This window comes from Streptomyces sp. NPDC086080, assembly GCF_044540255.1.
Lineage (GTDB): Bacteria > Actinomycetota > Actinomycetes > Streptomycetales > Streptomycetaceae > Streptomyces.
Map to the genome: position 1 here is coordinate 1 of NZ_JBITRU010000041.1, position 57,364 is coordinate 57,364.

48 protein-coding genes, 1 tRNA gene and 1 pseudogene are annotated in these 57,364 nt (G+C 70.7%); 26 read left to right on the forward strand and 24 right to left on the reverse strand.

Going from position 1 to position 57,364, the window contains the following annotated elements; translation table 11 throughout:
* Positions 1-614 precede the first annotated feature (614 nt).
* Entirely contained in the window at positions 615-2,360 is a 1,746-nt protein-coding gene (locus ACIF9R_RS33130; protein ID WP_399986114.1) for a dolichyl-phosphate-mannose--protein mannosyltransferase, read from the reverse strand.
* 85 nt (positions 2,361-2,445) lie between these two features.
* Here ACIF9R_RS33130 and rsmI point away from each other — a divergent pair, with 85 nt between their 5' ends.
* From rsmI to ACIF9R_RS33150, 4 genes are all read left to right on the forward strand, one after another.
* Complete coding sequence (gene rsmI / locus ACIF9R_RS33135; protein WP_399986115.1) at positions 2,446-3,342, forward strand: 16S rRNA (cytidine(1402)-2'-O)-methyltransferase; 897 nt, start codon at positions 2,446-2,448, stop codon at positions 3,340-3,342.
* Between the two features lie 390 nt (positions 3,343-3,732).
* Positions 3,733-4,614 (forward strand): TatD family hydrolase, encoded by an 882-nt coding sequence (locus ACIF9R_RS33140; RefSeq protein WP_399986116.1) that lies wholly within the window; start codon positions 3,733-3,735, stop codon positions 4,612-4,614.
* A 101-nt stretch (positions 4,615-4,715) separates the two neighbouring features.
* On the forward strand, positions 4,716-5,636 hold the full coding sequence (rsmA, locus tag ACIF9R_RS33145; protein WP_399986117.1) for a 16S rRNA (adenine(1518)-N(6)/adenine(1519)-N(6))-dimethyltransferase RsmA: 921 nt from the start codon (positions 4,716-4,718) through the stop codon (positions 5,634-5,636).
* Positions 5,633-6,535: a 4-(cytidine 5'-diphospho)-2-C-methyl-D-erythritol kinase gene (locus tag ACIF9R_RS33150; protein ID WP_399986118.1), complete on the forward strand. Its 903-nt coding sequence runs from the start codon at positions 5,633-5,635 to the stop codon at positions 6,533-6,535. The genes rsmA and ACIF9R_RS33150 overlap by 4 nt, the downstream gene beginning before the upstream one ends.
* A gap of 5 nt (positions 6,536-6,540) precedes the next feature.
* Here the strand turns inward: ACIF9R_RS33150 and ACIF9R_RS33155 are convergent, their stop codons facing one another.
* Positions 6,541-7,140: a Uma2 family endonuclease gene (locus ACIF9R_RS33155; protein WP_399986155.1), complete on the reverse strand. Its 600-nt coding sequence runs from the start codon at positions 7,138-7,140 to the stop codon at positions 6,541-6,543.
* Positions 7,141-7,296: 156 nt separating this feature from the next.
* Between ACIF9R_RS33155 and ACIF9R_RS33160 the strand changes: the two genes are divergently transcribed.
* The 4 genes from ACIF9R_RS33160 (at position 7,297) to ACIF9R_RS33175 (ending at position 14,053) form a co-directional block, all read left to right on the forward strand.
* The gene (locus ACIF9R_RS33160; protein WP_399986119.1) at positions 7,297-9,132 is read left to right on the forward strand and encodes an ABC-F family ATP-binding cassette domain-containing protein; all 1,836 of its coding nucleotides are present in this window, start codon (positions 7,297-7,299) and stop codon (positions 9,130-9,132) included.
* Positions 9,133-9,369: 237 nt separating this feature from the next.
* The gene (locus tag ACIF9R_RS33165) at positions 9,370-11,193 is read left to right on the forward strand and encodes a PQQ-binding-like beta-propeller repeat protein (protein WP_399986120.1); all 1,824 of its coding nucleotides are present in this window, start codon (positions 9,370-9,372) and stop codon (positions 11,191-11,193) included.
* A gap of 73 nt (positions 11,194-11,266) precedes the next feature.
* Positions 11,267-13,156: a PQQ-binding-like beta-propeller repeat protein gene (locus ACIF9R_RS33170; RefSeq protein ID WP_399986121.1), complete on the forward strand. Its 1,890-nt coding sequence runs from the start codon at positions 11,267-11,269 to the stop codon at positions 13,154-13,156.
* 222 nt (positions 13,157-13,378) lie between these two features.
* The gene (locus ACIF9R_RS33175) at positions 13,379-14,053 is read left to right on the forward strand and encodes a LuxR C-terminal-related transcriptional regulator (protein WP_399986122.1); all 675 of its coding nucleotides are present in this window, start codon (positions 13,379-13,381) and stop codon (positions 14,051-14,053) included.
* 88 nt (positions 14,054-14,141) lie between these two features.
* Here ACIF9R_RS33175 and ACIF9R_RS33180 read toward each other — a convergent pair whose 3' ends face one another.
* From ACIF9R_RS33180 to ACIF9R_RS33195, 4 genes and pseudogenes are all read right to left on the reverse strand, one after another.
* Positions 14,142-14,465, reverse strand: coding sequence for a hypothetical protein (locus ACIF9R_RS33180; protein ID WP_399986123.1), 324 nt, complete (start codon positions 14,463-14,465; stop codon positions 14,142-14,144).
* A gap of 78 nt (positions 14,466-14,543) precedes the next feature.
* Complete coding sequence (locus ACIF9R_RS33185; RefSeq protein WP_399986156.1) at positions 14,544-15,749, reverse strand: RNA-guided endonuclease InsQ/TnpB family protein; 1,206 nt, start codon at positions 15,747-15,749, stop codon at positions 14,544-14,546.
* Positions 15,712-15,963, reverse strand: a complete 252-nt coding sequence (locus tag ACIF9R_RS33190; RefSeq protein ID WP_399986124.1) for a helix-turn-helix domain-containing protein — start codon at positions 15,961-15,963, stop codon at positions 15,712-15,714. The genes ACIF9R_RS33185 and ACIF9R_RS33190 overlap by 38 nt, the downstream gene beginning before the upstream one ends.
* Before the next feature lie 48 nt (positions 15,964-16,011).
* Positions 16,012-16,228: pseudogene (locus tag ACIF9R_RS33195) on the reverse strand (Na+/galactose cotransporter); the annotation flags it as partial.
* A 272-nt stretch (positions 16,229-16,500) separates the two neighbouring features.
* Between ACIF9R_RS33195 and galT the strand changes: the two are divergent.
* From galT to galK, 3 genes are read left to right on the forward strand one after another with little or no spacing between them, the layout of a single operon-like run.
* On the forward strand, positions 16,501-17,562 hold the full coding sequence (gene galT, locus ACIF9R_RS33200; protein ID WP_399986125.1) for a galactose-1-phosphate uridylyltransferase: 1,062 nt from the start codon (positions 16,501-16,503) through the stop codon (positions 17,560-17,562).
* A complete protein-coding gene (gene galE, locus ACIF9R_RS33205) occupies positions 17,559-18,521 on the forward strand; it encodes a UDP-glucose 4-epimerase GalE (RefSeq protein WP_399986126.1) in 963 nt (320 codons plus the stop codon). The genes galT and galE overlap by 4 nt, the downstream gene beginning before the upstream one ends.
* Positions 18,522-18,549: 28 nt before the next feature.
* Entirely contained in the window at positions 18,550-19,722 is a 1,173-nt protein-coding gene (galK, locus tag ACIF9R_RS33210; RefSeq protein ID WP_399986127.1) for a galactokinase, read from the forward strand.
* Positions 19,723-19,861: 139 nt separating this feature from the next.
* Here galK and ACIF9R_RS33215 read toward each other — a convergent pair whose 3' ends face one another.
* A complete protein-coding gene (locus ACIF9R_RS33215; protein WP_399986128.1) occupies positions 19,862-20,338 on the reverse strand; it encodes a GNAT family N-acetyltransferase in 477 nt (158 codons plus the stop codon).
* A gap of 290 nt (positions 20,339-20,628) precedes the next feature.
* Here ACIF9R_RS33215 and ACIF9R_RS33220 point away from each other — a divergent pair, with 290 nt between their 5' ends.
* The gene (locus ACIF9R_RS33220; RefSeq protein ID WP_399986129.1) at positions 20,629-21,396 is read left to right on the forward strand and encodes a LuxR C-terminal-related transcriptional regulator; all 768 of its coding nucleotides are present in this window, start codon (positions 20,629-20,631) and stop codon (positions 21,394-21,396) included.
* Here the strand turns inward: ACIF9R_RS33220 and ACIF9R_RS33225 are convergent.
* On the reverse strand, positions 21,355-21,852 hold the full coding sequence (locus ACIF9R_RS33225) for a MarR family winged helix-turn-helix transcriptional regulator (protein ID WP_399986130.1): 498 nt from the start codon (positions 21,850-21,852) through the stop codon (positions 21,355-21,357). The genes ACIF9R_RS33220 and ACIF9R_RS33225 overlap by 42 nt on opposite strands.
* 117 nt (positions 21,853-21,969) lie before the next feature.
* Here ACIF9R_RS33225 and ACIF9R_RS33230 point away from each other — a divergent pair, with 117 nt between their 5' ends.
* Positions 21,970-22,773, forward strand: a complete 804-nt coding sequence (locus ACIF9R_RS33230) for a trans-aconitate 2-methyltransferase (RefSeq protein ID WP_399986131.1) — start codon at positions 21,970-21,972, stop codon at positions 22,771-22,773.
* Positions 22,774-22,982: 209 nt separating this feature from the next.
* On the opposite strand, the gene ACIF9R_RS33235 is transcribed toward ACIF9R_RS33230, so the two are convergent.
* Genes ACIF9R_RS33235 through ACIF9R_RS33245 form a run of 3 tightly spaced genes read right to left on the reverse strand, consistent with a single transcriptional unit; the run spans position 22,983 to position 24,957 of the window.
* On the reverse strand, positions 22,983-23,234 hold the full coding sequence (locus tag ACIF9R_RS33235) for a type II toxin-antitoxin system prevent-host-death family antitoxin (RefSeq protein WP_399986132.1): 252 nt from the start codon (positions 23,232-23,234) through the stop codon (positions 22,983-22,985).
* Positions 23,235-23,266: 32 nt separating this feature from the next.
* Entirely contained in the window at positions 23,267-23,944 is a 678-nt protein-coding gene (locus tag ACIF9R_RS33240) for a TetR family transcriptional regulator (RefSeq protein WP_399986133.1), read from the reverse strand.
* Complete coding sequence (locus ACIF9R_RS33245) at positions 23,941-24,957, reverse strand: acyl-CoA desaturase (protein ID WP_399986134.1); 1,017 nt, start codon at positions 24,955-24,957, stop codon at positions 23,941-23,943. Before ACIF9R_RS33245 ends, ACIF9R_RS33240 begins: the two co-directional genes overlap by 4 nt.
* A 291-nt stretch (positions 24,958-25,248) precedes the next feature.
* Between ACIF9R_RS33245 and ppc the strand changes: the two genes are divergently transcribed.
* Positions 25,249-27,981, forward strand: a complete 2,733-nt coding sequence (gene ppc / locus ACIF9R_RS33250; RefSeq protein ID WP_399986135.1) for a phosphoenolpyruvate carboxylase — start codon at positions 25,249-25,251, stop codon at positions 27,979-27,981.
* A 73-nt stretch (positions 27,982-28,054) separates the two neighbouring features.
* Here the strand turns inward: ppc and ACIF9R_RS33255 are convergent, their stop codons facing one another.
* The 8 genes from ACIF9R_RS33255 to ACIF9R_RS33290 all read right to left on the reverse strand — a co-directional run bounded on the left by ACIF9R_RS33255 (position 28,055) and on the right by ACIF9R_RS33290 (position 34,594).
* Positions 28,055-28,741: an LPXTG cell wall anchor domain-containing protein gene (locus tag ACIF9R_RS33255; RefSeq protein WP_399986157.1), complete on the reverse strand. Its 687-nt coding sequence runs from the start codon at positions 28,739-28,741 to the stop codon at positions 28,055-28,057.
* Between the two features lie 147 nt (positions 28,742-28,888).
* Positions 28,889-29,374 carry a hypothetical protein gene (locus tag ACIF9R_RS33260; RefSeq protein ID WP_399986136.1) on the reverse strand — a complete coding sequence of 162 codons (486 nt, stop codon included), beginning with the start codon at positions 29,372-29,374 and terminating at the stop codon, positions 28,889-28,891.
* Positions 29,375-29,461: 87 nt separating this feature from the next.
* Positions 29,462-30,073 carry an aminoacyl-tRNA hydrolase gene (gene pth, locus ACIF9R_RS33265; RefSeq protein WP_399986137.1) on the reverse strand — a complete coding sequence of 204 codons (612 nt, stop codon included), beginning with the start codon at positions 30,071-30,073 and terminating at the stop codon, positions 29,462-29,464.
* Positions 30,074-30,195: 122 nt separating this feature from the next.
* A complete protein-coding gene (locus ACIF9R_RS33270; protein ID WP_399986138.1) occupies positions 30,196-30,783 on the reverse strand; it encodes a 50S ribosomal protein L25/general stress protein Ctc in 588 nt (195 codons plus the stop codon).
* A 205-nt stretch (positions 30,784-30,988) separates the two neighbouring features.
* Positions 30,989-31,969 (reverse strand): ribose-phosphate diphosphokinase, encoded by a 981-nt coding sequence (locus ACIF9R_RS33275; protein WP_399986139.1) that lies wholly within the window; start codon positions 31,967-31,969, stop codon positions 30,989-30,991.
* Between the two features lie 88 nt (positions 31,970-32,057).
* Positions 32,058-33,503, reverse strand: coding sequence for a bifunctional UDP-N-acetylglucosamine diphosphorylase/glucosamine-1-phosphate N-acetyltransferase GlmU (glmU, locus tag ACIF9R_RS33280; protein WP_399986140.1), 1,446 nt, complete (start codon positions 33,501-33,503; stop codon positions 32,058-32,060).
* A 125-nt stretch (positions 33,504-33,628) separates the two neighbouring features.
* Positions 33,629-33,703: transfer RNA gene (locus tag ACIF9R_RS33285), tRNA-Gln, on the reverse strand.
* Between the two features lie 24 nt (positions 33,704-33,727).
* Positions 33,728-34,594, reverse strand: coding sequence for a hypothetical protein (locus ACIF9R_RS33290; protein ID WP_399986141.1), 867 nt, complete (start codon positions 34,592-34,594; stop codon positions 33,728-33,730).
* Positions 34,595-34,755: 161 nt separating this feature from the next.
* Between ACIF9R_RS33290 and ACIF9R_RS33295 the strand changes: the two genes are divergently transcribed.
* Positions 34,756-36,084 (forward strand): sensor histidine kinase, encoded by a 1,329-nt coding sequence (locus tag ACIF9R_RS33295; RefSeq protein WP_399986142.1) that lies wholly within the window; start codon positions 34,756-34,758, stop codon positions 36,082-36,084.
* Between the two features lie 15 nt (positions 36,085-36,099).
* Here ACIF9R_RS33295 and ACIF9R_RS33300 read toward each other — a convergent pair whose 3' ends face one another.
* Both ACIF9R_RS33300 and ACIF9R_RS33305 read right to left on the reverse strand, forming a co-directional pair.
* A complete protein-coding gene (locus ACIF9R_RS33300) occupies positions 36,100-36,594 on the reverse strand; it encodes an SUKH-3 domain-containing protein (RefSeq protein ID WP_399986143.1) in 495 nt (164 codons plus the stop codon).
* 35 nt (positions 36,595-36,629) lie between these two features.
* Positions 36,630-37,160, reverse strand: a complete 531-nt coding sequence (locus ACIF9R_RS33305; RefSeq protein ID WP_399986144.1) for a YwqJ-related putative deaminase — start codon at positions 37,158-37,160, stop codon at positions 36,630-36,632.
* Positions 37,161-37,511: 351 nt separating this feature from the next.
* Between ACIF9R_RS33305 and ACIF9R_RS33310 the strand changes: the two genes are divergently transcribed.
* From ACIF9R_RS33310 to mfd, 6 genes are all read left to right on the forward strand, one after another.
* Positions 37,512-38,528, forward strand: coding sequence for an SMI1/KNR4 family protein (locus ACIF9R_RS33310; protein WP_399986145.1), 1,017 nt, complete (start codon positions 37,512-37,514; stop codon positions 38,526-38,528).
* Between the two features lie 9 nt (positions 38,529-38,537).
* Positions 38,538-41,246, forward strand: coding sequence for an SUKH-4 family immunity protein (locus ACIF9R_RS33315; protein WP_399986146.1), 2,709 nt, complete (start codon positions 38,538-38,540; stop codon positions 41,244-41,246).
* Between the two features lie 262 nt (positions 41,247-41,508).
* Positions 41,509-42,393, forward strand: coding sequence for a cellulose-binding protein (locus tag ACIF9R_RS33320; protein ID WP_399986147.1), 885 nt, complete (start codon positions 41,509-41,511; stop codon positions 42,391-42,393).
* A gap of 489 nt (positions 42,394-42,882) precedes the next feature.
* Entirely contained in the window at positions 42,883-43,701 is an 819-nt protein-coding gene (locus ACIF9R_RS33325; protein ID WP_399986148.1) for an ABC transporter ATP-binding protein, read from the forward strand.
* Positions 43,698-46,277, forward strand: a complete 2,580-nt coding sequence (locus tag ACIF9R_RS33330; RefSeq protein ID WP_399986149.1) for an ABC transporter permease — start codon at positions 43,698-43,700, stop codon at positions 46,275-46,277. Before ACIF9R_RS33325 ends, ACIF9R_RS33330 begins: the two co-directional genes overlap by 4 nt.
* A 515-nt stretch (positions 46,278-46,792) precedes the next feature.
* Positions 46,793-50,326, forward strand: a complete 3,534-nt coding sequence (gene mfd / locus ACIF9R_RS33335) for a transcription-repair coupling factor (protein WP_399986150.1) — start codon at positions 46,793-46,795, stop codon at positions 50,324-50,326.
* Positions 50,327-50,415: 89 nt separating this feature from the next.
* On the opposite strand, the gene ACIF9R_RS33340 is transcribed toward mfd, so the two are convergent.
* Positions 50,416-50,601 (reverse strand): antitoxin, encoded by a 186-nt coding sequence (locus ACIF9R_RS33340; protein ID WP_399986151.1) that lies wholly within the window; start codon positions 50,599-50,601, stop codon positions 50,416-50,418.
* A 173-nt stretch (positions 50,602-50,774) separates the two neighbouring features.
* On the opposite strand from ACIF9R_RS33340, the gene ACIF9R_RS33345 reads away from it, so the two are divergent.
* The 4 genes from ACIF9R_RS33345 to ACIF9R_RS33360 all read left to right on the forward strand — a co-directional run bounded on the left by ACIF9R_RS33345 (position 50,775) and on the right by ACIF9R_RS33360 (position 55,167).
* Positions 50,775-51,545: an HNH endonuclease family protein gene (locus ACIF9R_RS33345; protein WP_399986158.1), complete on the forward strand. Its 771-nt coding sequence runs from the start codon at positions 50,775-50,777 to the stop codon at positions 51,543-51,545.
* 195 nt (positions 51,546-51,740) lie between these two features.
* Complete coding sequence (locus ACIF9R_RS33350) at positions 51,741-52,382, forward strand: hypothetical protein (protein ID WP_399986152.1); 642 nt, start codon at positions 51,741-51,743, stop codon at positions 52,380-52,382.
* Between the two features lie 38 nt (positions 52,383-52,420).
* Positions 52,421-53,917 carry a protein kinase gene (locus ACIF9R_RS33355; RefSeq protein ID WP_399986159.1) on the forward strand — a complete coding sequence of 499 codons (1,497 nt, stop codon included), beginning with the start codon at positions 52,421-52,423 and terminating at the stop codon, positions 53,915-53,917.
* 743 nt (positions 53,918-54,660) lie between these two features.
* Positions 54,661-55,167, forward strand: a complete 507-nt coding sequence (locus ACIF9R_RS33360) for a hypothetical protein (RefSeq protein WP_399986153.1) — start codon at positions 54,661-54,663, stop codon at positions 55,165-55,167.
* 247 nt (positions 55,168-55,414) lie between these two features.
* Here ACIF9R_RS33360 and ACIF9R_RS33365 read toward each other — a convergent pair whose 3' ends face one another.
* A complete protein-coding gene (locus ACIF9R_RS33365) occupies positions 55,415-55,639 on the reverse strand; it encodes a DUF397 domain-containing protein (protein ID WP_399986160.1) in 225 nt (74 codons plus the stop codon).
* Between the two features lie 8 nt (positions 55,640-55,647).
* On the reverse strand, positions 55,648-56,466 hold the full coding sequence (locus ACIF9R_RS33370) for a helix-turn-helix domain-containing protein (protein ID WP_399986161.1): 819 nt from the start codon (positions 56,464-56,466) through the stop codon (positions 55,648-55,650).
* Between the two features lie 268 nt (positions 56,467-56,734).
* On the opposite strand from ACIF9R_RS33370, the gene ACIF9R_RS33375 reads away from it, so the two are divergent.
* Positions 56,735-57,154 carry an ATP-binding protein gene (locus tag ACIF9R_RS33375; protein ID WP_399986154.1) on the forward strand — a complete coding sequence of 140 codons (420 nt, stop codon included), beginning with the start codon at positions 56,735-56,737 and terminating at the stop codon, positions 57,152-57,154.
* Positions 57,155-57,364 lie beyond the last annotated feature (210 nt).

The window sequence follows — 57,364 nt, forward strand, 5'->3', positions numbered from 1 at the left end:
ACTGGCGCCGCCGCCACCAGGCACGATCACGCACCAGTCACTACCAGCGACAAGCCGCATCCCAGACATGAAGATCACGATCTACAGCTGGAGTACTAGCCGACCCCTACGACAGCAAGGGCGCCATCTCCCGAGGCGTGAGGAGGCTTCAAGCGTCCCGGCTGGTGAGTGTCTAACTGCGTGACAACACCGACGAACGATGGCGGACGAGCACGGACGTCTACGGAACATCAGCGCAGGTGACAGTCAAGCCGACCCGAGGCAGCACCCCCATCCCAGTCGCTCCGGGACAAAGAGGTCGTGCCAGACGCGTGCCAGATCGTACGGGGAACCCGGGGGAACAGCGGGGAACGAACAGACCTGCCAGCGGGCGTTTACACCCTTGCGCCGCAGGTCAGCCCCAGTAGCGATCCCTAGATCACCTCAGCTTCCTGAGCTGAGGGCTCAGGCGTTGTCAGCACGTGCCGACCGTCTCGTGGCTTGCTCTGGTTGTTGCGAGGCCAGCGGCGGGCCGTCTCCGGGCCGTCCGAGGGCGGCCCACGACAACCGCTGACGACCGACAACGACCACGAGGGCGCGGCAGGCTGCCGCGCCCTCGTGGGGTGTCTGCCCAGCTAGACCCAGGTGTCCAGCCACATCCGTGCCCGCCAGTCGTCGATGGGGATGGGCTGGCCGGTGAGGATGGGCCAGAAGTAGATGAAGTTCCATGCGATGAGCAGGGTCAGGACGCCCGCTGCCGTGGCGCCCGCCACGCGGCGGTTGTCGCCGGAGCGGGGCGGGCCGACGAGCGCGCCCAGGAGCATCGCCACGGCCAGGCACACGAAGGGCAGGAAGACGATCGCGTAGAAGAAGAAGATCGTGCGTTCCTGGTAGAAGAACCACGGGGCATACCCGGCCACGATGCCGCAGGCGATGGCGCCGGCGCGCCAGTCACGGCGGAAGAACCAGCGCCACAGCACGTAGAGCAGGGCGAAGCAGCCCACCCACCACAGCATGGGCGTGCCGATGGCCAGGACTTCCTGGGCGCACTTCTCGCCCGCGTCGACGGGGCAGCCGTCCGCGCCGGGGGCCGGGGACTCGTAGAAGTACGACACCGGCCGGCCGGTGACGATCCAGCTCCACGGGTTGGACTCGTAGGGGTGCGGCGAGGAGAGGCCGACGTGGAACTCGTAGACCTGGTTCTCGTAGTGCCACAGGCTGCGCCACCAGTCGGGGAACAGCCAGGACCAGGCGCTGTCGCGGCCGTCCTTCACCGCCCAGTCGCGGTAGTAGCCGCCGGTGCCGTCGGACGGGGAGAGGATCCAGCCGGTCCACGACGCGAAGTAGGTGACCAGCGCCACCGGCACGGTCGACAGGAACGCCCAGCCCAGGTCCCGCTTCAGCACCGCCGTCCGGGGGCGCCAGGCGCCCGCGACCCTGCGCGCGCCGACGTCCCAGAGCACCGCCATCACACAGAACGCCGCCATGATGTACAGCGCGTTCCACTTGGTGCCGATCGCCAGGCCCAGCATCAGGCCGGCCACCAGCCGCCAGGGCCGGAAGCCGATCCGGGTGTTCTCGGCCGCCTCGGCGTCGGGCCGGGCCCGGCCGTCGGCGTCCACCGGCAGCGCGGCCGCCAGCCTGGCCCGCGCCCGGTCCCGGTCGACCACCAGAGCGCCGAACGCCGCGAGCACGAAGAACATCAGCACACCGTCGAGCAGCGCGGTCCGGCTCATCACGAAGTGCAGCCCGTCCACCGCCATCAGCGCGCCCGCGAGACAGCCGAGGAACGTGGAGCGGAACAGCCTGCGGCCGATCCGGCACAGCATCAGCACGGACAGCGTGCCCAGCAGGGCGGTCATGAACCGCCAGCCGAACGGATCGAAGCCGAACATCAGCTCGCCCAGCCCGATCACGTACTTCCCGACCGGCGGATGCACCACGTACGCCGCGTCGGTGGGGATCGGGACGTCCCCGCCCGAGTTCAGGATGAGGCTGTTGGCGTTCTTCTCCCAGTTGACCTCGAACCCGCGGTGGACCAGCGCCCACGCGTCCTTGGCGTAGTACGTCTCGTCGAATATCACCGCCTTCGGGCTGCCCAGGTTCCAGAACCGCAGCACCCCCGCCAGCAGGGTGACCAGCAGCGGGCCGCCCCACGCCGACCAGCGCGTGATCCGCCGCGCGAGCGGCGGCGCCACCCCGAGCGTCGTCCACAGCCGGCCCGACGGCTCGGTGTACGGCGGGACCAGACGGTCACGGACATCGCCTCTGGGGCCCGGCGCCCGGTAGCCGAAACGGCGCAGCCGCTGCTGCCACGTCTGCCGCTCGTCGAGCGGAGACTGCTCCTGCCGGGTGTCCGTGGAGGACGCGGTACTGGTCACCGCGCCATCGTAGGGAACGGTGCTGTGTGAGTCCCGCGCATGGGCGGTATGCCCCGCCTCTGTCGACAACTGCGAGGATGGGGCCGTGACCGGAACCCTCGTACTCGCAGGCACCCCCATCGGCGACATCTCCGACGCGCCGCCCCGGCTCGCCGAGGAACTGACCGGCGCCGATGTGATCGCCGCCGAGGACACCCGCCGGCTGCGCCGGCTGACCCAGGCGCTCGGGGTCACCACCAAGGGCCGGGTCGTGTCCTACTTCGAGGGCAACGAGTCCGCCCGTACGCCCGAACTGGTCGGGGAACTGGCGGGCGGCGCGCGCGTGCTGCTGGTGACGGACGCCGGGATGCCGTCCGTGTCCGACCCCGGATACCGGCTGGTCGCCGCCGCCGTCGAGCGGGACATCAGAGTCACCGCCGTGCCCGGACCGTCCGCCGTGCTCACCGCGCTCGCCCTGTCAGGACTGCCCGTCGACCGCTTCTGCTTCGAGGGGTTCCTGCCCCGCAAGGCCGGGGAACGGCTGGGGCGGCTGCGCGAGGTCGCGGACGAGCGGCGCACCCTCGTCTACTTCGAGGCCCCGCACCGCCTCGACGACACCCTCGCCGCGATGGCCGAGGTCTTCGGAGGCGCGCGCCGGGCCGCCGTCTGCCGGGAACTGACCAAGACGTACGAGGAGGTCCGGCGCGGCCCGCTGGCGGAGCTCGCCGAGTGGGCGGCCGAGGGCGTGCGCGGGGAGATCACCGTGGTGGTCGAGGGCGCGCCGGAGAAGGGGACGGAGGAGCTCGACGCGGCCGAGTTGGTGCGCCGGGTGCGGGTGCGGGAGGAGGCGGGGGAGCGGCGCAAGGAGGCCATCGCCGCGGTGGCGGCGGCGGCGGGGGTGCCGAAGCGGCAGGTGTTCGACGCGGTGGTCGCCGCGAAGACGGCCGGTAGTGCCGGTATCGCCGGTACGGCCGGTACGGCCGGTCCCGGGGAGCGCGGTTGAGGATCCGGGAGGCGGGGGCCGCTTCACCGGCCCCGGCCCCGGCCTCGGCCTCGGCCCCGGTCCCCCGGAACCGCGACGGCCATATCGACGTCGTACGGATTCCGTGCCCGGGCCACGTCGCCTTCGTCCGGGACGACTCTCGGGACGACGTCCGGGACGACTCTCGGGACGACGTCCGGAACGACGTCCGGAACGACGTCCGGAACGACGTCCGGAACGACGTCCGGAACGACGTCCGGAACAACGTCCGGAACAACGTCCGGAACGACGTCCGGAACGACGTCCGGAACGACGTCAGGGACGACGTCCGGGACGCCGCTCACCGTGAGCGCCGGGTGCCGGCCGCCGGGCCGGCCGGGGCACCCGAGCCGCTTCCGTAGGATCGGGGGCATGCCTGCGAACACCCCCGACAAGAACGCCGCGCCGCCGCTCCCGGAACCCCTGCGGGTGCCGGTCGCGGACTCGCACACCCACCTCGACATGCAGTCCGGCACGGTCGAGGACGCCCTCGCCAAGGCGGCGTCGGTGGGTGTCACGACGGTGGTGCAGGTCGGCTGCGACCTCAAGGGGTCCCGGTGGGCGGCGGAGACGGCGGCGGCCCACGACGCCGTCCACGCGACGGTCGCACTGCACCCCAACGAGGCCCCGCGCATCGTGCACGGAGATCCCGACGGCTGGTCCCGGCAGGGCGCCCGGGAGCCGGGCGGGGACGCGGGCCTCGACGAGGCGCTCACCGAGATCGACCGGCTGGCCGCACTGCCCCACGTCAAGGGCGTCGGCGAGACGGGACTGGACTACTTCCGTACCGGACCCGAGGGCAAGGAGGCGCAGGAGCGGTCCTTCCGCGCCCACATCGAGATCGCCAAACGACACGGCAAGACCCTGGTGATCCATGACCGCGACGCCCACGCCGACGTCCTGCGCGTGCTGAAGGAGGAGGGCGCCCCCGAGCGCACCGTCTTCCACTGCTACTCCGGGGACGCCGAGATGGCGGAGATCTGCGCCCGCGCCGGGTACTACATGTCGTTCGCCGGCAACGTCACCTTCAAGAACGCGGGGAACCTGCGGGACGCGCTCGCCGTGGCCCCGCCGGAACTGCTCCTGGTGGAGACCGACGCGCCGTTCCTCACCCCGGTGCCCTACCGCGGCCGGCCCAACGCCCCCTACCTCGTGCCGGTCACGGTGCGTGCCATGGCGGCCGTCCGGGGCATCGACGAGGACACCCTGGCCACGGCCCTCGGGGCGAACACCGCCCGCGCCTTCGGCTACTGATTCGGCTACCGAGCGGCAGCCGTTGCGTGCAGGCGCGGCCGGCCGCCATGGGGTGACAGGGGGTGACCGGGGGTGCCTCGCACGCCCCGTACCCTTGTCCCGTGACCAGCCCCACCCCTGACGCCCTCCTGGGCCCCGCCGACATCCGTGAACTGGCGGCCGCCCTCGGCGTACGGCCCACCAAGCAGCGCGGCCAGAACTTCGTCATCGACGCCAACACGGTGCGCCGGATCGTCCGCACCGCCGGGGTCCGCCCGGACGACGTGGTCGTCGAGGTCGGCCCCGGGCTCGGCTCGCTGACGCTGGCGCTGCTGGAGGCCGCCGACCGGGTCACCGCCGTCGAGATCGACGACGTGCTGGCCGCCGCGCTGCCCGCGACCGTCGCCGCCCGCATGCCCGCGCGCGCGGAGCGGTTCGCGCTGGTCCACTCCGACGCGATGCACGTCACCGAACTGCCGGGACCCGCTCCGACCGCGCTGGTCGCCAACCTCCCCTACAACGTGGCCGTCCCGGTGCTGCTGCACATGCTCGAGACCTTCCCGACCATCGAACGCACCCTCGTCATGGTCCAGGCGGAGGTCGCCGACCGGCTCGCCGCCCCACCCGGCTCGAAGGTGTACGGGGTGCCCTCGGTCAAGGCCAACTGGTACGCGGAGGTCAAGCGGGCCGGAGCCATCGGGCGGAACGTCTTCTGGCCCGCCCCGAACGTCGACAGCGGGCTGGTCTCGCTGGTGCGTCGCGCGGAGCCGCTGAAGACCGGCGCCTCCCGCCGCGAGGTCTTCGCCGTCGTCGACGCGGCCTTCGCCCAGCGCCGCAAGACCCTGCGGGCCGCGCTCGCCGGGTGGGCCGGTTCGGCGGCGGCGGCGGAGGCCGCGCTGGTCGCGGCGGGCGTCTCGCCGCAGGCCCGCGGTGAGTCGCTGACCGTCGAGGAGTTCGCCCGCATCGCCGAGAACAAGGACGCCCGCAGCGTCGAGAACCAGGACGCCCGCATCGCCGAGAACAAGGAGCCGGGCCCGCAGTGAGCGTCACCGTCACCGTCCGCGTCCCCGCCAAGGTCAATGTCCAGCTCGCCGTCGGAGCGGCCCGCCCCGACGGCTACCACGACCTGGCCAACGTCTTCCTCGCCGTCGGCCTCTACGACGAGGTCACCGTCACCCCGTCACCGGACGGCCTCCGGGTCACCTGCGCGGGCCCGGACGCCGGTGAGGTCCCGCTGGACCGGACGAACCTCGCCGCCCGCGCCGCCCTGGTCCTCGCCGGGCGGTACGGCCGGGACGCGGACGTCCACCTCCACATCGCCAAGGACATTCCCGTCGCCGGCGGCATGGCGGGCGGCAGCGCGGACGGCGCGGGCGCGCTGCTGGCGTGCGACGCGCTGTGGGGCACGGGTGCCTCGCGCGCGGAGCTCCTCGACATCTGCGCCGAGCTGGGCAGCGATGTGCCGTTCAGCCTGGTGGGAGGGGCGGCGCTCGGTACCGGGCGGGGCGAGAGGCTGACGGAACTGGAGGTCGGGGGGACCTTCCACTGGGTGTTCGCGATGGCCTCGCGGGGGCTGTCGACACCGGCGGTGTTCCGGGAGTTCGACCGGCTGGGGGAGGGGCGGGAGATTCCCGAGCCGGTGGCCTCGCGGGAACTGATCGGAGCCCTGGCCAAGGGCGACCCGTACGCGCTCGCGGCGACCGTTTCCAACGATCTTCAGCCGGCGGCGCTGTCGCTGTTCCCGGAGCTGGCGGACACACTGGCGGTGGGGCGGGCGGCGGGGGCCCTGGCCGCGCTGGTGTCGGGCTCGGGGCCGACCACGGCGTTCCTGGCGCGGGACGCGGAGGCGAGGGAGGGGATCGCGGGTGTTCTGCGGGCCTCCGGCATCTGCCGCACGGTGCGTACGGCGGCGGGGCCGGTGCCGGGGGCCATGGTCGTCTGACGTGTTCAGGGCCGCGTTTCGACCGTGCCCAAGTCGATGGCGATGGGGGAAGGCTTGTCGACCTTGATCCGGTCGCGGTGCCAACCCATGTGTACGTAGGCCTTTGTCATCGGGTCGAGTTCGTAGACATGGACGAGGGGCCGGCCTGTGGTTCCGTCCTGCTCGACCCGCCAGTAGTGGGGGATCCCCGCGGTGGCGTACTTGTGGGGCTTGGTCGTACGGTCGCGGGACTCCGAGTCGGGTGAGACGACCTCCACGGCGAGCAGGACGTCCTCGGCGCTGAAACGGGTCTGGTCCAACCCGGTGACCGCGTCGGCCCGAACCACGCTGACGTCGGGTTCCGGGCCGTTGCGCTCGTCCAGGACCACGGTCATCTCCCGCTCGACACTGAAGTCCGGGCCGAGGGAACTGCGTAGTCCGTTGACCAAGAGGTCGATCACAAGATAGTGGAAACGGCGCTGCGGACTCACGAAAACCAGGCTCCCGTCGATCAACTCGGTGTGCGGCGGGAGATCAGGCAGCGTGAACAGGTCGTCCACGGTGTAGCCGTCCTGGGGTGGCACCGGCCAGTGAGGGTGGCGGTGCTCTACGGACTCGGCGGTCATGGTTCCTCCCATGGACGGGATCCTGCTGCCTGCCCTCTACGGTAGCCGCCCGTTTCCGATCAGGTCATCACAACGAGTGACGATCTCCCGGCGCGTCGGCCACCCCCCGGCAGGCCCTACGCTGGATAGCCGAACGATCCACCGGGCAGGAGAAAAATGGCCGTCAACCTGGTCAATGTCGAGAACGTCAGCAAGGTGTACGGCACGCGTGCGTTGCTCGACGGGATCTCCCTCGGTGTCTCCGAGGGGGACCGGATCGGGGTGGTGGGGCGCAACGGGGACGGCAAGACCACGCTCATCCGGATGCTGGCCCGGCTGGAGGAGCCGGACACCGGGAGGGTGACGCACTCCGGCGGGCTGCGGATCGGGGTGCTCACCCAGCACGACTCGCTCGACCCCGCGGCGACCGTCCGGCACGAGGTCATCGGCGACATGGCCGACCACGAGTGGGCCGGGAACGCCAAGGTCAGGGACGTACTGACCGGACTGTTCGGCGGGCTGGACCTGCCGGGCTTCCCCAAGGGCCTGGACACCGTCATCGGACCGCTGTCCGGCGGCGAGCGGCGGCGGATCGCGCTCGCCAAGCTGCTCATCGAGGAGCAGGACCTGATCGTCCTCGACGAGCCCACCAACCACCTCGACGTCGAGGGCATCGCCTGGCTCGCCCAGCACCTGCGGGACCGCCGGTCCGCGCTCGTCTGCGTCACCCACGACCGGTGGTTCCTCGACCAGGTCTGCACGCGCATGTGGGACGTGCAGCGCGGTGACGTGTACGAGTACGAGGGCGGCTACTCCGACTACGTCTTCGCCCGCGCGGAGCGTGAGCGCATCGCCGCCACCGAGGAGGTCAAGCGGCAGAACCTGGTCCGCAAGGAGCTGGCCTGGCTGCGGCGCGGCGCGCCCGCGCGGACGTCCAAGCCGCGCTTCCGCGTGGAGGCCGCCAACGAGCTGATCAAGGACGTTCCGCCGCCGCGCGACAGCAGCGAGCTGATGAAGTTCGCCTCCTCGCGGCTGGGCAAGTCGGTGTTCGACCTGGAGGACGTCACCGTCCAGGCCGGGCCGAAGGTGCTGCTCAAGCACGTGACCTGGCAGCTCGGGCCCGGCGACCGCATCGGTCTGGTCGGGGTCAACGGCGCCGGGAAGACGTCCCTGCTGCGGGCCATGGCCGAGGCCGCGCGCAGCGAGGGCGAGGTGCAGCCCGCGGGCGGCGGCATCCGCGTGGGCAAGACCGTCAAGCTCGCCTATCTGTCCCAGGAGGTCGCCGAACTCGACCCGCAGTGGCGGGTGCTCCAGGCCGTACAGGCGGTGCGTGAGCGCGTCGACCTCGGCAAGGGGCGCGAGATGACCGCCGGCCAGCTGTGCGAGACCTTCGGGTTCGGCAAGGAGAAGCAGTGGACGCCGGTGGGGGACCTGTCCGGTGGTGAGCGGCGGCGGCTGCAGCTGCTGCGGCTGCTGATGGACGAGCCCAACGTCCTCTTCCTCGACGAGCCCACCAACGACCTCGACATCGAGACCCTCACCCAGCTCGAGGACGTCCTAGACGGCTGGCCCGGTTCGATGATCGTCATCTCCCACGACCGGTTCTTCGTCGAGCGCACCACCGACCGCGTGTTCGCCCTGCTCGGCGACGGCGCCCTGCGGATGCTCCCGCGGGGCATCGACGAGTACCTGGAGCGGCGCAGGCGCATGGAGGAGGCGGCCGCCGCTACGGCTGCCGCCGGCACCGCCGCGGCCGCCGCGGCGGCCACGGCGACGCAGGGTTCCGCGCCGGAGAAGAGCGCCGCCGACCAGCGCGCCGCCAAGAAGGAGCTGCAGAAGATCGAGCGCCGGCTGGACAAGATCTCCGAGCAGGAGACCAGGCTGCACGCCGCCATCGCCGAAAGCGCCACCGACTTCGCGAAGGTGGCCGAACTGGACGCCGAGCTGCGGGAGCTGTCCGGTCAGCGGGACGAACTGGAGCTGCGCTGGCTGGAATTGGCGGAGGACGCCTGAACCGGGCGGACGGCCCGGGAGCGTGCGGGGGCGCGGGTGGCGTGAAGAGGGCGTGAAGGCGCGTAACAGGGGCATCACGGCCCGGTTCTCCCTTGGGTACAGGGGTGGACACGGCCGGGTGGCGTGTCGGTGCCGGGTGATACAAAGGGCCGTCTGAGTAACGTCCACCGACGGCTCTGGGTTCATCACGTACCTCAGGGCGTGGCTAAAAATCAGTGAGCAAGGGGGAGAGCGCTGATGTCTCAGCCGCCCGACCAGCCGCCGCAGGGTGGCTTCGGAGCACCGCAGGATCCGCCGCAGGGTGGCTTCGGGGCGCCGCAGGATCCGCCGCCGGCCGGTGGGTTCGGGCCGCCCCAGGGTCCGCCGCCGGGTGGGGGGTTCGGGGCTCCGGGGACGACTCCGCCTCCGCAGGGGCCCCCGGCCGGCGCGCCGCAGCCCGGGTACGGCTACCCGCAGCAGCCTCCTCAGCAGCCGGGTCCCTACGGGGCCGGTCCGTACGCCTCCGGCCCCTACGGACAGCCGCAGCAGCCGGGACCGTACGGGCAGCCGGGATACGGCTACCCGCAGCCGCAGTTCCCCGGTGCGCCCGGCACCCCGCCCGGCGGTTCCGGCTCCCGCAACCCCTTCAAGGGCAAGCCCGCCCTGGTCGTCGGCGCCGCCGTGGTCGCGCTGCTGGTGGTCGGCGGCACCGTGTGGGCCGTCTCGGGCGACGACGGCGAGAAGGACAAGAAGCCCGTTGCCCAGCAGACCGACGATCCCAAGCCGGACACCTCCGGCAAGGCCCCGGTCAACCCGGGCGACGGCAGCGGCGACGGCGGCGACGATCCGGAGGACCTCAACGAGGGCCGCAAGGACGGCGAGTCCCGGGTGCTCTGGTACAAGGAGGCGCCCGACGCGCCCGGTTCCGGCGCCGACGCCCCCGGCATGTGGATCACCGACAAGACCGCGGTGAAGGCCGCCTACAAGGAGCTCTCCGCCTACAACGTCGGGGACGGCAGGCCCGCCTGGGACGCCATCACCTTCCCGCAGGAGATCTGCGCCGTCACCTCCCGGAAGACGGCCGACGACAAGATCGTCGTCGCCTACAAGAGCGGCAAGAGCGACCGCGCCAAGTGCAACCAGCTCCGGCTCGTCGACCTCGACACCGGCGCGAAGGGCTGGGAGCAGGAGGTCGCCGACGGTGATCTGTTCGACTCCGCGCTCTCCATCGAGCTGTCCCTCGTCGGCGACACGCTGATGGTGGGCCGCTCGCAGTCCGGCACGGCGTACGACGTACGCACCGGCAAGAAGCTGTTCGACGCCAAGAGGTACGGCGACGCCCCCTGCTTCCCCGCCGCCTTCGCGGGTGGTGAGCGGCTGATCCAGGTGGCGTCCTGCGGCGCCGGCGGCACCAGCGCGCACGACGAGGTTCGCGAGCTCGACCCCAGGACCGGCAAGGTCAAGTGGACGTACGCGTACGAGAAGGGCTGGCGGGTCGAGCGGGCCTTCTCCGTCGACCCGCTCGTCATCTACGCCACCAAGGAGGAGGACGGCGACAAGAAGGCGTGGAACATCGCCGCCTTCACCGCCACGGGCGGGCTGCGCTCGCAGGTCTCGGTCGACGAGAACTTCGACCCCGGCTGCGGCTGGGCCATCCTCGCGCGTGACCTCCAGGGCTGCCAGGGCGTCGTCGTCGACGGGGACACCCTCTACCTGCCCACCCAGGCCACCACGGGCGCCAACGAGATCGTCGCGATCAGCCTGGCCAACGGCAAGGAGCGGTGGCGCCAGTCCTCCCCGGCGAAGGAGCCGATGGTGCCGATGAAGGTGGAGAGCGGCAAGCTCATCGCCTATGTCGAGCCCTCGTACGACGCGGGCGGCCGGGTCGTCGCCCTCCCCGTCGCGGGCGGCAGCCACCAGCCAGCCGAGCTGTTGCGGAACCCGCAGGGTGTCGCGGACATCGAGAACGGCTTCTTCAGCAAGGACATCGACTGGGCCGACGGTCGTTTCTACATCTCGACCACCCGGCTGACCGGAAATGACGACTCGAAGGAGAAGTTGATGCTCGCCTACGGCAAGTGACGCACCGGAGCACCGTTCTCGTCGCTTTCCCGCCGCCCGCCGTCCCCTTCACCTTCCCCGAGGTACTCACGTCATGACCCAGCCGCCTCCGCCGCCCAACCAGCCCCCGCAGCAGCCCGGTTTCGGACCGCCGCAGGATCCTTCGCAGCAGCCCGACCAGCCGGCGCAGCAGCCGCCCGCGGCTCCGGGCGGACCTGATCTGAACAAGGCTCCCGAGCCGGGATACGGATACCCGCAGGCACCGCAGACTCCTCCGCCGTCCGCGCCTCCGGCCGCCCCGCAGGGACCCGGGTACGGGTACCCGCAGCAGCCGCCGGCCCCCGGGTACGGGTACCCGGGGCAGCCGCCGACCGCCGGATACGGGTATCCGGGGCAGCCGCCGGCCGGCCCGTACGGGCAGCCGCAGCAGCCGGGTGCGTACGGTCAGCCCGGGTACGGTCAGCCCGGGTACGGGTATCCGCAGCCGCCGACCATGCCCATGCAGCCCCAGCCGGGCGGCGGGCGGAAGTTCAACGCGCAGATGGCCATCATCGTCTCCGCGGTCACGGCCATCGCGCTGATCGTCGGCGCCGGGATCTGGTACGCCAACTCCGGCAAGGACGACGACAAGAAGACCACCGCGAACGGCGGCGACGGCAAGAAGGAAGAGAAGAACGGCGAGGGCGAGGGCGGTGGCTCCTCCTCCGGAGGCGGCGGAGCCAAGGAGAAGGTGCCCGCCGACACCGGCTCCAAGGTGCTCTTCCAGGTGCCCGCGCCCAAGGTGCCCGCGGGCGTCTCGACCGTCACCACCTCCGGTTCCTGGCTCACCGACACGGTGTACGCCAAGAGCGGCATAGCCGAGATCGTCGGCTACGACCCCGCCGACGGCACCGAGAAGTGGACGCTCGCCCTGCCCGGACCGGTGTGCACCGCGACCGACCATGTCACCGAGGACAACAGGACGGCGATCGTCTACAAGGCGGCGATGCCGACCAAGACGGACCCGGGGGTGTGCACCCAGGTCGCACTCGTCGACCTGGAGTCCGGCAAGGAGCTGTGGTCCAAGACCGCCAAGTCCGGCACCATGCCGATCAACTTCACCAGCGTCACCCTCAGCGGGGGCACCGTCGCCGCCGGCAGCAGCAGTGGCGGTGCGGCGTGGGAGATGGCCACCGGCAAGCAGCTGTGGGCGCCCAAGACGTCCGACCCCTGCTACGACTCCGGGTACGGCGGCGGCGAGAAGCTGGTCGCGGTCCGCAAGTGCGGTTCGTACGAACAGCGTCAGCTGCACATCCAGACCCTCGACCCGAAGACCGGCAACGTCGTCACCGAGTACAAGATGGACGAGGGCATCGAGTTCGCGGCCGTCGTCTCCACCGACCCGCTGGTCGTGGCCGCCGACGTCGGCGACTCCGCCGGTGACGGCAGCGGCATCTCGGACTTCTTCTCCATCGACAACAAGACCGGCAAGCTCCGGGCGCGTATCTCCGCGCCCGGCGAGGACTTCGCGGCCCGCTGCGACGGCATCTACAAACTGGAGGACTGCAGCGGACTGACGGTCGGCAACGACAGGCTGTACATCTCCACCGAGGAGCACGAGGGCAGCGGCGAGTCGTACATCCAGACGAACGAGATCGTGGCCTTCGACCTGGCGACCGGCAAGCAGACCGGCCAGCGGGCCGACGCGGGTGACGGGTACGACATGGTGCCGCTGCGGATGGACGGCGGCAACGTGATCGCGTACAAGCGTCCGCCGTACGACAAGGGCGGGCAGATCGTCAGCATCGACGGGGGAACCTTCAAGCAGACGGTGCTGCTGGAGAACCCGGCGACGGAGGCCGTGCGCGACGTCGAGACACGGATGCTGCCGACGTCCGCGGAGATCCTGTACGCCCAGGGCAAGCTGTACATGTCAAAGGTGTACGCAAGTGACTTCCTCACGCAGGACAAGGAGTATCTGGCGGTCGCTTTCGGTACGGGCTGATCGCCCGCCTGATCGATCGTGATCACTTCTGCGGCCCCGTCCCTGCTCAGGGACGGGGCCGTACGCGTACCGCTCATCACCGGCCCATCGCCACCGAATACGAGAATTTCGGTGATCCGGGGCGATTCTCGCCGGTAGGGGGAGCGCAACGTCGAACAAGCGTGTAGCTTCCGGGGGCATCCGGGGTCCGGGGGTGCGTTGTCGTGGGGGGTTGGTTGTTCGATGGGTGTGCGGTTGATGGTGGTCGACGACCACCGGCTGCTCGCCGAGGCGCTGGCCTCGGCGTTGAAGCTGCGGGGGCATCGGGTGCTGGCCGCGGCGGCGCCGGCGGCGGGGGCGGCGGATCTGGTGATCAGCCGGGCACCGGAGGTGTGTCTGCTGGGGACGGCGGCGCCGGCCGAGCCGGGGACGTTCGATCCGGTGGTGAAGATCAAGCGGGAGCGCCCGGCGGTGGCGGTGGTGGTGCTGGGGCCGGTGCCGTCGCCCCGGGGCATCGCGGCGGCGTTCGCGGCGGGGGCGTCGGGGTACGTGCGGCACGACGAGCGCATCGAGGGCGTCGAGCGGGCGATCATGAAGGCGCGTGCGGGGGAGGCGGCGGTGGCGCCGCAGCTGTTGCAGGGGGCGTTCGGGGAACTGCTGAATCCCGCGGTGCAGCCGGACGACGAGGGTGCGCGGTTGCTGCAGATGCTGACGCCCCGGGAGGTGGAGGTGCTGGTGCGGGTGGCCGACGGGGAGGACACCCGGCTGATCGCGGCGGGGATGAGCATCGCACCGTCCACGGCGCGCACGCACGTCCAGCGGGTGCTGATGAAACTGGGCGTGGGCTCCCGCCTGGAAGCGGCGGCCCTGGCCGCCCGTACAGGACTCCTGGACCGGGCGGGCCGCCCGCTCGGCTGACGGGGCCGCAGTGGGCCGGGCCGCCCCGGCCCGCGCGCGGCCCGGCTCACCCCGCGCGCGGCCCGGCTCACCCCGCGCGCGGCCCGGCTCACCCCGCGCCGGACTCCTCCCGCTCGTCAGGCAGGGCGTCCGGTGGGGGCGGAGCCGTCGGCCGGAGCCACAGCCACAGCAGGAACAGCAGCCCGAGGATCAGCATCCCCAGGCCCGTCCACAGGTTGATGTTGACCCCCTCCGCCTTGTCGATGTCCGCGTCGGACGCGGTGAACCCGGCGATCATGACGATCACCCCGTACAGCACGAACAGGCCCCCGATGATCCGGCGGATGTCGAACAACCGGGCCGCCGTGGCGGACTTGCTCTCCAGGTCGGTGATCTCCCGCTGAAGATCACGCTCGGAGTAGTGGTCGGACATGGTCCCTCAATCCTCCCGCGTTCAGAACGAGAAGGGGATTTGACATCCTCGCCGCCCTGAGGGGATGGCGATTCCCGCCTACCGTGCCGTTGAGGGCTGTGGTGTCGGGTGGGTTCCTGCTTCGCTGCGCGGTGCGGGCACAGGTGCCCGTCTTACCTGCGCTCGACAGGCTGTCACGGCCAGTCCGGCCGCCTTGGCGATGTTGACCGCCGCGTTGATGTCCCGGTCCAGGACGGCCCCGCACGCCCCGCAGGTCCACACACGGACGTGCAGGGGTTTGGGGCCGTCCTTGGCGCCGCATTGCGAGCACACCTGAGACGTGGGCTCGAAGCGGCCGATCCGGATGAACTTCCGCCCGTACCGGGCGGCCTTGTACTCCAGCATGGCCACGAACGCCGACCATCCGGCGTCGTGGACGGACTTGGCCAGGCGCGTGCGGGCGAGTCCTTTCACCGCCAGGTCCTCCACGGCGACCGCTTGGTTCTCGCGGATCAGCTTCGTGGAGAGCCGGTGGTGGAACTCGCGGCGCGCGTCCGCTACGTGGGCGTGCGCCCGTGCGACGCGGACCCTGGCCCTGTCCCGGTTCTTGCTGCCCTTCTCCTGGCGCGAGAGGGCGCGCTGTGCCTTCTTCAGGCGCTTTTCGGCCCGGCGCAGGAAGCGTGGGCTGTCGATCTTCGTGCCGTCGGAGAGGACGGCGAAGTGCCCGAGCCCGAGGTCGATCCCGATCTCGGGCGTGGTCTCCGGCAGGATCTCCTCCGGGCCGCTCTCCACGACGAAGCTCGCGAAGTACCGGCCCGCGCTGTCCTTGACCACTGTCACCGTGGACGGCACCGACGGCAGAGCGCTGGACCATTTCACCCGCACATCGCCGATCTTCGGCAGGCGCAGCTTCTGCCCCGGAGTGATGGACCAGCGGGCGTTCGCGGTGAAGCGAACGGCCTGTCGGGTGTCCTTGCGCGACTTGAACCGGGGCGCACCCATGCGCGGGCGCTTGCCCTTCAGCCCGTCGAAGAAGTTTCGGTACGCGGTGTCCAGGTCGCGCAGGGACTGCTGGAGAATCACCGCCGAGACCTCGCCGAGCCAGGCCCGTTCCGGCCGGTTCTTGGCCTCGGTGATGAGCGTCTTCGACAGGTCGCCGGTCTTCGGGAACGGCATGCCTTCGCTGCGGGCGGTCTCCCGCGCGCGGAGCGCGTCGTTGTAGACCACCCGCGCACACCGGTCGCGTCCCGCGAGGTGGTGTAGGCGATCACGCGCTTCGCCCTCCGGTACCCGGCTCGCGGTGATCTCCACGTCGGCGCGGCGCGCGAAGCGGCCCGGTCAGGCGCCGCGAGTGCCCCAGCCGGTCGACGTACCCGGCGTGACCTGCGAGTCCGGTCCGTTGATCGGCTACACCACCCGGCGGGACGCCATCCGCACACCCGAACGCTCTCGCCAATGCCGTGCGCTGACCGGCGCCCGGGTACAGGCGGAAGCTGTACCGAAGCTGCACGCGGATCACGCTACAGATGTGGGTTATGGGTATCGATGAGAACAATCGTGCAGGTCGTCACTGCCGAGCAGCACCGGGCTTGCGGTACCACGCGTCGTCGCCCGCCGCAGGCGGCTCCGCCATGCCGGGGGAGCGCGTGCTTGGGAACAGGCCCTGGAGGCCATCGGCCGACTTGGGCGCCGTGAAGAGGGATACGGCACCATGGCCACCGCTTCCGCGACGAAGCCGCGATCGCGGAGACGAAGTTGGCGCCTTGGTCGGTAGGGATGTCGATGCCCAGCACGACGACGAAGTAGATCCCGAGAATCGTGTAGTCCAGCCAGTTGGTGGGGAGTCGAAGCTCCGCGGCTGGATATGTGGGGGTTTGCATACACACTCACTTCGTTCGCGAACCGATCCGGTGCGGAACCCGCGCTTCCGTGTTCAGTGATTGAACACGTTCGGTCATGTGTCGTGTTGGAGCGTGAGGAGATCGGCGCGCTGGTGAGTTGTGATGTGTTATGTTTGATTGTGTTGGGTGGTTGGCGGGATCAGAGGAGTGCGGCAGTGAAGAAGACCTCGACCCGGCTGGCCGACGGCCGCGAGCTCATCTACTACGACCTCGGCGACGACACCGTGCGGGACGCCCCGGACCGCCGTCCGCTGTCCGCCACCGTCACCACGAGCGAGATCCGCCGTGATCCGCTGCTCGGCGACTCCATCGCCATCGCCTCCCACCGCCAGGGGCGGACGTATCACCCGCCGGCCGACGAGTGCCCCCTGTGCCCGTCCGAGGGCGACCGGCTGAGCGAGGTCCCCGACGCGTCGTACGACGTGGTGGTCTTCGAGAACCGCTTCCCCTCGCTGGCCGGGGACTCGGGACGGTGCGAGGTCGTCTGTTTCACCTCCGACCACCACGCCTCCTTCGCGGATCTGAGCGAGAGCCAGACGCGACTGGTGCTGGACGCCTGGACCGACCGGACGTCCGAGCTGTCGCATCTGCCCTCCGTCGAGCAGGTGTTCTGCTTCGAGAACCGGGGGGCGGAGATCGGTGTCACCCTCCAGCACCCGCACGGGCAGATATACGCCTACCCCTTCACCACCCCCCGGACCGCCCTGATGCTGCGCCAAGTGGCCGCACACAAGGAGGCGACGGGCGGGGAGAACCTGTTCGACGTCGTGCTGGAGCGGGAGCGGGCGGAGGGGCGGATCGTCCTCGAGGGTGAACACTGGGTGGCCTTCGTGCCCTACGCGGCGCACTGGCCCTACGAGGTCCACCTGTATCCCAAGCGCCGCGTGCCCGACCTGCTCGGCCTCGAGGAGGCGGCGCGCACAGAGTTTCCCCAGGTGTATCTGGAACTCTTGAAGCGCTTCGACCGGATCTTCGGGGAGGGCGAGTCCCCGACGCCGTACATCGCGGCCTGGCACCAGGCACCGTTCGGCCAGTTGGAGGCGTTCGACGGCGTCACACGCGACGACTTCGCGCTCCATCTGGAGCTTTTCACCATCCGCCGCACGTCCGGCAAGCTGAAATTCCTCGCGGGCTCCGAGTCCGGCATGAACGTGTTCATCAACGACGTGCCGCCGGAGCGCGCGGCCGAGCGACTGCGGGAGGTAGCGAGTTCATGAACGGGAAGTACCTGGTCACCGGGGGTGCGGGGTATGTCGGCAGTGTCGTCGCCCAGCATCTGATCGAGGCCGGCCACGAGGTCGTCGTGCTCGACAACCTCACCACCGGCTTCCGCGAAGGCGTCCCCGAGGGCGCGTCGTTCATCGAGGGCGACATCCGCGATGCCGCCAAATGGCTGGACCCGTCCTTCGACGGCGTGCTGCACTTCGCCGCCTTCTCCCAGGTCGGCGAGTCGGTGGTGAAGCCGGAGAAGTACTGGGACAACAACGTCGGCGGCACCATGGCCCTGCTCGCCGCGATGCGCGATGCGGACGTGCGCCGCCTGGTGTTCTCCTCCACGGCCGCCACGTACGGCGAACCCGAGCAGGTGCCGATCCTCGAATCCGCCCCGACCCGCCCCACCAGCCCGTACGGCGCCTCCAAACTCGCCGTCGACCACATGATCACCGGTGAGGCGAAGGCCCACGGCCTGGGCGCGGTCTCCCTGCGCTACTTCAACGTGGCCGGCGCCTACGGCACCTACGGCGAGCGCCACGACCCCGAGTCGCACCTCATCCCGCTCGTCCTGCAGGTGGCCCAGGGGCGACGCGAGGCGATCTCCGTCTACGGCGACGACTATCCGACGCCCGACGGCACCTGCGTACGCGACTACATCCACGTCGCCGACCTGGCCGAGGCCCATCTGCTCGCGCTGAAGGCCGCCGTGCCCGGCGAGCACCTGATCTGCAACCTGGGCAACGGCAACGGCTTCTCCGTCCGCGAGGTCGTCGAGACCGCGCGCCGGGTCACCGGGCACCCGATCCCCGAGGTCGTGGCGGAGCGCCGGGGCGGCGACCCGGCGGTCCTGGTGGCGTCCGCCGCCACGGCCCGCGAGAAGCTGGGCTGGAACCCGTCGCGCGCGGACCTCGCGGGCATCGTCGCGGACGCGTGGGAGTTCACGCGGCAGCGCGCCAACTAGAACGCAACGAAGGGTCAGGGGTCAGGGCATGAACGAGTCCAGCGGGGCCGTCGCGGGGTCCGTCGCCGAGCGGTTCGAGCAGTTGTACGGGGCCGCGCCGGAGGGGGTGTGGGCGGCGCCGGGCCGGGTCAACCTCATCGGCGAGCACACCGACTACAACGACGGCTTCGTCATGCCGTTCGCCCTGCCGCACACCGCCGTCGCGGCGGTGTCCCGGCGGGACGACGGCGTACTGCGGCTGCACTCCGCCGACGTGGACGCGCCGGTCGTGGAACTGCCGGTGGACACCCTGGCCCCCGGCACCGACAAGCGCTGGACCGCCTACCCGGCGGGCGTGGTGTGGGCGCTGCGCGAGGCCGGACACCCGGTCACCGGCGCCGACATCCACCTCGCCTCCACGGTGCCGGCGGGCGCCGGCCTGTCGTCGTCGGCCGCCCTGGAGGTCGTCGTCGCACTGGCCCTGAACGACCTGTACGCACTCGGCCTGCGCGGATGGCAGTTGGCCCGGCTGTGCCAGCGCGCGGAGAACGTCTACGTCGGCGCCCCGGTCGGCATCATGGACCAGACGGCCTCGGCCTGCTGCGAGAGCGGCCACGCCCTGTTCCTCGACACCCGCGACCTGTCCCAGCGTCAGATCCCCTTCGACCTGGCCGCCGAGGGCATGCGCCTGCTCGTCGTCGACACCCGGGTCAAGCACAGCCACAGCGAGGGCGAGTACGGCAGGCGCCGGGAGGGCTGCGAGAAGGGCGCCGCCCTACTGGGTGTCGACGCGCTCCGTGACGTGCCGTACGAGGAACTGGACGCGGCCCTTCAGCGGCTCGGCGACGAGGACGAGGTCCGCCGGCTGGTCCGCCACGTGGTGACGGAGGACACTCGGGTCGAGCGGGTGGTGTCCCTGCTGGAGGCCGGCGACACCCGCGCCATCGGCCCGGTCCTGATCGAGGGCCACACCTCGCTGCGTGACGACTTCCGCGTCTCCTGCCCGGAACTCGACCTGGTGGTGGACACGGCGGTGGCCGCGGGTGCCCTCGGTGCCCGGATGACGGGCGGCGGCTTCGGCGGCTCGGCCATCGTCCTGGCCGAGGAGACCGACGTCCCCGCCGTCACCAAGGCGGTCGAGGAGGCGTTCGCGGCAGCCGGGTTCGAGACCCCCCGGGTCTTCGAGGCGGTACCGGCGGCGGGCGCCCGGCGGGTTCGGTAGGGCCCGGACCCCGCTCCCTGCTTGGTTGCCGCTCCTTGCCCGGACCCCGCTCCCTGCTTGGTTGCCGCTCCTTGCCCGGACCCCGCTCCCTGCTCGGTTGCCGCTCCCTGCTCGGCTCCCGCTCCTTGCCCGGCTCCCGCTATCTGCCCGGCTCCCGTCGCGGCCGGGGCAGTCGCTTGGTCAGGGTGTACTCCGTGACGCCCGGTGGGTAGTCGGGGATGACGCAGACCACCTCGTAGCCCTGGCGGCGGTAGAAGTCCGGGGCCTGGAAGTCCCAGGTCTCCACGCGGGAGGCGGTGCAGCCGCGTCGTCCGGCGAGGCGTTCCGCCGCCGTCAGGAGGCGGGAGCCCAGGCCCGCTCCCCGGTGACGGGCGTCGACCCACAGGTAGGTGACGTGCAGCCAGGTCGTCCAGGTGTGCCCGACCAGACCGCCCGCGAGCGCACCGTTCGCGTCCGACGCCCACACGTGCAAAGCCGCCTCCCGCTCGGCGGGGGTTCCGCGCAGGGCACGCAGGACCGGGGACGCGGCGGTGTTCGTGTCCCTGAGCCGCCTGCGGAGCAGATCACGTCGTGCTGGGTCGACTTCTGTCTCAAGACGAAACATGCGGCTCACCATAAACGCGTAAGGCCGCCAGTTCTGCAAATCACCTTCCGCTCCCGGCCCTCGCCCGTACTCTGATGAACAGTGCCGGTGGGGGCCGGTGCCGTTCAGGGGGCGAGACGGTCGGGTCCGGCGTCCGAGGCGGGGTGGGGGCCGGCACACGGCGGCGGTCGTGCGGCCGCGGCGGCCCGTTCCACGCCCAGCAGGTCAGGTGACAGGGGCCTCGGCGTCGTACCCGCGCCGGTGTCGTCCGCCGAGGATGGGGTAGTCCCCTGCTCTCGGAAGAGCGTGGGGAAGGGGGTTTCGTGGTTCGCATTCGAGTCCTGGTCGTCGACGACCATCGCATCTTCGCCGAGTCACTGGCCGCGGCACTGGCCGCAGAGCCCGATGTCGACGTGTCCGCGGCCGGCAGCGGCCCGGCCGCGCTGCGCTGTCTGGAGCGGGCGGTCTCCGAGGGCCGGCGGTACGACGTGCTGCTCGTCGACGCCGACCTGGGCGGCAAGGTGCCCGGCGGCCGGCCGGCCGTACCCGTGCAGGCCGGTGACGAGGACGGGCTCGTCGACGGGATATCGCTGGTCACCGGCGTACGTTCGGCACAGCCGCAGGTGCGGATCGTCGTCCTCGCCGAGCGGGACGACCCGGCCCGGGCCGCGCTCGCCCTGCAGGCGGGAGCCTCCGGCTGGGTGGCCAAGGACTGCTCGCTGAACCGACTGCTCACCGTCATCCGGGGGGTGCTGCGCGACGAGACGCATCTCCCGCCCGCGCTCCTGACCGGCGTCCTGCGGGAACTGACCGCCGCCCGGCGGCACCGCACCGAGAGCGAACGGCTCGTGGAGTCCCTGACCCCGCGCGAGCGGGAAGTGCTGCGGTGCATGGTCGCGGGACTGGGGCGCAAGGCCGTCGCCGAGCGCCTGTATCTGTCCCCGCACACCGTGCGCACCCATATGCAGAACGTCCTCGGGAAGCTGGGCGTCCACTCCACCCTCGCCGCGGTGGCCCTCGCCCGCCGGGCGGGTGTCGGGCCCGTCGACCTAACCGGGGATGTTGTCGAACGGGGCGGTCAACTGGCGTAGCAGCCCGGCCAGTTCGCTGCGCTGGGCGTGGGTGAGTTCGCCGAGGATCGCCCGCTCCTGCGCCAGCAGCCCGGACAGCGCCTGGTCGGCGCGGTCCCGCCCCTCGTCCGTGAGCCGGACCAGCACACCGCGCCGGTCGCTCGGGTCGGGCAGCCGCTCCACCAGGCCCTTCTTGGTGAGGCGGTCGATGCGGTTGGTCATCGTGCCCGAGGTGACCAGGGTCTGGGTGAGCAACTGACCCGGCGAGAGCTGATACGGACCGCCCGCGCGGCGCAGCGCGGTCAGGACGTCGAACTCCCAGGACTCCAGTCCGTGCTCGGTGAACGCGAGTCGGCGCGCCCGGTCCAGGTGCCGGGCCAGTCGGCTCACCCGGCTGAGCACCTCGAGCGGTTCCACGTCGAGGTCCGGGCGCTCCCGGCGCCACGCTGCGACCAGCCGATCGACCTCGTCCTCCATGAGGATCAGTGTAGTGGTTGTGTCGACGTGAAGTCTCTTGAGGTCAAGTTTCTTGACATCGAGATGAGTGCGGGGTGAAGGTGGAAACCCGTCCACCGCCGGTCATCGGGAGGCCTCATGTCCCCCACCACCCCTGTCTGGGACCCCGCCCAGTACCTGCGTCACGCCGGTCACCGCACCCGGCCCTTCACCGACCTGCTCGCCCGCGTCCCGGAACCGCCACGGGACCAGGCCCGCATCGCCGACCTCGGCTGCGGAGCCGGCAACGTCACCGCGCTGCTCGCGGAGCGATGGCCCACCGCACGCATCACCGGCTACGACAACTCGCCCGAGATGCTCGACCGAGCCCGTGCCGGGCACGCGGCCGATGGGCTCGCCTTCGCCCACGCCGACGTCCGTACCTGGGTGCCGGAGGAGCCGTACGACCTGATCGTCAGCAACGCCACGCTGCAGTGGGTACCGGGGCACGTGGACCGGTTCGCGGACTGGGTCGACGGGCTCACCCCCGGCGGCACCTTCGCCTTCCAGGTGCCCGGCAACTTCGACGCCCCCAGCCACACCCTGATGCGCGAACTCGCCACCTCCCCGCCCTGGCGGGCCCGCCTGGCCGGCGTCCTGCACCACGAGGACGCCGTGCTCCGCCCCGGGGCCTACCTGGAACGCCTGACCGCCCTCGGCTGCACGACCGACGTCTGGGAGACGACGTACCTCCACCTGCTGACCGGACAGGACCCGGTCCTCGACTGGGTCAAGGGGACGGCACTGCGGCCCGTCCTCACGGCTCTCGCCGACGACCCGGAGGCCAGGGACGCCTTCGTCACCGAGTACCGGGCGGCTCTGCGGGCCGCGTATCCGGCGGGCGCCCACGGCACCCCGTTCCCCTTCCGCCGCGTCTTCGCGGTCGCCGTCAGGGAGACGTGATGCTCACCGCCGTCCACCACGTGCGGCTCGCCGTCCTGCCCGGCTCGGAGAAGCGGCTGCGGGCGTACCACACCGGTGTCCTCGGTAGGACCGAGCCGCCGAAGCCGCCGACCCCCGGCGGCACGCGGCGGCTGTTGGTTCGAGGCCGGGGACCCCGTGGGCAACCGCCCGGAGTTTCTGGAGCCGGGCGGCGGACGCCCCTGACCGGCCTACGGACGCATGCCCAGGATGCGTCCCACCTCCGCGTGCGGGATGCCCTCTTGGAGGGTTCCCTCGGCCTTCCGGCGCCGGTAGTCGGCGACGGCCAGGGAGTCCTCCAGGTCCTCGATCACATGGGGAGCGACGAGGAGCGCGGTGACGCGCCCCCGGTCGGTGAGCGCGATGGGTTCGCTGCTGCCGGCCAGCCGGCGGACCAGCTCGTCCAGCCGGGAGGCAGCCTCGCTGATCGTCATCTCGGTCATGCCCGTACCGTCCCACGCGGCGGGCCGTGCATTCAGCTCTTCCGGTGACCTATCAGCCGCGGCTTCGGCTCCAGGCCGTCCAGCCCGTGCCACGCCAGGTTGACCAGGTGCGCCGCCACCTCCGCCTTCTTCGGCTTGCGCACGTCCAGCCACCACTGGCCCGTCAGCGCCACCATCCCGACCAGCGCCTGCGCATACAGCGGAGCCAGTTTCGGATCGAAGCCGCGGCTCTTGAACTCGCGGCCCAGAATGTCCTCCACCTGCGTGGCGATGTCCGAGATCAGGGAGGCGAAGGACCCGGTCGACTGAGGAATGGGGGAGTCACGCACCAGGATCCGGAAACCGTCCGTGTACTCCTCGATGTAGTCGAGCAGCGCGAACGCGGCCTGCTCGCACAGCTCACGCGGATGACCGGCCGTCAGCGAGCCGGTCACCATGTCCAGCAGGCGCCGCATCTCCCGGTCCACCACCACCGCGTACAGCCCCTCCTTGCCGCCGAAGTGCTCGTACACCACCGGCTTGGAGACCCCGGCCTTCGCCGCGATCTCCTCCACCGACGTGCCCTCGAAGCCCTTCTCCGCGAACAGGGTGCGGCCGATCTCCAGCAGTTGCTGGCGGCGCTCCGCACCGGTCATGCGGGTACGGCGCGCACGCCGCGGCTTGTCGTTGCTGGAGGTACTGCTGGAGTCGGTCGCCACACCGACCATCATGCCGCCTCGACGGGCTCCTTCCCCCGCCGGGCGTCGCCTTCCCCGGTGTTGCGGCGCGAATCGATACGCGAGCGTGACGGCCACCGCACGTCGTACGCCCAGCCCAGCCGCTCGAACCAGCGGATCAGACGGGCCGAGGAATCCACCTGCCCGCGCTCCACGCCGTGCCGCGCCGACGTCGGGTCGGCGTGATGCAGGTTGTGCCAGGACTCACCGCACGAGAGAACCGCCAGCCACCACACATTGCCCGAACGGTCCCGCGACTTGAACGGCCGCCTGCCCACCGCGTGACAGATCGAGTTGATCGACCACGTCACATGGTGCAGCAGCGCCACCCGGACGAGCGACCCCCAGAAGAACCCGGTGAACGCGCCCCACCACGACATGGTGACCAGACCGCCGATCAGCGCCGGCAGCGCCAGCGACAGCCCCGCCCACAGGATGAACTGCCGGGACACCCTCCGCAGCGCCGGGTCCTTGATCAGATCCGGCGCGTACTTGTCCTGCGGCGTCTGCTCCTCGTCGAACATCCAGCCGATGTGCGCCCACCACAGGCCCTTCATCAGCGCCGGAACCGTCTCCCCGTACTTCCACGGCGAATGCGGATCGCCCTCGGCGTCGGAGAACTTGTGATGCTTGCGGTGATCGGCCACCCACCGCACCAGCGGGCCCTCCACCGCCATGGACCCCGCGATCGCCAGCGCGATCTTCAGCGGCCGCTTCGCCTTGAACGAACCGTGCGTGAAATGACGGTGGAAACCGATGGTGATGCCATGACACCCGAGGTAGTAGAAGAAGACCAGCAGACCGAGGTCCAGCCAGCTCACCCCCCACCCCCACGCCAGCGGCACCGCCGCCACCAGCGCCAGGAACGGGACCGTGATGAAGAGCAGCAGCGTGATCTGCTCGACGGAACGCTTGCGCTCCCCGCCCAGCGTGGCGGAGACCACCGCGTCGTCGTCGGACCGGGGTTGATTCGGGGCTTCGTCGAGCACATCGGAGCGTGAGGTCATGCGTGTCCCCTGTGGGGTATGTGGACTGAGGGTGGTGCCGCAACCGCCGGAAACGCACGCCTTCCCTACGCTTCCGTAACCTACGGCAACGTAAGTATGGCAGTGCGGGGCCCGGCGGCAAGAGCCCGTGGGCCTGCGCGTCCGGGTCGACACCTATCCTGGAAGCCGGTCGGACAGCGCGGTCCGCTCTGAACTTTTTCCCGGACGTCCGGCCCGCAAGCGGCGCACGCCGCGCGAGACGCTGTCCGGGTTCCCTCCAGACGAGCTTCAACACTGCAAGGAGCCGCACCTGTGAGCAGTGCCGACGACCAGACCACCACGACGAGCAGCGAGCTGCGCGCCGACATCCGCCGGCTGGGTGATCTCCTCGGAGAGACCCTGGTCCGCCAGGAAGGCCCGGAACTGCTCGACCTCGTCGAAAAGGTACGGCGACTCACCCGCGAGGACGGCGAGGCAGCCGCCGAGCTGCTGCGGGGCACCGAACTCCAGACCGCGGCCAAGCTGGTCCGCGCCTTCTCCACCTACTTCCACCTGGCCAACGTCACCGAACAGGTCCACCGCGGCCGCGAACTGCGCACCCGGCGCGCCACCGAAGGCGGACTGCTCGCCCGCACCGCCGACCGCCTCAAGGACGCCGACCCCGAGCACCTGCGCGAAACGGTCCAGCACCTCAACGTGCGCCCCGTCTTCACCGCGCACCCCACCGAGGCCGCCCGCCGCTCCGTCCTCAACAAGCTCCGCCGGATCGCCGCCCTCCTCGACACCCCGGTCATCGCGTCCGACCGCCGCCGCCTCGACACCCGCCTCGCCGAGAACATCGACCTCGTCTGGCAGACCGACGAACTGCGCGTCGTCCGCCCCGAACCCGCCGACGAGGCCCGCAACGCCATCTACTACCTCGACGAACTCCACGCCGGTGCCGTCGGCGACGTCCTCGAGGACCTCACCGCCGAACTCGAACGCGTCGGCGTTTACCTCCCCGACGACACCCGCCCCCTCACCTTCGGCACCTGGATCGGCGGCGACCGCGACGGCAACCCCAACGTCACCCCCCAGGTCACCTGGGACGTCCTCATCCTCCAGCACGAACACGGCATCAACGACGCCCTGGAGATGATCGACGAACTGCGCGGCTTCCTCTCCAACTCCATCCGCTACACCGGAGCCACCGAGGAACTCCTCACCTCCCTCCAGGCCGACCTCGACGCCCTCCCCGAGATCAGCCCCCGCTACAAGCGCCTCAACGCCGAAGAGCCCTACCGGCTCAAGGCCACCTGCATCCGCCAGAAGCTGGAGAACACCAAGCTCCGCCTCGCCAGGAACACCGCGCACGAACCCGGCCGCGACTACCTCGGCACCGGCGAACTCCTCACCGACCTGCGGATCATCCAGGCCTCCCTGCGCGAACACCGCGGCGGCCTCTTCGCCGACGGCCGCCTCGCCCGCACCATCCGCACCCTCGCCGCCTTCGGCCTCCAGCTCGCCACCATGGACGTCCGCGAACACGCCGACGCCCACCACCACGCCCTCGGCCAGCTCTTCGACCGGCTCGGCGAGGAATCCTGGCGCTACGCCGACATGCCCCGCGAGTACCGCGGCAAGCTCCTCGCCAAGGAACTGCGCTCCCGGCGCCCCCTCGCCCCCACCCCGGCGCCCGTCGACGCCGCCGGAGAGAAGACCCTCGGCGTCTTCCGCACCGTCAAGCGCGCCCTGGCCGTCTTCGGACCCGAAGTCGTCGAGTCCTACATCATCTCCATGTGCCAGGGCGCCGACGACGTCTTCGCCGCCACCGTCCTCGCCCGCGAGGCCGGCCTCATCGACCTGCACGCCGGCTGGGCGAAGATCGGCATCGTGCCGCTCCTCGAAACCACCGACGAGCTCAAGGCCGCCGACACCATCCTCGAAGACATGCTCGCCGACCCCTCCTACCGGCGCCTCGTCGCTCTGCGCGGCGATGTCCAGGAGGTCATGCTCGGTTACTCCGACTCCTCCAAGTTCGGCGGCATCACCACCAGCCAGTGGGAGATCCACCGGGCACAGCGGCGCCTGCGCGACGTCGCCCACCGCTACGGGGTACGGCTCAGGCTCTTCCACGGCCGCGGCGGCACCGTCGGCCGCGGCGGCGGCCCCACCCACGACGCCATCCTCGCCCAGCCCTGGGGCACCCTCGAAGGCGAGATCAAGGTCACCGAACAGGGCGAGGTCATCTCCGACAAGTACCTCATCCCCGCCCTCGCCCGGGAGAACCTCGAACTGTCCGTCGCCGCCACCCTCCAGGCATCCGCCCTGCACACCGCGCCCCGCCAGTCCGTCGAGGCACTCGCCCGCTGGGACGCCGCCATGGACCTCGTCTCCGACGCCGCCCACACGGCCTACCGGAAGCTCGTCGAGGACCCCGACCTCCCCACCTACTTCTTCGCCTCCACGCCCGTGGACCAGCTCGGCGACCTGCACCTGGGATCGCGCCCCTCACGCCGCCCCGACACCGGCGCCGGCCTCGACGGACTGCGCGCCATCCCGTGGGTCTTCGGCTGGACCCAGTCCCGGCAGATCGTCCCCGGCTGGTACGGCGTCGGCTCCGGCCTCAAGGCACTGCGCGAAGCCGGCCTCGACACCGTCCTCGCCGAGATGCACGAGCAGTGGCACTTCTTCCGCAACTTCATCTCCAACGTCGAGATGACCCTCGCGAAGACCGACCTGCGCATCGCCCAGCACTACGTCGACACCCTCGTCCCCGACGAACTCAAGCACGTCTTCGACGCCATCAAGGCCGAACACGAACTCACCGTCGCCGAAGTACTGCGCATCACCGGCGAACGGGAACTCCTCGACGCCGACCCGGTCCTCAAGCAGACCTTCAGCATCCGCGACGCCTACCTGGACCCCATCTCCTACCTCCAGGTGGCCCTCCTCAAGCGCCGCCGTGACGCCGCCGACGCCGGCCAAGAGCCCGACCCGCTGCTCTCCCGGGCCCTGCTGCTCACCGTCAACGGAGTCGCGGCCGGCCTGCGCAACACCGGCTGACCCGAGGCGGACGCGAAGGTGCCCCCGGACCGTACGGCCCGGGGGCACCTTCCCGTAGGTTCCGGCGGCCGGGTCAGCCGGCGGACCCGCGACGGCGGAACACCAGGAACGCACCCGCGGCGACCAGCCCGGCGGCCGCCCCGGCCAGCAGGCCCACGGGCGCGCCGTTGCCCGTCTCGGCGAGATCGCTGGAGCCGCCCTGCGGGGACGAGGAGGACCCGGGCACCGGTGCGGCGGACGAGGGCGTGTCCGAAGGGCCGGTGGAGGGACTGCCGGAAGGCTCGGTGGAGGGCGACGCGGACGGACTGGTGGAGGGCGACGCGGAGGGGGAGCCGGACGGCGTGCCGCCGTCCTCCTCGCAGTCCGTCCAGAACACCTTGTGCTTGGCCGCTCCGTTCTCGCCGTCGAACGTCCAGAACAGCTTGTAGTGACCGTCCGGCAGCGAGAGATCCCCGGTCCGGCCGTGCCCCTCGCCGTCCAGCGTGATCGCACCGGACTCGACGGTCTCACCCTTGGCGCCGGCGGCCGGCGCCCAGGCCTCGATGTGCCAGTCGACCTGCTGACCGCCGTCGAAGCCGAAGGCGTCCAGGTAGAACGTGCACACGTGCGGCTCGTTCTGGCGCGGTTCCTCGCCGGTCGACGCATCGTGGATCTTGACGGTGCCGTTGTCGCCGGGCGGCGCGGCGAACGCGACGGGGGCGGTCAGCACAGCGGCGGAGAACGCGGCGGCGAGAACGCCGGCGCGGGCGGGGGTACGCATGAGGCAGTCCATCTTCGAGTGGCCGGCGGGGAAGATGTGGAGGGTATGGTTCAGCATTCCGGCCGCCCCCATCGCAGGTCAATCACGAAGCGGCAACGCCCCCGTACCGCACCGGGACGAGCGGCCGGAAGAGACCGGCGAAATGCCTCAGACGGCCAGGAAAGCCGCAGTGAGCAGTGCCATTCCGGACAGCGCCATCACCCACGCCACCCGTGTCCGCAGCAGACCGCCCGCCACCACCACCGACGCGAGCAGCAGCGCACCACCCAGCGGCACCCACGCGTAGAGAATCCCGGCGGGACCCGAACGGACCGCCCCCTCGCCCCCCGGCTTCAGCACCACCGTGTACGTCCGGCCCTTCTCCACGGCCACCGAGTTCTCCAGAAGGACCTCGGAGCGCGGCTGCGAACCCTGCGACAACGGCGTGTACGGGCCCGTGCACGTCTCCTCGCCGCACCGGCTCACCTCCACCGTGCCCCGCTCCCGCCCCTTCGTCAGCATCGCGTGCTGCGCCGTACCCCACGACGCCCACACACCGGCGATCAGGATCAGCGCGGTGACCGTGCCCATCGCCGCGAACCGGCCGAAACGCAGGGCGGCAGAGCCACGGGAGGAGCGGACCGCAGGAGACATGGCCGAGATCCTTGGCCATGACCTCGCGGTCGGTCAACTCAGGTGAGGACGACACCGGACAAGCCGACCGAACCACCCATCAGCACGTCACGAGTTGTACGTCCCCTGCGCCCGCTCCAGACCCTCGATCACCAGACACTCCACCGCGTCCGCCGCCCGGTCCACGAAATAGTCCAGCTCCTTGCGCTCCGCCGAGGAGAAATCCTTCAGCACGAAGTCCGCCACCTGCATCCGCCCCGGCGGCCTGCCGATCCCGAACCGCACCCGGTGATAGTCCCGCCCGAACGCACCCGTCAGCGACTTCAGACCGTTGTGACCGTTGTCCCCGCCGCCCAGCTTCAGCCGCAGCGTCCCGTAATCGATGTCCAGCTCGTCATGGATCGCCACCACACGCTCCACCGGCACCTTGTAGAAGTCCCGCAGCGCGTTCACCGGCCCGCCCGACAGGTTCATGTACGACATCGGCTTCGCCAGGATCACCCGCCGGCCGGCCGGACCCGGAGGGCCGATCCTGCCCTCCACCACCTGCGCCTGCGCCTTCCCCGCCCGCTTGAACCGGCCGCCCATCCGCTCCGCCAGTAGATCCGCCACCATGAACCCCACGTTGTGCCGGTTCATCGCATACCCCGGCCCCGGATTGCCCAGCCCCACCACCAGCCAGGGCCCCGCCGCACCCGCCGCGTCCGTCGTCACGTCCATGTCTCCTTCACCCGCGTCATCCGCATCCGTGCACCCGCGACCTCATACACGTCGGCCGCTGCCCCGGAAGGGAACAGCGGCCGACGAAACGACGACTCGAGAAGTGGATCTCGAGAAGAGGATCAGGCCTCGGCGGCCTCTTCACCCTCGCCCTCGGCCGCTTCCTCGGCCTGCGCGGCCAGCACCTGGAGGACCACCGTGTCCCCGTCGACGGCCAGCGTCGTACCGGAGGGCAGCGGGATGTCCTTGGCGAGGACCGCGTCACCGGCCGTCAGACCCTCGACGGACACGGTCACACCCTCCGGGATGTGCGTCGCCTCGGCCTCGACCGGCAGCGCCGACAGGACGTGCTCCAGCAGGTTGCCACCCGGGGCCAGCTCACCCTCGGTCTGCACGAAGATCTCGACCTGGACCTTCTCGCCACGCTTCACCTTCAGCAGGTCCACGTGCTCCAGGAAGCCCTTCAGCGGGTCGCGCTGCACGGCCTTCGGAATCGCCAGCTGGGTCTCCTTGCCGTCGATGACCAGCTCGATCAGCACGTTCGGCGTACGCAGCGCCAGCAGCAGCTCGTGGCCGGGAAGGGTCACGTGCAGCGGCTCGAGACCCTGCTCGTACACCACACCCGGAACCTTGTTGTCACGACGGATACGGCGCGCGGCACCCTTGCCGAACTCGGTGCGCGTCGCGGCGGAGATCTTCACCTCGGACATGGTCACTCCTCGAAGTCAGAAACGGACGTGGTCACCCGGCCACGAACGGCCTGCTACGAAGAGCGCGTCGATAACGGATCGCCGTACCCGCCACATCACAGCGGTACGGCCTCCCTCGCCGAGCAACTCGAGCAGTCTACTCGGACCAGGAGGCCGCACCCAAAACGATCATCGGGACCCGCACGGATGCCCGACTGCAGAACCCTTACTGCTCGTCGAACAGACTGGTCACCGAACCGTCCTCGAACACCTCGCGCGTCGCACGCGCGATCGTCGGCGCGATCGACAGCACCTTGATCTTGTCCAGGCTCTCGCTCAGCTCGGTCGGCGTCGGCAGCGTGTTCGTGAACACGAACTCACTCACCTTCGAGTTCTTCAGGCGGTCCGCCGCAGGACCCGACAGCACACCGTGCGTCGCCGTCACGATGACATCCTCCGCACCGTGCGCGAACAACGCGTCCGCCGCCGCGCAGATCGTGCCACCCGTGTCGATCATGTCGTCCACCAGGACACACACGCGGCCCTTCACCTCACCGACCACCTCATGCACGGTGACCTGGTTCGCCACGTCCTTGTCCCGGCGCTTGTGCACGATCGCCAGCGGCGCACCCAACCGGTCGCACCAGCGGTCCGCCACCCGCACCCGGCCCGCGTCCGGAGACACCACCGTCAGCTTCGAACGGTCCACCTTCGCGCCCACGTAGTCCGCCAGCAGCGGCAGCGCGAACAGGTGATCCACCGGACCGTCGAAGAAGCCCTGGATCTGGTCCGTGTGCAGATCCACCGCCAGCAGCCGCGTCGCACCCGCCGTCTTCATCAGATCCGCGATCAGACGCGCCGAGATCGGTTCACGACCCCGGTGCTTCTTGTCCTGCCGGGCGTAACCGTAGAACGGCAGGATCACCGTGATCGACCGCGCCGACGCACGCTTCAGCGCGTCGATCATGATCAACTGCTCCATGATCCACTTATTGATCGGAGCGGTGTGGCTCTGGATCAGGAAACAGTCGGCACCACGAGCCGACTCCTGATACCGCACATAGATCTCGCCATTGGCGAAGTCGAAGGCCTTCGTCGGAACGACCCCGACCCCCAGCTGGCGGGCGACCTCCTCGGCAAGCTCGGGGTGTGCGCGGCCGGAAAAGAGCATCATCTTCTTCTCGCCGGTCGTCTTGATCCCGGTCACAGCACTGTCTCCTCAGAGGTGTCGCAGCAGGTGGGCGTGCAGATGTGCACTTATCACGGTACGCCGTGTTCGAGCCGACGAAATCCGGTCAGCCCTCCTCGGCCGACCCCCGGGAAGCCTCCTCCGCGGCGTTCGCCGCGGCGCTCCCCGGACGCTTACGGGCCACCCAGCCCTCGATATTCCGCTGCTGGCCACGGGCCACGGCCAGCGAACCGGGCGGCACATCCTTGGTGATCACCGAGCCGGCGGCCGTATAAGCGCCGTCCCCGATCGTGACAGGTGCCACAAACATGTTGTCCGAACCCGTCTTGCAGTACGAGCCCACCGTCGTGTGGTGCTTGTGCTCCCCGTCATAGTTGACGAACACACTCGCCGCACCGATGTTCGAAAACTCGCCGATCGTCGCATCCCCCACATACGACAGATGCGGAACCTTCGTCCCCTCACCGATCGACGCGTTCTTGGTCTCCACATACGTACCGATCTTGCCCTTACGGCCCAGCCGCGTCCCCGGACGCAGATAGGCGAAGGGCCCGACGGACGCCTCGGGACCCACCTCGGAATCCACCGCCACCGTGTTGTCCACCCGCGCACCCGCGCCCACCCGGGTATCCGTCAGCCGGGTGTTGGGGCCCACCTCGCAGCCCTCCGCGAGATGCGTCGAACCATGCAACTGCGTCCCCGGGTGGACGATCACGTCCCGCTCGAACGTCACCGTCGAGTCGACCCACGTCGACGCGGGATCGATCACCGTCACACCCGACAGCATCGCCGCCGTCAGCAGCCGGTCGTTCAGGATCCGCCGGGCCTCCGACAACTGCACCCGATTGTTGATCCCCGCGATCTCCCGGTGATCCCCCGCCACCGACGCACCCACCCGGTGCCCCGCCGCACGCAGGATCCCCAGCACATCGGTCAGATACTCCTCACCCTGACTGTTGTCCGTCCGCACCTGCTTCAACGCGTCCGCCAGCAGCGCCCCGTCGAACGCGAACACACCCGAGTTGATCTCCCGGACCGCCAGCACCTCCGCCGACGCGTCCTTGTGCTCCACGATCGCCGTCACCGCACCGGTGCCGTCGCGGACGATCCGCCCGTAGCCCGTCGCGTCCGGCACCTCCGCCGTCAGCACGGTCACCGCGTTCCCGTCCGCGGAGTGCGTCCCGGACAGCCGGCGCAGCGTCTCACCCGTCAGCAGCGGGGTGTCACCGCACACCACCACCACGGTCCCGTCCACGGAACCGCCCAGCGCCTCCAGCCCCATCCGCACGGCATGCCCCGTCCCGTTCTGCTCCTCCTGCACGGCGGTGCGGACGGCGGGCGCGACCTCCGCGAGGTGCGCGGTCACCTTCTCGCGGGCGTGACCCACGACGACGACCAGGTTCTCCGGCTCGAGTTCACCGGCGGCGGTGAGGACGTGGCCCACCAGGGAACGGCCACAGATGTCGTGCAGGACCTTCGGTGTGGCCGACTTCATACGGGTGCCCTCACCCGCTGCGAGTACGACGACGGCTGCCGGGCGGTTGGCGCTCACGGGGATGCCCTTCGGCTGTTTCGGGGAGGGGGTGACATCCGCAGGATACCGGGGTGGGTGTGGGGGGACATGAGTGCGGGCCCTGACTGGGGCAATCGCCGACAGTCAGGGCCCGAACTTGAGCATGGCTCCCCTGCCAGGACTCGAACCTGGAACGATCCATCCAAAGTGGACAGTGTTGCCCATTACACCACAGGGGATGATAAACCCGGCAAAACGGACATTCACCCGTTCCGCTGGGCGGCTCCCAACACTATGCCGTACCAAGCGCCTTCGATGCGACGGTACAGGTCGGCGCTCTTGAGTACCTTGATCACGAGGCATCCCCGGTAGGCGTCGCCGACATTCTTGCGCACGGTCTTGGGGTTGTGGCGCTTGAGCGTTGTCTTGTTGAACGCGGAGGGGTCGGCTCCGGTGAGGTCGGCCCAGTAGCGTTCCGCGTCAGCGACGTCGGCGTTCTCGTGGATCATGACCGTGAAGCGGAGTCTCTGTCGCTCGATCCCGAGCATGTCGAGCCAGTGGATGAATACCTGGATCATCCCCGGGTCGCTATTGACGAAGGCGACGTTCTCGCGGCGGTCGTAGGGCTTGTCCTTGGTGCCTTCCGCCCAGTACAGGCCGACACCCAGAAGGAACAGCTCGCGGGGTGTCAGGTCGCCGACCGCCTGCTTGGCGCGCTCCTTGGTCCGCTGTCGCTCCTCCTCGCGCAGCCGGAGCGTGGCTTCCCAGCCGCGCTTCGCGATCGCTGAGGCCTCCTCGGGGGTGCGCTTCCGCTCCGGCTTCGGCAGGTCCCGCACCCACAGTGAGATCGAGCTCTTGGAGCAGCCCAGCTCGACCTGGATCTGGTCGTACGTCCGGCCCTGGAGCCGGAGCTCCCTCGCCCTGTCCCGCAGGTCGTCCTTCGCGTTCGGTCGTTTCGTCCATTCCGGGGGCGGTTCGCCCTGGAGGAGGCGGTTGAGGATGTCGTTGTTGTCGACGTGGAGGCGGTCGCGGATCTGGCGTCGGCTCAGTCCTGCCCGTCGCAGCGTCACCGCCTGTTCGCGCAGTCCTTCGAAGTCGGCGTATTTGCCCGGTGCATGTGTCACACGCATACCGTCCGGGCGGAATGGTGCGCTCCGCTGTCGAACGGTGACCGATTCAGCAGTTCGAGGGATTTCGGGGCGTACCGTGACCGATAGGTCACCGTGTGTGGTGGGGGTTGGGGGTGGAAACTCGCCGGATATGGGGTGGGGGGCGCCCGTAGGCTGGGTGCATGACCACGACGGGGGAAGAGCTGGTGACGGCCCGGGGAGGGCCGTGGTGGTGGGACAGGCGGCGCAGTGCCGTGCTGGATGTGGGTCTGGCGGTGGTGTCCGCGCTGGAGTGCGGTCTTGAGGGGATCGTGTTCGCGTGGGCGGCGGGGATTCCGGTGGCCGCGGGGGTCGTGTTCGGTCTGCTGGCCGGGTCGGTGCTGCTGGTGCGGCGGAAGTGGCCGATCGCGGTGGTGCTGGTGGCGATCGCGGTCACGCCGGCGTCGATGGGGATGGTGCTGGGCATCGTCGGTCTGTATTCGCTGGCCGCGTCGGATCTGCCGCGTCGGATCATCGGTTCGCTGGCCGGGATGCAGGCGGTGGGCGTGCTCATCGTGATGTTCGTGCGGATGCGGCAGGACATCGCGCGGGAGGACCTGGACGTCGGGGACTGGCTCGTGCCGTTCGCGTCGATCACGACGGCGTTGGGGGTGACGGCTCCGCCGTTGCTGTTGGGGCTGTACGTGGGGGCGCGGCGGCGGTTGATGGAGAGTCTGCGGGAGCGGGCGGACAGTCTGGAGCGGGAGCTTCAGTTGCTGGCGGAGCGGGCCGAGGAGCGGGCGGAGTGGGCGCGGGGCGAGGAGCGGACGCGGATCGCTCGTGAGATGCACGACGTGGTGGCGCATCGGGTGAGTCTGATGGTGGTGCATGCGGCGGCGTTGCAGGCGGTGGCGCGGAAGGATCCGGAGAAGGCGGTGCGGAATGCCGCGCTGGTGGGGGACATGGGGCGGCAGGCGTTGACGGAGCTGCGGGAGATGCTCGGGGTGCTGCGGTCCGGTGCGGGTGGGGGGCAGCGGCGGGAGCGGGTGTCGGTGCCGTTGGCGGCGGTGGGGGTGGCTGCGGCTGCCGCGGCGTCGCGGGCGGTGGGTGATGCGGTGGATCCGGGTGAGGGTCCGGGGCCGTCGTTGGCGGAGATCGGGGATCTGGTGGGGCAGTCGGCGGCGGCGGGGATGGTCGTGGATCTGTCGGTGGTGGGGGAGAGCCGTTCGTGTGCGCCGGAGGTGGAGTCGACGGCGTATCGGGTGGTGCAGGAGGCGTTGACGAACGTCCATAAGCACGCCGCGGGTGCGAAGGCGTATGTGCGTCTGGCGTATCGGGTGTCGGAGATCGCGATGCAGGTGGAGAACGAGCCGCCGCCGGAGGCCGGGGCGGGGGTGTCGGCGGGGTTGCCGTCCGGGGGGAACGGTCTGGTGGGGATGAGGGAGCGGGTGTCGGCGTTGGGCGGGGTGTTCGTGTCGGGGCCGACGGATGCGGGGGGTTTTCGGGTGTCGGCGGTGATTCCGGCGTCGTAGGCCGGGGTCGGTCGGTCAGCCGGCGGTGAGGCGTGCGGGCTGGATGCCGGTGATGAGGGTGGTGAGGCCCTGGTCGATGGTGGGGCCGAGGTACCAGTCGCCGGTGTGGTCGAGGGCGTAGACGCGGCCTTGGGCGTCGATGGCGAGGAGTGCGTGGGTGTCGGTTTCGGCGCCGAGGGGGCAGACCTCGGTGTCGAGGGCGCGGCCGAGGTCGGCGAGGGTGCGGGCGCTGTGGAGGCCGTGGAGGGGGTCGAGGTGGAGGGTCGTGGGGGCGACTTGGCGGCCGGGTCCTGTGGGGTGGAGGTGGAGTCCGCCGAATTCGGCCCAGGCTTCGACCGCTGCGGGGAAGACGCTGTGGCGGTGTCCTGCGGGTGAGGTGTGGTCGCGGAGGGTGTCGGCCCAGATCTCGGCTTGTTTGATGTCCCAGCGTCCGGGTTGCCAGCCGGCGGTGCGCAGGGTGGCGTCGACGGGTACGGCGAAGCGGGTGGTGGAGGTGCGGTCGGTGTGCATCTGCTTTTCGTTCGTCGTGTCCGGTGGTGGGGGGTTCAGCCGTCGGTGGCGGCGGGGTCGACGGTGCGGACGCCGAAGTGGGCGGTGAGGGCGGTGCAGGCGCGGCAGGGGGGTGCGTAGCCGCCGTGGAGGGGGTCGCCGTCCTCGCGGATGTGACGGGTGGTGAGTTTCGCTTGTTTGAGGGCTTTGCGTGCTTCGCCGTTGGTCATGGGTTTTCGTGCCGCGCGTTTGCTGCGGGCGCTGTCGGTGGTGGTGATGTGCCGGGAGATGAGGATGGTTTCGGCGCAGCGGCCGGTGAAGCGGTCGCGTTGGTCGCTGGTGAGGGTGTCGAGGAAGTCCTGGACGAGGGGGTGCAGGGCGGGGGGTGTGTCGCCGCGTGCGGGGGTGCCGGTGAGGGTGGTGCCGCGGATGGTGAGGGCGGCGGCGATGGTGGGGAGGATGCCGTCGCGGCGGTGGTGGAGGGTGGGGGTGGGGGTGGTGTCGGTGGTGCTCCAGCCGATGCGGGGGTCGCCGGAGGAGGGGTCGCCGTTGGGGCCGGTGTGTGTCCCCGTCTGTGTCACGTTCATGATCGTCATCCCCTCCCGAGCATCCCCCCGGAGGTCACAGAGTGCCAAATCCGGTGGGTGATGTGGTAGCTGGGGCGTGGTGACACGCCCGGGTTTGGGCGGGCTGTCACGGAAGGGTGACGGTTGGTCACGGAAGCGGAGGGGTGGGGTGGCCGGTGCCGGTGACCGGTGGGGGCGTACCGCTTAGGCTGTCGGCACCGCGATCCCTGCGGTGATCCGCGCGGTTGTGTGTGCGGGCGCTGTGGGGGTCGGGGTGGTGAGCAGTCGAGACAGACGTGACAGTCGAATACGTTCCGTAACCGTCCGAAGGGGGCGGTTGGGTCGTACAGAATGCCGCAGGGGGCAACCGCCATGACGACAGGTCGGCCCGGGCTGGGGACACCTCCCGGCCGCCAGGCTGGGGGAGAAGCCGCGCCGCCGAACGCGGCCTATGCGGGGCAGGTCGTGCACTTCCCGGATCCGGTGCGGGCGGCCCGTCACCCGAGAGGGGTGCGGGTGGACGAGCGTGGTTACCCCGATTTCTCGCCGTATGCGCGTGCGGCGGTGGAGATCGCGGATCCGCCGGAGGGTTTCGGTGTCGACGAGTTGCGGCTGACGGACTTCGTGTCGGCGAACGCGGCGTCGGCGGCGAGTGGTCATGAGTTGTGGGACACGGTGCCCGCGGTGGCGACGCCGCACGGTTGGACGTGGCATCACGTGGTGGGGTCGCGGCGGCTGGAGTTGGTGCCGGTCGAGGTGAAGGCGTTGCTGCGGCATCACGGTGGGGTGGCGACGTCGGCGGTGGATCACGGCAAGCGGGGGACGCGGCCGTTGCAGGAGACGCGTCCGGCGCATTTCGGGCTGCCGAAGTCGGGTGTGGCGGTGACGGAGTCGCAGGTGCTGGGGGTCGAGGAGGATCTCGGGTACCGGTTGCCGGGTGCGTACCGGTCGTTCCTGAAGGCGGCGGGTGGGTGCGCGCCGGTGGGGACGGCGTTGGACGCGGAGCTGGGTCTGCTGGTGGATCAGCCGTTCTTCACGGTGCGGGACGAGGCGGCGGTCAACGACCTTGTCTATGTGAACAAATGCCTGCGTGATCATCTGACCAAGGACTATCTGTGTGTGGCCTTCGTACAGGGTGGTCTGCTGGCGGTGAAGGTGCGGGGCGATCGGCAGGGTTCGGTGTGGTTCTGCGCGTACGACGACGTGCGGGACGTGGATCCGTCGGTGCCGCCCGCGGAGCGGGTGGAGCGGTTGCTGCTGCCGTGCGGTGAGGACTTCGACGTGTTCCTGTCGCGGCTGGCGGGGTCTCCTCCGGAGTTGGAGACGGTGGCGAATCTGATGGTGGACGGCGGGTTCGCGCGTGTCGTTCCGGTTGCGGCTGGGGAGTGAGGCTCGGCGATGGTGACGTTCGCGCAGGCGCAGGAGCGCGCCGAGGAGTGGGTCAACGGGGATGTGCCGGCGTACCAGCATCGTGAGGTGCGGGTGCGGGAGTTCGACCTCGGGTTCGTGGTGTGGGCGGAGGACCGTGCGGACGGGCCCCGTTCGGACGGTGGTGCGCAGCGGTTGGTGATCGCCCGTGACAGCGGTGAGGCGACGCTGTGGCCGGGGCTGCCGGTGGGTGAGGTGATCCGCCGGTACGAGGAGGAGTACGGCCGTGACGCGACGGCGTCCGAGCCGGTGCCGGCGCCCGCGGCTCGGGTGGATCTGAATCAGACGTCGTTCTTGTTGAGCCCGCCGGAGTGGTTGCAGGAGGCGGCGGACCGGCTGGGGATTCCGGATCGGCGCGGGGAGGGTCCGGGGCGGGACGAGGGTGCAGCGTCCGCCGCGTCCGCCGCGTCTGCGGTGTCTCCCGGTTCCGGCTCGGGTCCGGGGGCCGGTTCGTCCGGCGGCTCGGGGTCGGGGTGGGCCTCGGGCTCCGCTCCGGCCGCGGCGTCCGCCTCGGGTCCGGGGACGGGTCCGCAGGACGCGGCGCCGGGTTCCGGGAGCGCGGGTGCCGGGGCTCCGGCGCCGGGTGCGGGCGCGGGGTCCGGCAGCGGGCAGGCGTGGCCGGCCGCCGGCGGGGGCGGTTCCCGGGCGGCTGCCGACGCGCCTGCCGGGGCGACGCCGTGGGCCGGTACGGACACCAACGGCGATGGCGGCGAGGACCGTTCCGTGCCGTTGCCGGAGACGGTGTTCGCACAGCAGTTGAGCGAGTCGGGTGACGACACTCCGCCGCCCCCTCCTCCGGCGACGGCGGAGGCGCAGACGGCGCTGATGTCGGGTGGGAGTCAGCTGCCGCCGACGGCTGTCGCGCCGGCGATCACGAATCCGGCGCCGCGGCAGGACACGCCGCCGCCCGCGGGGTACGGCTATCCGCAGGGCGGTGCGCCGGGTACGCCCCCGCCGGGTACGCCCCCGCCGGGTGTGCCCGCACCGGGTGTGCCCGCACCGCCGGCCGGTCCGGGTGTGCCGGAGCGGCCGCTCGCGGCCAACGCCGGTGACATCGCCGACGCGGCGACCAGCAAGGCGAGTCCGCCGCGCCGTGGCGGGGGTTCGACGACACCGCCCCCGCCGGGCGCCCCGGGGACCCCGGGCGCGCGCCCGGGGGGCACGCCGCCGCCTCCGGCGGGCGGGTACGTACCGACGCAGATGGTGTCGTCGCTCGGACCGGAGGGGCCGGGGGCCCCGCCGCCTCCGCCCGGTGCCCCGACGCCGCCTCCGCCCGGTGGTACGCCGCCCGGTGCGGTTCACCATGCGGCGACGATGTTCGCCGACCCGGGAGGGACGGGTCCGGGCGCTCCCGGAATGCCCGCGCCTCCCGGTCCCCCCGGCGTCCCTGGCGCTCCCGGCGCGTCTCAGCCGCCCGTACCGCCCGGTGCTCCCGGTACGCCCCCGCCGCCCGCTGCCCCCGGCGCCCCGGGGACCGCGGGAGGCGGGCGTGGTCCCGTGCACCACGCGGAGACGGTGCTCGCCGCACCTCCGGTGAGCGGCCCCGGTGCGCCCCCGCCGCCCGCACCCCCCGGTGTTCCCGGCGTGCCCGTCGGTGTGCCCCCGAGGGCGCCCGGAGCCGTGCCGCCCGGTACGCCCCCGCACGGTGTCCCGGGTGGCCCGGGGCAGCCGCCGGCGTACGGCTATCCGCCGCGGCCCACCGGCCTGCCGACCGTCGGTCCCGGCTACCAGGCGGTGCTGCGCTACCGGGCGCAGGACGGCAGTGAGCAGCAGCTGATCCGGCGTTCGGCGCCGGGTACGCCGCATCCGGAGTGGCAGATCTTCCATGAGCTGCGCGCCATGAACGTTCCGCCGGACCAGGTGCTGGAGCTGCACACCGAGCTGGAGTCGTGCGAGCTGCCGGGTGCGTACTGTGCGCGGATGATCCGGGAGCAGTGGCCGCAGGCGCGGATCACGTCCATCGCGCCGTACGGCACGGATCACGCGAGCCGGCAGCAAGGCATGCAACAACTGCTCGCGCACCAGGGCGAGTTGCATCAGGTGGCGGACGGTCCGGCGCGTCTGGCGCCGGTGCGTGCGCCGGTCGTGCCGGTGCAGCCCGCGCCGCCCGTTCCGCCGGAGGCGATCGCGCAGGAGCTGGCCGGGGCGTTCGGGCCGGGTGTGTTCCGGTTCGAGCAGGCGGCGGTGTCCCGGCAGGGTGTGCCGCCGGTCGTGGCGCACACCCTGGTGGTGGCGGGGCTGCCGATGGACATGGGCCCGTTCTTCTGGGCGCAGGCGCAGCCGGGCCGTCCGGTGCCGACGCTGGCGGAGTTGGCGGTGGAGCGGGGTGTGCGGGCGGCTGCCGACGCGGGCTCGTACCTGGTGATGGGCAGTGACTTCGGCAGGGCGATCTGTGTGCAGTACGGCACGGCGAACATCGTGGCGGTGCCGGTGGAGGCCGGGCCGGGCGGTGCGCCGGTGCCGCCGCAGTTCGTGAACACGGGTCTGCCGGAGTTCGCGCGCTGTCTGGCGCTGCTGGGCCGGATGTGGCGGCTGCGGTTCGGGCTGAACCAGGAGCAGGCGGGCCGCTGGACGGTCGATTTCCAGGCGCAGTTGGCGGCGCTGGACCCGGCGGCGCTGGGATCGCCGGAGAGCTGGTGGTCGGTGCTGCTGGAGCAGATGTGGGACGGGCTGCTGTGACCGCCTGACGGCGAACCGTGTGACGCGCAGGCGCTCGCCGCACCCCGTGTGACGCGTGAAGCCGGGTCCGGTCGTTTCGACGACCGGGCCCGGCTTTTGCGTGCCCGCCGCGCGGAGCGGCGCGCGGCGGCCGGGGGACTGTCGCGGAGTGTCGCGTTATGAACACTTCCATGCGATCCATCAAGATGTGCGCGATTCATCCCATTTCGTGCTCGGTCGTCGTGCTGGGCTTCGTGTCCGTCGGTGGAAGAGGGGTTCCAGGGTGAGCAGCGCATCGGTGTCGTCGCAGGGCTTCGAGGTCGTACGGGGTCGTGGCTACCGTCCTTTGCAGGTGATCGCGTACGTCGAGGCCCTGTCGAAGGACCGTGACGCCGCCTGGGAGCGGGCGGCGCGGCTCACCGTGCTGGCCAGGGAGATGGAGGAGGAACTGGAGCTGCTCCGGGGGCGGGTGGCGGCGCTGCCGCCGCAGACGTACGAGTCGCTGGGCGAGAGCGCGAAGCGGTTGTTCGAGCTGGCCGGGGAGGAGGCGACGGCCGTACGGGAGGGGGGCCGGCAGCAGGCCCAGGACCTGATGGACCTGGCGCGGGACGAGGCGGCCGGGGTGGAGGAGGCCGCGCGGGCGTACGCCGGCACGGTGCGCGCGGAGGCCGACGAGTACGCCCGTGAACGGCTGGCCGCCGCCCGTGCGGAGGCCGACGAGATCCGGATCGAGGCCCGCCTGGAGGTGAAGGAGCAGCGCGGGCGGACGCTGGCGGCGCTGCGGGAGATGCGGGACCGCACCTCCCGGATGCTCGCCGAGGGGGCCGGTGAGCAGGCGGAACGGCTGGACGGGGTGGCGCGGGAGGAGGCCGTGCGGGCGGCCGCGCTGGATGCCCGGGAGGCGGAGGCGGAGGCGTGCGCGGAGCGTGCGCTGGCCGAGGCGCGGCAGGTGTTCGCGGACGCGGAGGAGTGGGCGAGCCGCCGCGCGGAGGAGGCGCGGGAGCGTGCGGCGGAGGTGGTCGCCGAGGCGCGCGTCCGCGCGGAGGGCATCGAGCGGGAGACCGAGCGGGTCCTGCGCGACCACGCCGACCGGCGGGAGGACGTACAGACGCACATGGACCATGTGTGCGCCAGCCTCAGCGCGCTGACGGGGCGGGTGGTGGAGTAGGGGGTCCGGCTTCGGCAGGGGGTTCCGCCCGGATCGGCTCGGACTCCCGTCACGCTCGGACTCCCGCCGCCCTCGAAGTCCCGCCGTTGGGTGTCGGCTTGACCCTGACGCGGCGGGAGGGAGGAGTCTTGGACGGGACCACGGGAGGAGCGACCCCGAGACGGACTGCGCACTTCGGTGCAGTCCCCTAGGGGTACCTCCGCCTTACGGCTCGGGGAGGGTTCGTACCGGCGGAGGACGAGAGGGCGCCGGAGGGCTCCTTAACCTGGCTTTACGCCGTCGGGGGGTGGCGGAGCACAGCAACGGGGGTGGGGTTTTCCTCAGGAAAAGACTGCGCTGAACACCAGGGCGCCCGACCCTCCTCCCCCGCGAGACTGAAGCACACACCGAACAGCGCGTACCGAACAACGCGCACCGAACGGCCACCGAGCGAGCGGGGCGGCCGCCGGAGCATCGCACTCATCTGTTGACCGACATAGGAGAATTACCGTGACATCGGCTGTGACCATTCCCAGGCACGGGGGCACTGGAGGGCGGACGGCCGTTGCCGCGCGGGCGCGGCAGGTCGTGAAGGCGTACGGGTCGGGCGAGACCCGTGTCGTCGCCCTCGACCATGTCGACGTGGACATCGCCCGGGGCCGCTTCACCGCGATCATGGGCCCCTCGGGGTCCGGCAAGTCCACCCTCATGCACTGCCTCGCCGGTCTCGACACCGTCTCGTCCGGGCAGATCTACCTGGACGAGACCGAGATCACCGGCCTGAAGGACAAGAAGCTCACGCGGCTGCGCCGGGACCGGATCGGGTTCATCTTCCAGGCGTTCAACCTGCTGCCGACGCTGAACGCGCTGGAGAACATCACGCTGCCCATGGACATCGCCGGCCGTAAGCCCGACAAGGCGTGGCTGGACCGGGTGGTGGAGACCGTCGGGCTCGCGGAGCGGCTGAAGCACCGGCCGACGCAGCTCTCCGGCGGTCAGCAGCAGCGGGTCGCCGTGGCGCGGGCGCTGGCCGCCCGGCCGGAGATCATCTTCGGTGACGAGCCGACCGGGAACCTCGACTCCCGCGCGGGCGCCGAGGTGCTGGGCTTCCTGCGCCGCTCGGTCGACGAGCTGGGCCAGACCATCGTCATGGTCACCCACGACCCCGTCGCCGCCTCCTACGCGGACCGGGTGCTGTATCTCGCCGACGGCCGCATCGTCGACGAGATGCACCAGCCGACCGCCGAGCAGGTGCTGGACCGCATGCTGTGCTTTTCTGGGGGAAACCCCCAGACCCCCGACTTCGACGCCCGGGGGCGTACGTCATGACCGTCCTCAAGACCTCGATGCGCAACTTCTTCGCGCACAAGGGACGCATGGCGCTGTCCGCGGTGGCGGTGCTGCTGTCGGTGGCGTTCGTCTGCGGAACGCTGGTGTTCACGGACACCATGAACACGACGTTCGACAAGCTGTTCGCGGCCACGTCCTCGGACGTCACGGTCAGTTCCAAGGACGCCTCCGACACCGGTGAGACGACCTCCGGCAACGGCAAGCCGCCGGTCATACCGGCCTCCGTGCTCGACCGGGTCAAGGGCGCGGACGGCGTGAAGTCGGCCGAGGGCACGGTGGCCTCCACGTCGGTGACCGTCGTCGACGGCGACAAGGACAGCCTCTCGCCGACCAGCGGTGGTCCCACCATCGTCGGCAGCTGGAACGACAACGACGCCCGCACCATGGACATCACCTCCGGCGTGGAGCCCAAGGGCGGCGACCAGATCATGGTCGACGCCGACACCGCCGACAAGCACGACCTGAAGCTCGGTGACGAGATCGGCGTCATCAGCGCGGTCGGCACGCACACCGCGAAGATCTCCGGCATCGCCGACTTCACCGTCACCAACCCCGGTGCCGCGATCTTCTTCGTGGACACGAAGACCGCGCAGCAGATCCTGGTGGGCGAGAGCGGCGTCTACACCAACGTCAACGTCACCGCGGCGGCCGACGTCACCGACGAGCAGCTGAAGAAGAACGTCCTGGCCGAACTCGGCGGCGGGTACAAGGTGCTGACCGCGGAGGAGACCGCCGAGGCCAACCAGAAGAACGTCGGCGACTTCATGAACGTGATGAAGTACGCGATGCTCGGCTTCGCCGGGATCGCCTTCCTCGTCGGCATCTTCCTGATCATCAACACCTTCTCCATGCTGGTCGCCCAGCGCACCCGGGAGATCGGCCTGATGCGGGCGATCGGCTCGTCCCGCAAGCAGGTCAACCGCTCGGTGCTGGTCGAGGCGCTGCTGCTCGGCGTCTTCGGCTCGGTCCTCGGCGTCGGCGCGGGCGTCGGTCTCGCCATCGGCCTGATGAAGCTCATGGGCATGATGGGCATGGAACTGTCCACGAACGACCTCACGGTCGCCTGGACGACCCCGGCGCTCGGACTCCTTCTCGGTGTCGTCGTCACCGTGCTCGCCGCCTATCTGCCCGCCCGGCGGGCCGGCAAGATCTCCCCGATGGCCGCGCTGCGCGACGCCGGCACCCCGGCGGACGCCAAGGCCGGCTGGGTACGTGGCGGGATCGGCCTGCTCCTCACCGGGGCCGGCGGCGCCGCCCTCTACCTGGCGGGAACCGCGGACAAGGCCACCGACGGGTCCCTGTGGCTGGGCCTCGGCGTAGTGTTCTCCCTGATCGGGTTCGTCGTCATTGGACCGGTGCTGGCGGGCGGCATGGTCCGCGTCCTCGGCGCCATCCTGCTGCGGGCCTTCGGTCCGGTGGGCCGTATGGCCGAGCGCAACGCCCTGCGCAACCCGCGCCGCACCGGCGCCACCGGTGCCGCGCTGATGATCGGACTGGCGTTGGTGGCGTGCCTGTCCGTGGTCGGCTCCTCCATGGTCGCCTCGGCCGGCGAGGAACTCGACAAGGCGGTCGGCACGGACTTCATCATCGGGAGCGACCGGGGCAAGCTGATCACCCCGGAGGCCGTTGCGGCCGTGAAGGCGACGCCGGGAGTGGAGCGGGTCACCCAGTACAAGTGGACCGAGGCCGACTTCACCACGCCCGACGGCAGGACGACAGAGGAGACCGCGATCACCGCGGCCGACCCGACGTACGCCCTCGACCTGAGGGTCGAGACAGTCGCCGGCAAGCTGACCGACGCCTACCGGCCGAACTCGATGTCCGTTCACGAGGACTTCGCCAAGGACCACGACGTCAGCATCGGCTCGAAGATCGACGTCGCGTTCAAGGACGGCACCACCGGCGCCCTGACGGTCCGGGCGATCACCAGCAGCGAGAACGTGGTCGACGCGGGCGCGATGTACACGTCCATCGACACCCTGGCGAGGTACGTCCCGGCCGACAGGATGCCCCTGGACCAGCTGCTCTTCGCCTCGGCGAAGGAGGGGCAGAAGGACGCCGCGTACACGGCCCTCAAGGACGCGCTGCATGACAACCCGCAGTACAAGGTGCGCGACCAGACCGACTACAAGGAGGCGCTGAAGGACCAGATCGGCCAGCTGCTGAACATGATCTACGGTCTGCTGGCCCTGGCGATCGTCGTCGCGATCCTCGGTGTGGTGAACACCCTGGCCCTGTCGGTGGTGGAGCGGACCCGGGAGATCGGCCTGATGCGCGCCATCGGCCTCTCGCGCCGGCAGTTGCGCCGCATGATCCGCCTGGAGTCGGTCGTGATCGCCCTGTTCGGTGCCCTGCTGGGCCTCGGACTGGGGATGGGCTGGGGCGCCACCGCCCAGCAGCTGCTCGCGCTGGAAGGGATGAAGGTTCTCGACATCCCGTGGCCGACGATCATCGGCGTCTTCATCGGCTCGGCCTTCGTGGGCCTGTTCGCGGCTCTGGTCCCGGCCTTCCGCGCCGGCCGCATGAACGTCCTGAACGCCATCGCCACCGAGTAGCCACCGCATACGGGGGTTGCGGAGGACCCGGCGCCGGAAAGTCCTTGGGGGGACTTCCCGGCGCCGAGCGCGTGCGCCCACCCCACCCTCGCCCTTCACCCCCGGAGGTGGCCGTGGCCAACCCCCGCGCCGACGCCGCCTGCTTCGTGTTTGGGCCTCCGTGCCGAGGCCGCCTGCCTCACCATCGAGCCCTACGAGCCGGCGCCCGCGCCCTCGACCCTGGGCCACTGCTGGCCCGATGTTGAGGCCGCCGGGCCGCCGAGCCGTGGCTCGCCTCTCGACCCACCGAGTCGGGTGGTGGGTGGGCACAGGCCGGGGGTCCAGGGGGCGGGAGCCCCCTGGGGGCCGAGCCGCAACCCCGTCCACAGGGCCGGCGAGCGGTTGTCCACAGCCCCGGCACCCGCGGACGTGGCGACGTACCCTGGAAACCCCCCGGCCCGCAGCGCGCGTCGGGCCCGTCGTGTTGCACCCGCGCACACATGCCCCCGCACCCCCCCGGACGGAAAGCGCCCCGAATGAGCCTGCACGGTCTGCTCGACGCCGTAGTCAAGGACACCGCCCTCGCGGAAGCGATCACCGCGGCCACCGACGGCAACCGCATGCACGTCGACCTCGTCGGCCCGCCCGCGGCCCGCCCCTTCACGATCGCCGCCCTGGCCCGTGACACCGGCCGCTCCGTGCTCGCCGTGACGGCGACCGGCCGCGAGGCGGAGGACCTGGCCGCGGCCCTGCGCTCCCTGCTCCCGCCCGAGGGCGTCGTGGAGTACCCGTCCTGGGAGACCCTCCCGCACGAGCGCCTCAGCCCGCGCAGCGACACCGTCGGCCGCCGCCTCGCCGTACTGCGCCGCCTGGCCCACCCCCGCCCCGACGACCCCGAGACCGGCCCGGTCTCCGTCGTCGTCGCGCCCGTGCGTTCCGTGCTCCAGCCGCAGGTCAAGGGCCTGGGAGACCTGGAGCCTGTCTCCCTGCGCACCGGCCGCAGCGCCGACCTGAACGAGATCGTCGAGGCCCTCGCCGCCGCCGCGTACGCGCGCGTGGAGCTTGTCGAGAAGCGCGGCGAGTTCGCCGTACGCGGCGGCATCCTGGACGTCTTCCCGCCCACCGAGGAACATCCGCTGCGTGTGGAGTTCTGGGGCGACGACGTCGAGGAGATCCGCTACTTCAAGGTCGCCGACCAGCGCTCCCTGGAGGTCGCGGAGCACGGCCTGTGGGCCCCGCCGTGCCGTGAGCTGCTGCTCACCGAGGACGTACGGGAGCGTGCGCGGGTCCTCGCCGAGCAGCACCCGGAGCTGGGCGAACTGCTCGGCAGGATCGCCGAGGGCATCGCCGTGGAGGGCATGGAGTCCCTGGCGCCCGTCCTCGTCGACGACATGGAGCTGCTGCTGGACGTGCTGCCCCAGGGGTCCATGGCCGTCGTCTGCGACCCGGAGCGGGTGCGCACGCGCGCGTCGGACCTGGTGGCCACGTCGCAGGAGTTCCTGCAGGCATCCTGGGCGGCCACGGCGGGTGGCGGTGAGGCCCCCATCGACGTCGGCGCCGCCTCCCTGTGGTCCCTCGCGGACGTCCGCGACCGGGCCCGCGAGCTGGACATGATGTGGTGGTCGGTGTCGCCGTTCGCCGCCGACGAGACACTGGAGGCGGACACCCTCAAGCTCGGCATGCGCGCCCCGGAGAGCTACCGCGGCGACACCGCGCGGGCGCTGGCCGACGCCAAGGGCTGGCTCGCCGACGGCTGGCGCACGGTGTTCGTCACCGAGGGCCACGGCCCGGCCGCCCGCACGGTCGAGGTGCTCGGCGGCGAGGGCATCGCCGCGCGCCTCGACACCGACCTCGGGGAGATCACCCCGTCCGTCGTGCACGTCTCCTGCGGCTGCATCGACCACGGTCTCGTCGACCCGGCACTCAAGCTTGCCGTCCTCACCGAGACCGACCTGACCGGCCAGAAGGCCTCCGGCCGCGAGGGCGCGCGGATGCCCGCCCGGCGCCGTAAGACGATCGACCCGCTCACCCTGGAGGCGGGCGACTACATCGTCCACGAGCAGCACGGCGTGGGCCGCTACATCGAGATGGTGCAGCGCACCGTGCAGGGCGCCACCCGCGAGTACCTGGTCGTGGAGTACGCCCCCGCCAAGCGCGGCCAGCCCGGCGACCGCCTCTACATCCCCACCGACCAGCTGGAGCAGATCACCAAGTACGTCGGCGGCGAGGCACCCACCCTGCACCGGCTCGGCGGCGCGGACTGGACGAAGACCAAGGCGCGCGCCAAGAAGGCCGTCAAGGAGATCGCCGCCGACCTGATCAAGCTGTACAGCGCCCGTATGGCCGCCCCCGGGTACGCCTTCGGGGCCGACTCGCCCTGGCAGCGCGAGCTGGAGGACGCCTTCCCGTATGCGGAGACGCCCGACCAGCTCACCACCATCGCCGAGGTCAAGGAGGACATGGAGAAGTCGGTCCCGATGGACCGTCTGATCTGCGGCGACGTCGGCTACGGCAAGACCGAGATCGCGGTCCGGGCCGCCTTCAAGGCCGTCCAGGACGGCAAGCAGGTCGCCGTCCTCGTCCCCACCACCCTGCTGGTGCAGCAGCACTTCGGCACGTTCACCGAGCGGTACGCGCAGTTCCCGGTGGTCGTGAAGGCGCTGTCCCGCTTCCAGACCGACACCGAGGCCAAGGCGGTGCTGGAGGGCCTGTGCGAGGGCTCGGTGGACCTCGTCATCGGCACCCACCGTCTGTTCTCCTCCGAGACCAGGTTCAAGGACCTGGGCCTGGTCATCGTCGACGAGGAGCAGCGCTTCGGTGTCGAGCACAAGGAGCAGCTGAAGAAGCTGCGGGCCAACGTCGACGTGCTGACCATGTCGGCCACGCCGATCCCGCGCACCCTGGAGATGGCGGTCACCGGCATCCGCGAGATGTCGACCATCACCACGCCGCCGGAGGAGCGCCACCCGGTGCTCACGTTCGTCGGTCCGTACGAGCAGAAGCAGATCGGCGCCGCCATCCGCCGCGAACTGCTGCGCGAGGGCCAGGTCTTCTACATCCACAACCGGGTCGAGTCCATCGACCGCGCGGCGGCCCGGCTGCGCGAGATCGTGCCCGAGGCGCGGATCGCCACCGCCCACGGTCAGATGTCGGAGTCGGCGCTGGAGCAGGTCGTCGTGGACTTCTGGGAGAAGAAGTTCGACGTGCTGGTGTCGACGACGATCGTCGAGTCCGGCATCGACATCTCCAACGCCAACACCCTGATCGTCGAGCGGGGCGACAACTTCGGCCTCAGCCAGCTGCACCAGCTGCGCGGCCGGGTGGGACGCGGACGGGAGCGCGGTTACGCCTACTTTCTCTACCCGCCGGAGAAACCTCTGACGGAGACCGCGCACGAACGCCTGGCCACCATCGCCCAGCACACGGAGATGGGCGCGGGCATGTACGTGGCGATGAAGGACCTGGAGATCCGCGGCGCCGGAAACCTGCTCGGCGGCGAGCAGTCCGGGCACATCGCGGGCGTGGGCTTCGATCTGTACGTACGGATGGTCGGCGAGGCGGTCGCGGACTACCGGCGCCAGCTGGAGACCGGTGAGATCGAGGAGGAGCCGCCGCTCGAGGTCAAGATCGAGCTGCCCGTCGACGCGCACGTCCCGCACGACTACGCGCCCGGCGAGCGGCTGCGTCTGCAGGCCTACCGTGCGATCGCCTCCGCCAACTCGGAGGAGGACGTCAAGGCGGTACGCGAGGAGCTCGTCGACCGCTACGGCAAGCTGCCGGAGCCGGTGGAGAACCTGCTGCTGGTGGCGGGTCTGCGGATGCTGGCCCGCGCGTGCGGGGTCGGGGAGATCGTGCTCCAGGGCACCAACATCCGCTTCGCACCGGTGGAGTTGCGTGAGTCGCAGGAACTGCGTCTGAAGCGCCTCTACCCCGGTACGGTCATCAAGCCGGCCGCCCACCAGGTCCTGGTGCCGCGCCCGAAGACCGCGAAGGTGGGCGGGAAGCCGCTGGTCGGGCGGGATCTGCTGGGCTGGGTGGGGGAGTTCCTCACATCCGTCCTGGGTTCCTGACGGCGGCTCGGGTTCCTGACGAGGGCTTGTGGACAGCGAGCCGTCCACGGCGTCATTGCCGTGGACGGCCCTGACGGGTGCGCGAGGCCCTACGGACGGTCGGGGCGGTCGCGGTGTATGCCGAGCCGGCGTTCGGCATGCTGCTGCCCGGTGTCGATCTGCTGCTCGTGCTTGCCGCCGGTCCTCTCGTTCAGCTTCTTCTCGGCGGCGTCCGAGGCCTTGTGGGCCTTCTCGCGTGCCGCCTTGTTGCTCTTGAACTTGTCGAGGATGCCCATCCGGAACTCCTTCCGAGGTGACTCCCCCTCGACGATACGCGTGGTTCGCGGCACATGCGCAGAACAACCCGATATGGTCTGGACCACTCGCTCGTTACGGTGAGACCCGGCGTGGTCGACCCGCGCCGGGGCAGGGATCGTAGGAGCGAGGGAGGGGCGCGGTGACGCGACACATGGGGCGGGGCAGCAGAATCCGGCGCACGATACCGGTGGTGGTCGCTTCGGTGGCCCTGCTCGCCGGCTGCGAGGTGGTCCCGGAGCCGGATACCCGGGCCGGTGGCGGAAGCGGCGATGCGGCGGCACCCGACGGACGTGCCGTCAGCCCGCTGGACAACCCGGACGGTACCGAACCGGGCCTCGCGCCCGTGACCGGCGAGAAGGACCGTGCGGCGGCCGTCGGTCTGATCGAGAAGGTGACCACCAAGGGCCGCGGCCCGAAGACGGGCTACGAACGGGACGAGTTCGGCTATGCGTGGATGGACACGGCGGACGGCGTGCCGCTCGCGAGGAACGGCTGTGACACGCGCAACGACCTGCTGAAACTCCACGGCCGGAACGTCGAGTTCCGCTCCGGTTCCGACTGTGTGGTCGTCGCGATGGACCTGTACGACCCGTACACCGGCAAGGACATCGCCTGGAAGAAGGCGAAAGCCTCCGAGGTGCAGATAGACCACGTGGTGCCGTTGTCCTACAGCTGGCAGATGGGCGCCTCGCGCTGGTCGGAGTCCAAGCGGAGGCAACTGGCCAACGACGCCCTCAATCTGCTCCCGGTCGAGGGCCGGGCCAACTCCGCCAAGAGCGACTCCGGCCCCGCCTCCTGGCTGCCGCCCGACCAGCGGATCCGGTGCGCCTACGCGGTCCGCTTCGCCCAGGTGGCCCTCAAGTACGAGATGGCGGTGACGGCCCCGGACAAGGGGATGATGCTGAAACAGTGCGGCGGCTGATCGCCGACGGCGGGGCGGCCGCGGCCGGCCTCGGCGACGGCCGGACCTACGGTTCACACCGGACCGAGGCCGGTCCGCGCACCCTGCGGACGCTTCGGGACGACAACGGTTCGGTACATCCCGAACCGGTTGTCGCCACGGGCCTATACGCTCGGACTCCGAGTTTCCATCGGCTACACCTGTACAGGAGCGGTCATGTACGGCCACGGCGCGGCGCCGCCCACCCCCAGCGGCGCATCGGTCATCACACAGCGTGTGCTGTATGCCGGCGCCGGCATCCTGTGCTGCGGCATGCTGGCCAGTGTGCCGCTGTTCCGTGTCGCGTTCCTGCGGGGACGGGCGCTGGACTGGGCGGCGGCCTGGGTGAGTATCCCGCTGTGGATCGCCTGCGCGGCGGTGATCGGCGCGCTGCCGGAGTCGGACCCCCGTACCGACGTCGCCGTGTTCGTGATGCTGCTGCTCGGCGCGGTCTCCGCCGCGTACTACCTGATCGTGGACATCCGCCTCCAGCGGCGGCCGGGCCCGTACCCGGGACAGGTGCCGCTCTCGCCGCACGCCACGACGATGCACTCCCCGGGCCCCCACACGCCCTACGGCTACCCCCAGCAGACCTCGCCGTATGCGTCCACGCCCGTACCGCAGCCGCAGACCCCCCACACCCCGGTCCCTCACACACCGGCGCCCCCCACCCCCGTACCGCCGCAGTCGCAGCCGCCGCAGCGTCCCGCGCCGGCGCGGATCGACCAGGTGCGGGCCGAACTCGACGAACTCAGCGACTATCTGCGCCGGACGGACGGTCAGCAGGGACAGCAGGGCACTGACGAAGGCGGAAGGTGAGCGTGACGACGGGACGTGTCGTCGCCGGTCGCTATGAACTGTCCACGCTCATCGGGCAGGGCGGCATGGGACAGGTCTGGACGGCCTACGACAAGAGGCTGGACCGGCGCGTGGCGGTGAAGCTGCTGCGCCCGGACAAGGTGGCCGGCCAGGAGGCCGACGAACTGCGCCGCCGCTTCGTGCGCGAGTGCCGGGTGACCGCGCAGGTCGACCATCCCGGCCTGGTCACCGTGCACGACGCGGGCAGCGAGGACGAGGAACTGTTCCTCGTCATGCAGTACGTCGACGGCGCGGACCTCGGCGACCACCTCACCGAACACGCCCCCTACCCGTGGCAGTGGGCGGTGGCGGTGGCCGCGCAGCTGTGCGCCGTGCTGAGCGCGGTGCACGCCGTGCCGATCGTGCACCGCGACCTCAAACCGCGCAACGTGATGGTGAAGCAGGACGGCACGGTCACCGTGCTCGACCTCGGTGTCGCCTCCGTCATGGACGCCGACACCACGCGCCTGACCCACACCGGCACCCCCATAGGCTCGCCCGCCTACATGGCCCCCGAGCAGGCGATGGGCGGCGCGGTCGGCCCCTACACGGACCTGTACGCACTCGGCGTGGTGATGCACGAACTGCTCAGTGGCGACGTGCCGTTCTCGGGCTCGACCGCGCTCGGCGTGCTGCACCGCCACCTCTACGAGGCCCCGCAGCCGGTGCGCCGGCTCCGCCCGGAGGTCCCCGAGGCACTGGAGGCGCTGTTGCTGCGCCTGCTCGCCAAGGACCCGCAGCACCGACCGGACTCCGCGCAGGAGGTCTACGAGCACCTCGCCCAGCTGCTCCCCGCGCGGGGCACCCCCACCGGCGCCCCTCTGGACCCCACCCGCCCCTTCCTGCGCCCGCACGCCCCCTGGCCGGACCGCGCCCGCACGCCCGCGCCCCAGCCGGCCCCCGCCGCACCACCCGCGCCCGTGGCGGGGAAGGCGGATGTCGCCGCCGCCGTGGACGAGGTGAAGCGGCTGCTCGGCGAGGGCCGTATCACCCACGCCGTCGACATTCTCGGCTCGATCCTGCCCGTCGCCGCCGACCGGCACGGCGAGCACTCCCCCGTCGTGCGCACCCTGCGCAAGCAGTACGCGGCCACGCTCCTGGACGACGGTCAGTACCGGCGTGCCCTGCCCGAGCTGCGCCGGCTCGCCGACGAACGCGCCGCCGAGGCCGGCCAGGCCGACCCGCAGTCGCTGCGCCACCGCTACGAGGCCGCCCAGTGCCTGGAGCAGCTCGGCGAACCGGCGGCGGCGCTCGCCGAGTACCGGACACTGCTGCCGTACTACGAGAACCAGTACGTGGCCGCCGGCGACCCGCAACTCGCCCATGACGTCCGCCGCCGCATCGGCCACCTCCTGCTCGCCCTCGGCGACCGCCCCGCGGCCCACGACACACTGGCCCGACTGCTCCACGACGTGGAGCGCGTCCAGGGCCCCGGACACCCGCTCGCCGCGGAGGTCCGCCGGACCCTGCAGTGGCTGGGACAGATGCGCGGATGACCACACCGCACGCCCGGCACCCACAACCGACCTCGCCATGATCAAGGAACTGCCGGACCAGGCCCACCTCGGCGTCACCCCGGTGCCTATGCCCATGTCCGACTCCGCCTTCAGCACCACGTCGTCGACGCGCTCGGAGCACGGTGATCAGCTTGCCGAACTGCCGCGGGCTCAACCCGCTGAAGGGGGCTATCCCAGGAGGGCTCCGACGCCGACGCCGACGCCGTGATCACACCAGACACGGCAAGATCATCTCACTCTGACCAGCAGTTACGGGGCAGGCCTTGGTCAGTCAGGGCTTCTGAAATAGTGCGGGCCCAACAGGGCTGCCTGTTGGGCCCACGCTCGTGCAGAGAAGGCGAATCTGGATGGCTCGTACTACACCGCCCCGCCGGTTGATGTCGAGGGCCTATTTCCGGAGCTTGCCGCTTTTCGGGGTACGGCGACGCGTCTGCATCCCAGGCCGGGAGCTGCGGGGGCTGGGGAGAGTTCGGTGGGCGGGCCGTTCTTGTGGCCGGCCGACGAGCCGTGGCCGCAATGCACAGAGCGGCACAAGAAGCGGTTCGGGGAACGGCTCGGTGATGTGAGGCTACGTCGGCGGATCCTCGCGGAGGCGTGGGGGCGCACGCCTCCACGAGGCCACCGGCCCGGCCCGACAGACGAGGAGGGCGAGGTGCTGGTCGCTCAAGCGGGGCAGGCACGCCCCCTGGCTCGAGGACACGGACCCCATTCCAATGCTGGGGGTGGCGCAGCTGTACCGCAGTGACGTTCCGAGCCTCGCCTGGCCAGGCGATCACGACCTGCTTCAGGTGTTGTGGTGTCCGTTCGACGCACATGGAGGCCTACACCAACCCGCTGTGGAGTTGCGCTGGCGGCGTTCGGACGAGGTGGGCGAGGGCCTCGGCGACCAGCCGGAACCGGAGGTGGTGGGTTCGGAGGGCTATGTACCCTCGCCGTGTGTGCTGCATCCAGAACAGGTGACCGAGTACCGGGCGCTTGGCGAGCTGCCCGGTGGACTGCGGGAACGTATCGAGGCATGGGAGGGGGACGAGGAGGACCTGGACGAGGACTCTGTGCTCTACCAGTCCGACCTGTCGGTCGCCCCAGGCTGGAAGGCAGGTGGCTTTTTCTGCCTGGCAGGGGACAGACCCGGCACCGGTGACGTGCGGGTGCGGGACAGAGACGGAGCCGCTGCTCACGGTGGCGAGCAAGGAGTGGGACGGGGCAAGCCGCACCTGGATTTTCCTTGAGGACCTTCCGACCGCCGACGCGATGGATGCGAACGTGCCCACGCAGGTGACCGTCGGCCGCTGGGGCTCGATGGGGATCTTCATCTGCCCAGCGGAGGCGTCGCATCCCCCCCGGCTGGTATTCCAGGGGTGAGAGCACGGCATGCGCCCAGGGTAGGCATGTGCGAAGTCGGCGGGAATGGGCAGTGCGACGTTGCCTGGCGGATGACCTCCCGCTGGCGTGCGATGGCGGCCAGAGCCGGAACGATCAGTCATGGAATCCGGCGAGGTCGGTCCCCGTCGAGTGGTCCTCGTCCTTGAGGGCTTGGACGAAGCCGCTGAAGGCGTCGGCCGGAAAGGTGAGGGTGGCCCTGGACGGGGCTTTTGAGTCGCGGATGGCTATGTGGGTGGGGGAGCTCGCGATCTCGACGCAGTTGTTGCCGTCGCCGCCGCCGGAGTAGGAGGACTTCCGCCAGTTCTCGGGGGTGATCATGGTGGGGCTCACAGCTCCTTGGCCAGCCTGTGGATGAGGTCACGCGAACGGCCGGGATCGAGCGACGCCGCTTCCACTCTACGAAAGAGCGTTCGGAAGACACCGAGCTGGGCTTCGGAATCGATGAGTCCGGTGCCGTGAGGTGCGTCGCGAACTGCCGTGTCCAGCTTGGGCACGGCGCCGCCCGCCAGCATCATCGGGCTCCAGGCTCCGCCGAAGTCATCCATGTCGAAGGGGATGACCCGCACCATGACGTGGTCCGCCTCGGAGAGCTCCAGGACGCGCATGAGCTGGGCTCGTGAGGTGGCTCGGTCGCTGACCCTGATGCGTAGTGCCGCCTCGTGGACGACGGCCTTGTACGGAATGGGATCAGGCTGCTCAAAAATCACTTTGCGCTGCATGCGGTGTCGGACACGCAGTTCAAGATCTTCCGCGGGGAGTTCGGGGACTCTGGAGGAGAAGGCGGCGCGGGCGTACTCGGGTGTCTGGAGCAGGCCGGGGATGAAGAGGAACTCCACGTCGTGCCGGTACGTGGAGTGGTGTTCCAGCTCGGCGATGTCCAGGAACGGCGTAGGTAACTGTTCGCGGTACTCCTCCCACCAGCCTTCCGTTCGGTCGGTGACCATCGCGGCCAGGGAGTCGATGAACTTCTCGTCTGTGCAGGCGTAGTTGGCGGCCATGCGGCGTAGGCGTTGCTTGCTCACTCCTGAGACGCCGGACTCGATCTGGCTGATCTGGACGGAGTTCACGCCGAGCATCGCGGCCGCTTCCCGGGAGGAGATGCCTGCTGCCTCGCGAAGCCTGCGCAGCTCGATCGCCAATCGCATCTGACGTGCTGTCGGCTCGCGCTTGGTTCCCACCGGTCGCTCCCTGCTTCAACGTGCCTGTCGACGCGACTCGTTCGGGGGGACAGATTACGGGATTGCTTGCTGAATCTTAATTCTAAGATCTACCGTCGGTGACGCGACGTACACGCTGCGGCATTCCGGGGCTTCGGAAGTGCACCGCTCCGTCCTGCCATGACGGCTGCGGCGATGCCACCGCCCGCACACCGCTGTAGAGCCCAACTCCTCACCCGACGACAGGAGCTGACTCATGTCCGAAACCGGCACCACAGCCGACCCCTGGGAGTACTGCCTCTACATTCCCAACGATCCCCGTGCCGTCACGATCAGCCGCCGGACCCTCCGCCTAATCCTCACCATGCACGGCCTGATCCGTCTCGTCGATACCGCCGAACTGCTCGCCGCCGAGCTGGTTTCCAACGCCGTGCGGCACACCAAGGGGTCCGCCGCGCTGCGGGTGCGGTGGGCGGCGGGAGTGTTGCGGATCGGAGCATGGGACGCGGACCCCGCGCCTCCGGAGCCCCCGGTGTCGTTGGAACGGGTCGTGGACCTGGAGGAGGGGCGCGGACTGGCGTTGATCAAGGCCTGCTCCGACCTGTGGGGGTGGCAGCCGCTGGCGAGGGAGGGCAACCGTGGCAAGGTCGTCTGGTGTGAGCTGGCCGCCGCCTGACCGAAGGGCTCGCCTTGGGGTCCAGGGACGGCTCCCCGTCCGCGGTCAGCGGCAGCGCCGCCATGAAACGTGGCCTGTCTGACCGGTGCTGGACCGGGAAACGTGGCCCTCAGGCCTAGTACTCCAGTCGTAGATCGTGATCTTCCTGGTGGGGGCCGGGGGCAGCCTGCAGTGCTGCCCCCAGCCCCTGGGTGGGTCAGTCTGACCAGC

Excerpts from the sequence above, each read along its gene's own strand:
- ACIF9R_RS33305 (WP_399986144.1), bottom strand. The coding sequence starts at position 37,160 with ATGAACGTGACACAGACGGGGACACACACCGGCCCCAACGGCGACCCC.
- ACIF9R_RS33235 (WP_399986132.1), bottom strand. The coding sequence starts at position 23,234 with ATGACCGAGATGACGATCAGCGAGGCTGCCTCCCGGCTGGACGAGCTG.
- ACIF9R_RS33300 (WP_399986143.1), bottom strand. The coding sequence starts at position 36,594 with ATGCACACCGACCGCACCTCCACCACCCGCTTCGCCGTACCCGTCGAC.
- ACIF9R_RS33225 (WP_399986130.1), bottom strand. The coding sequence starts at position 21,852 with ATGGAGGACGAGGTCGATCGGCTGGTCGCAGCGTGGCGCCGGGAGCGC.
- ACIF9R_RS33315 (WP_399986146.1), top strand. The coding sequence starts at position 38,538 with ATGGTGACGTTCGCGCAGGCGCAGGAGCGCGCCGAGGAGTGGGTCAAC.
- ACIF9R_RS33240 (WP_399986133.1), bottom strand. The coding sequence starts at position 23,944 with ATGATGGTCGGTGTGGCGACCGACTCCAGCAGTACCTCCAGCAACGAC.
- ACIF9R_RS33345 (WP_399986158.1), top strand. The coding sequence starts at position 50,775 with ATGGGGCGGGGCAGCAGAATCCGGCGCACGATACCGGTGGTGGTCGCT.
- ACIF9R_RS33215 (WP_399986128.1), bottom strand. The coding sequence starts at position 20,338 with ATGGTGAGCCGCATGTTTCGTCTTGAGACAGAAGTCGACCCAGCACGA.
- ACIF9R_RS33180 (WP_399986123.1), bottom strand. The coding sequence starts at position 14,465 with ATGTCCGACCACTACTCCGAGCGTGATCTTCAGCGGGAGATCACCGAC.
- ACIF9R_RS33260 (WP_399986136.1), bottom strand. The coding sequence starts at position 29,374 with ATGTCTCCTGCGGTCCGCTCCTCCCGTGGCTCTGCCGCCCTGCGTTTC.
- ACIF9R_RS33175 (WP_399986122.1), top strand. The coding sequence starts at position 13,379 with ATGGGTGTGCGGTTGATGGTGGTCGACGACCACCGGCTGCTCGCCGAG.
- ACIF9R_RS33310 (WP_399986145.1), top strand. The coding sequence starts at position 37,512 with ATGACGACAGGTCGGCCCGGGCTGGGGACACCTCCCGGCCGCCAGGCT.
- galK (WP_399986127.1), top strand. The coding sequence starts at position 18,550 with ATGAACGAGTCCAGCGGGGCCGTCGCGGGGTCCGTCGCCGAGCGGTTC.
- ACIF9R_RS33165 (WP_399986120.1), top strand. The coding sequence starts at position 9,370 with ATGTCTCAGCCGCCCGACCAGCCGCCGCAGGGTGGCTTCGGAGCACCG.
- pth (WP_399986137.1), bottom strand. The coding sequence starts at position 30,073 with ATGGACGTGACGACGGACGCGGCGGGTGCGGCGGGGCCCTGGCTGGTG.
- ACIF9R_RS33255 (WP_399986157.1), bottom strand. The coding sequence starts at position 28,741 with ATGCGTACCCCCGCCCGCGCCGGCGTTCTCGCCGCCGCGTTCTCCGCC.
- mfd (WP_399986150.1), top strand. The coding sequence starts at position 46,793 with ATGAGCCTGCACGGTCTGCTCGACGCCGTAGTCAAGGACACCGCCCTC.
- ACIF9R_RS33340 (WP_399986151.1), bottom strand. The coding sequence starts at position 50,601 with ATGGGCATCCTCGACAAGTTCAAGAGCAACAAGGCGGCACGCGAGAAG.
- ACIF9R_RS33290 (WP_399986141.1), bottom strand. The coding sequence starts at position 34,594 with ATGCGTGTGACACATGCACCGGGCAAATACGCCGACTTCGAAGGACTG.
- ACIF9R_RS33230 (WP_399986131.1), top strand. The coding sequence starts at position 21,970 with ATGTCCCCCACCACCCCTGTCTGGGACCCCGCCCAGTACCTGCGTCAC.
- ACIF9R_RS33140 (WP_399986116.1), top strand. The coding sequence starts at position 3,733 with ATGCCTGCGAACACCCCCGACAAGAACGCCGCGCCGCCGCTCCCGGAA.
- galE (WP_399986126.1), top strand. The coding sequence starts at position 17,559 with ATGAACGGGAAGTACCTGGTCACCGGGGGTGCGGGGTATGTCGGCAGT.
- ACIF9R_RS33370 (WP_399986161.1), bottom strand. The coding sequence starts at position 56,466 with ATGCGATTGGCGATCGAGCTGCGCAGGCTTCGCGAGGCAGCAGGCATC.
- ACIF9R_RS33330 (WP_399986149.1), top strand. The coding sequence starts at position 43,698 with ATGACCGTCCTCAAGACCTCGATGCGCAACTTCTTCGCGCACAAGGGA.
- ACIF9R_RS33170 (WP_399986121.1), top strand. The coding sequence starts at position 11,267 with ATGACCCAGCCGCCTCCGCCGCCCAACCAGCCCCCGCAGCAGCCCGGT.
- ACIF9R_RS33365 (WP_399986160.1), bottom strand. The coding sequence starts at position 55,639 with ATGATCACCCCCGAGAACTGGCGGAAGTCCTCCTACTCCGGCGGCGGC.
- ACIF9R_RS33375 (WP_399986154.1), top strand. The coding sequence starts at position 56,735 with ATGTCCGAAACCGGCACCACAGCCGACCCCTGGGAGTACTGCCTCTAC.
- ACIF9R_RS33350 (WP_399986152.1), top strand. The coding sequence starts at position 51,741 with ATGTACGGCCACGGCGCGGCGCCGCCCACCCCCAGCGGCGCATCGGTC.
- ACIF9R_RS33160 (WP_399986119.1), top strand. The coding sequence starts at position 7,297 with ATGGCCGTCAACCTGGTCAATGTCGAGAACGTCAGCAAGGTGTACGGC.
- ACIF9R_RS33295 (WP_399986142.1), top strand. The coding sequence starts at position 34,756 with ATGACCACGACGGGGGAAGAGCTGGTGACGGCCCGGGGAGGGCCGTGG.
- ACIF9R_RS33270 (WP_399986138.1), bottom strand. The coding sequence starts at position 30,783 with ATGTCCGAGGTGAAGATCTCCGCCGCGACGCGCACCGAGTTCGGCAAG.
- ACIF9R_RS33245 (WP_399986134.1), bottom strand. The coding sequence starts at position 24,957 with ATGACCTCACGCTCCGATGTGCTCGACGAAGCCCCGAATCAACCCCGG.
- ACIF9R_RS33155 (WP_399986155.1), bottom strand. The coding sequence starts at position 7,140 with ATGACCGCCGAGTCCGTAGAGCACCGCCACCCTCACTGGCCGGTGCCA.